Below are 57,671 nucleotides of genomic sequence, written 5' to 3'. Positions count from 1 at the left end.
GGCTATCATGTTCAGGAGGTCGGCGGGGGAGACGCCGCTCAGGATGCGTTGTGCCATCTTGGGGCCGACGCCATTCACGTCGAGCAGCATCAGGAAAATGTTCTTTTCGGTCTTGTCGGCAAACCCGAACAGCGTCATGGAATCTTCGCGGACCACGAGGTTCGTGTAGAGCAAAACCTCTGCGCCTTCTTCGGGCAGCTTGCCTGCGGTGTATGCCGAAATGTTCACGCCGTAACCGACTCCGTTCACGTCCACGACCACGAAAGTGGGGGATTTTTCTGCAAGAATGCCTTTAATTCTTTCGATCATGAGTGATCCTTTGACGTAAAACTTTGTGCACGAATGTTTACTGCACAAATATATACTAAAGATTTGGCTCTGTCAAGTCAAATCGTATAATTTTACGGATTTTGCGGGGTCGCAACGTTCCAAAATGAGTTTTTGGGGGTGGTTGTCGAAATTGTGTTTTTGTAAATTATAAATCATGCGCAGTTCTTGTAAAATGATGGTTCCTGCATGGGCTTGCTTTCTTGCCTTTTTGTTCTGTATTTTCGGCTGCATTTCGGATGGGCCTGACTACGACGATCCGCAAGAAATAGATATTGTTGGCGAGAAGATTCCCGATGGGTACCTGTTCTACCGCGATGACAATACGGGCCATCTGAAATATATAGCCTTTATGGGGAGTATCACCGATCCCGGATTTAGCCTCTTGGATTCCGAAGCGGTCGATATGGACCTGGGCCTGGAATGCTACCATCCCGAAGTATCCCCCGATGGAAAATGGGTTGCCTTTTCTTCTTCCTACGAACCTGCCGGAGAATCCTCCAGTCTGTACGTCAAGAGGATTGGGAGTTCTGTCGCTCCTTTAAAATTGAAAGTGCCGAATGCGGCGACCCCGCGTTGGAGAATCCTGCCCAGTGGGGATACAGTTATTGTCTATGTGGATGCGACGGTGGTCCTTCCGTCAAAAAATATGGATATCTATGAATCCGAGTTGCAGAGCCGTCTTTCCAACTGGAAAAAACATGGAACCTGGATGGTGCCTTTTATGGGAGGAACTTTCGGAGAACCGGAAAAGATAACCGAAGGAACCTTCAGTGGCGGGGTCTCGGATGATTTGACTTTTATGAGCAATGCTCTAGGGTTGTTCATGGGACGTCATATTGTCTATGGTAAGGATGGCTCCGTTGAAAGTATTGAAGATTCGATTTGGTATGATAGTGACCAGACCTGCAACGCGTCCTTGTCGAGAGACGGGACGAACAGGACTTTGTTCCTGGATATGAGCGGAGCGCAGGGAGTTGAATTCGCTGGCGAATATTATAGGCCGCACCAGCGTATCCTTGTGGTGGACGAATTTGGAAATCTGGTCGATGCGGTGCCGTCTCCAGAAGGAACGTCCTTTGACCATACCGAATGGGTCGGTCTCGATGATTACGTAGTAGCCTCGTTGCAAAATGCAGACCTGTTGCACGACAAGATAGTCCTTGTGAATATGCAGGATTCGTCGGTTGTCGACTTGGTGCGTGGCGGGGAACTGTGGCATCCGAATTTGTGGGTGAAAAAATAGGTTTTTACGCCATTTTTCGCTGTATTTCCGACAAAGCGTCATAATTTCCCGAGGAAATGAATGCTAGAACGGGGAAGCCGAATGTATATTTTAGACAAATGACTATACTTCGGATTTTCATTTGTATTCTAGCGCTGGTCCCATTTGTGTCTTGTACGGTCGATCTGGGATCCAGTTCAACGGAGGAGGAAGAATATTTCGACGAAACTCCGCGCTCGTACGAGGTACGGGTTTCGCTCGATATGGGTCTTTTCCCCGATTCTGTATATGTGACTTTTCTCGACAAGCGTTTGCGGGGAATCGAAACGGTCAATGCATGGCCGATTTCCGTTGTAGGCAGTGACTGGCTATATCAGACAGATCCCATTTCGGTCCGGGCATCCTATATCAGGATGGACATTGTTAAGATTGCTGAAAATAACGGAAACGAAATGCGGATGGTGTTCTCGCGGTATGCGAAAGCGGATGCTTACTTGTCTCGGTTGAATCTCAATACGGCACTTGCAATCAAGACGGTTGACCGTCTGATGAAGAAAGAAAATCTCCCTTATGATTCCGCCATGTCGGTTGCTTATGCGAACATGGACGACTTCTTTGGAATAGAGGATTACGACTACGAATATCATGGATTCAGTAACTACGGAAACGAAATCCAGCCATACCTCTATTGCCGTTATTTTGATTCGGATTCCGTGTTCTACAGTGATTTTGGTGAACTGGTCGATGCCATCGATGCGGGCGAGTGGGGCGATACGCTGTTCCGCGTGCGTGCCGCCGACGGGTTGGTGCGCTCGTTTGTTGCAAACCGCTGGAGGGATTTCCGCGGATTACAGCTCTTTAATTCCAGCGAGGCCATTCCTGAATTCTGGGAAAAGGCGTACGGTATGGAATTTTGCACAGAAGCTCGTATCGGCGACACCATTGCCAACGGGAACCGTAAAAGCGATTTTTACGACAGTGTCTTCGTTTGCGACCTCAACCTGAGTTTAGGACCTTTTCTAAACGGGAAACCCCACTGGAGGCCGGTCACCTCTGAAGATAGGGAATTGGGGTTCTGCCTGTATGGTAACGAGGCGATTGTCGAAAAAGATTCTGTATTTTACCATTGTTCGAAGGGCTATTGGCAAAAGGAAGATGACATGAACATCGTCATCAACAAACTTTATGCGAGTTGCAATTCGAATTTTCCGGATAAACTTTATGACTTCAGGGGCAAAACCTATATTTGCCATCAGCAAACTGTTGTCGATTCGACCTTCTACTATATGGGATTGGGTTACACGACCCAGAGGACGGAATACGTTTGGACTGATGACCAGGCCGTAATCGATTCCGTCTATCCCGGCGGTGTTGCTGATTCGAGTCTGATCAGAGAAGAAGAAGGGGATTTATGAAAAAATATCTTGAAAAGTCATTGCTTGCGGTATTTTTGCCCGCAAGCGTGGCCCTGATGGTCGCATGTACCGATACGTATTATGCGGACGATTACAGGAATTACGATAGGGAGTTCGGCCGAAATTTAGAAGACGACGGAAACGACTCGATTCAGGGTTGGGAAACGAAATGGCTTGGACTTGAGGGAAAGTTTAATTTGACTACGGCTTTGGAGCCGCTGCAACTGGATATCTACGCCTTGGACGATAAACTGGAAAGGCAGGAGAAAGTTTCGGCCCGCATCGTGCGCAACAGGCTCGATTTTACGTACAAGGCGAAGGAAATAAAATTCGAGAAGCCTTTCGTAGAATTCGATTTCGTCTGCCGTCTCAGGGATTCGAAGGATACCACCGAGATGCAGTTTACCGTATATGCGAATCTTAACGAGAAGAAGGCGGCAGACATCGATTTGTACCATGCGCTGGAAAGCAAATACCTGAAAAAGCTGGTGCAGAAGAAGGGCGAATCGTTCAATATGGCGAGGAAACATGCCCATGAGGCAATCCATGACCTGCTGGATCCGGAGCAGGAATTCGAATATGGAATCGAGAATGCTCCCTACGGAAACGATACGCTCGAAACACTCGCTTACCATTACTGCCGATTCTTTTTGAAGGATTCGGTGTCGTACAAGAATTTCAAGAAGTTGGTCGATGCCGTCGGAGGCGAAAAGAAATGGGATGAAACGCTGTCGGCGAAGGATGTCCTGGATGAGCTTGTCGATTTCTATAAGCTCGGCGAATCTCACTGCGATTCCGCGGTCTTTGCGAGTTTGAAAAAAGATCCTGACTTTACGCAGTTGCGTTACGATATTGCCCGGTGGGTAGTCGGCGATACGTCGACCTGCGAGACTGAGACGCTGGTCCCGCGAGACACGGGCAAGGTTTCCGACACCACGAAGGCGGATTCCCTGAAGGGACTCACTCCCGATGAAGCTTTCGGGGAATGCGGTCTCAATCGCCAGAACCAGAAAGAAAAACTGGAAGATGGAAAGTATTTTCAGTGCAATGACAAGAAATGGGTCTCCATAAATGCACCCGTGTATTATGGGGACAAGGGTGAAGAAGGCGAATACGCAACCTACGATGGCAGGTATTTCCATTGCAGGGGTGGATATTCGTGGAATGAAGTCCCCTCGGAATTGTTGCTGTCTCCCGTCAAGGATTTGCGCAAATGCAACATTGGGGAAATTGTCCAGTACAGTAATAAATTCTATAGGTGCGGCTATGTTGATCGATATGGTTATACCTGGTATGCACTTTCCGATGACAGTACTTCCGCATACAAGAAAAATGGCTTGTTCTGCACGGATTCTACCGAAGGCAGGATTGAACAGGTAAATGGCAGCTATTGGACTTGCGGCCAATTCTTTTGGAAGAGGATGGGATTCGCGGATTCGGTTCTTTATGCGTTCAACAGGCTCCACAAGGATGAATGCAAAAACGGTCCCAAGGGAACGACGGTCCACTGGAACGAAGCCATAAGCGAATACTATTCTTCGCATACCTATTTCGCGTGCGATGCCAAATCGCTTGAGTGGGTGCGAATCGGAATTATGGGACGGGAGAATTACGAGAGGGCCATTTTTGACGGAGGTGTCTTCGTAGACGATACCACTGTCAAGGTTTCTCGCGATGAATTTACGATTACCGTTCTCAAAAGGGGAAGTCTGGCCGGAGTCTTTGATGCCGTTGGTGCCGTGGCGAATATCGGTGGCAAGGAATACGGGGCGATGTTCAGGAACGAGGTTCCGTACCTTTCCGCCAAGAAGGGTTCCAAAGAAATCGTGGCGGATACGTTCCCCGAAAAGAGCGAAAGCTTCGACAGTTTTGTGACGCGATATACGCATCCGGAGAGCGCTTACCCCGCCTTCAAGGTCCTGCTCACGCGTGTGGGGGAAGAATCGTACATGGACTGGGAACGGGCCGCGTCGTTCTGCCCCGCGGGCTACCATCTGCCTGATACGAGCGAGTGGGCGGGAGACTTTGTGAAGAAATTCCCCATGGAGGCTATAGACGCTCAAGATAGCCCAATAAAGGTGCGTTATAACGACAAGTTCTATCTCTACGATATCTACTGGACTACCGATTCGAAGGCTTCCGGAACGCACTACTGTTACGAAATCCGGTACGAAGGAAACGAAGGCGCTTTCGGTCGGGTCGTCGAGTGTCCTGATGACCTGTATCCGGGCGTACAGACGCTCTGCTTCAAGGACGGGGAGGACTAATGATGCCTATTTCTATGAAAGCGATTCGATTGATGGCGGCGCTCCTGGTTGCCGCATTCCTTGCCGCCTGTGAAAATGGCGGCTCGAGGGTCTCGGGCGGTAGGTATATCGAGGGCAGCGAAAATTCCGAAAGCCTCTGGACGATTCTGGAGGGTAGCTTCCAGAACGGTTCCCGTCTGGTTCCTGTCGAAATCAATGTGACTTTGCTTGATGAAAACCTCGATTCCATCGGAGTCCTGGACCAGAAGATGATTCGGCAGCGTGACGGGGAAATTGATTTCGTATCCGATTCTGTGGACTTCCCGACTCCTTACCTGCGTATCGCATACGCTTGCGTCTATCCGAATTCTTCGAGCGGATTGAAGATGGAATTCGTGCAGTATGTCGATATCGGGAATCTAAAGAACCCGGCGCTCAGCATTTCGGGCGCGCTCGGAAGCGAACGCGTGAAAACCTTGGTGCAGGATGAAGGCTTTGAGCTTGTAGGCGCGAAGCAGAAGGCCTTGCGCGAAATTTACGACATGCTCGAGTATGAACAGCGACGGGACGTAGTTCTCGAAGACGGCAGTCACGATGAGTTCCGGGATGAACTGAACGATTACCTCTATACGCTTTGCCAGAGGGAAAAGTCCGATTCCGCCTTCTATGCCAATTACGACAAGCTGCGCTCCTCATTGGGTAGCGGCAAGACCTGGCGTGACTTGATTCCTGAAGTTGAAGTGGCGGATACGCTGCTTACCCGCGAATCGAAGGTACGTTGGCCGCAGTTGTGGATGGATGCGTTGGGACTTTCTTCCTGTGACAGTTCCTCTTTCAAAGATACGCTGAGCGTCGGGGAAAAGAAAAGCGCCTATTACGGGCGGTTGCTCGTGTGTGATTACACTTCGAAAAGAAAAACGCTCAGTTGGCGCCTGTTGACGGAACTCGAGACGGAAAAGGGCGTATGCACATCCGGCTTGCGTGATACCGTCGTCTTTGACAGCTTGGTGTACATATGTGATTCCGCGAAAACGGATTGGCGGAACATGGCCGAAAGCGATGCGGTTCCCTACCTGTTCGGTAAATGTCGTGAGGAAATGGAAGGCGATACGATCAAATACGATTCGACATATTATGCCTGCGTTATCGACAGATACAATGATTATGTCTGGACCAAGGATCTCTTGGAGAATACAAAATTGAGCAACCCGGTTAACATTTTTGTCCGGAAGCATGCCGGCGTTTGTACCGAAGAACGCGACCGTGAAACGGTAACTGTCGAGGGTAAATATTACCAATGCTATGACAGGGTTTGGGAAGAGGTCGACAGGAAGACCTATTTCTTGGATCGCTGCGATGAGACGACTCTCAACAAGACTGCACATCACGATTCTGTCGGTTATTTCAAATGCTTCCAAGAGAATGGGGGCACCTGGAAAGAAATCTTGATTCCCGAATATTATGGGGACGCCTGCACGACTGAAACTGAAAACTATATCAAGGAATACGACGGGATAAAGTTTATCTGCAAGGTCAAATGGGGCTGGAGCTGTTCTTGGCAGGTAGCCTCGGACAACGACCTTTCCGTCCCTGTACGGCATGGAAAAATTTGCAATAAGGAAAATAACGGCGAAGTCGTCGAATACGATGGAGTCGGATATGAGTGCAATGCTCCTCAGTGGACTGCTACTAGCGAATATCACCTGGCTGTCTACAGGGCGATGGTTCGCAACAAGTTCGATCCGGAATATTGCCGGAATGGTTCTGCCGGAACGAAACTCTTCTGGGATGATGCGGATTCTGCCCTTTACGGCTGTATCGGTAATTATTCGGATGTCAATTTAGGATGGGGCCAGGTGAGACGCAATGCGAATAAAACTAAGCCCTATGCCGAATTCGATAATCCCAAAATTTTGCTTGAAGGGGTTTACGAGGATAACAGTCGTTTCGTGATTAGCAAGGGCGGCTGGAAATATACGTTCTTGTATTATAGCTCCGGGGTGAACGATGACTATCGCAGGTATTTGTTCCTTAAGAATGTCGTTTCGGAATCCGGTTCTGCATTCGACGTTTCGGAATTGGACAACTATACGGTCTTCCGTGCCGCAATCGGGGATAGTTCTGCTACGCTTGACAAGATCGAAGGGAAAAGCCCGTCGTTCGAAAGCTACTTCGCGGATTGGAAGCAGAAAATTATCGAGTCGACTAGTTGCCCCGACGCGACTCTCTCCGGAATCAGTTGCGTTTCGGACTGGGATGAATCGGAACTCGACGTAAAGTTCGCCCATTACAATGAGAATTCCTATACCACATGGAATCAGGCGAAGTCGTTCTGCCCCGAAGGTACGCATATCCCGAGTGCAGAAGAATGGCTGAACCAAAACTACGGGAAGGCCTTTTCGAGTAGTCGCGCCATGCTTGTCAAGCAGCACAACGAAAACGCGCGGCACAACCTGTTTGTTGCGGACTATAGTCTTTTTTGGACCAGCACGGAGAAGGATTCCGATACACAGTACTGCTTCGAGTATGTTACAAAGGATGAAGGCTGGAGAACAAGTGTTATCGCCGGCGGGCTTGTCGAATGCCCCAAGGATTTGCACCCGATGGTGCAGGTTGTTTGCGTGAACGATGGGGAGGAACCGTAATGAAGGGGAAATTGTTCATGAAAATGTTTGCGGCTTTAGCCTGTGCATCTGTGTTTTTTCTGGGCGGATGCTCGATGGTCGATTATGAAATTGAAGAAGAGGGACATGTCTGGAGATTTGTTGGACTTGTTGATGACTCGACCGCGCTGGTCAAGGTGACGCTTGAACAAAGGGGCGAGGAACACGATCACCACCTGTTTGGGTGGGACGATGATTTCCATAAAATCAAGGAAACCAAATATTATTATGTAGGCATGGATGCGTACAGGATTGGCCTTTGGCGGGATTCCACTTCGGGAACGATGCCCGAAGAGAGGGAAACGGATGAATACGGCTTGCGGCTGACCCATCTGGACGATTATTCTCATAGATGCGGGCTGATTCTGCTCGACAAGAAGGATAATGATCTGGATACGCTCGAAAATATCTATTGCGATGGGGTCGATGACGAGTCGGCCAAACTGGTCGGTAGCTACGTCAAAGTAGACAGCAAATTCTATTTGGTGGAAGACGGAAAGTTCCCCAGGCAGAAACCGACCTACAGGTACGAACATTCGGATTGGAACATCAAGTTCGTCGATGCGAATGGGGACTTCTTGATGTACGGAGGAAAACCGTAGAATTTTATTCGACTTCTTTGAGGAATCGTCGCTGCTGAATGGCGGCGTTTTTTTATTATCTTGTAAAAAACTCCCCCGAAACAGGAAGTGACTATGCTAGAATCAATTCACAATGCCGTCAACGCCATGAGCGGCTTTTTGTACCAGCCCTTTATTGTGCCGTTCCTTTTGATTGCGGCGGGCGTGTACCTATCTGTCCGCATGGGGTTCCCGCAGATTCGCCTTTTTGCCGAAATGTTCCGCGTTATCAACGAGAAACCGGTGCAGGGGAGCGGAATTTCTTCATTCGGCGCCTTGATGGTCTCGACGGCATCCCGCGTGGGTACCGGAAATATTGTCGGCGTTTCTTCGGCTATCTGCATGGGTGGCCCGGGTGCAGTTTTCTGGATGTGGTTGATTGCGGTTTTCGGAAGCGCTTCTGCGTTCGTGGAATCGACGCTGGCGCAGATATTCAAGCGCGAGGACCTGGTGACGGGACATTCCTACGGCGGACCTTCGTATTATATACAGACGGCGCTGGGGCAGCGTTGGTTGGGTGTCATTTTCTCGGTGTTCATTCTGTTGACCTACCTGGTCGGCTACAACCTCTTGGCTTCTTACAACGTCCAGACCAGTTTTCGGGTTACAGTTTCTATAGCGAATCCAAGACTCCCTTGATTGTGGGGGGAGGCCTTGCGGTCTTGTTTGCGTTGTGCGTGTTCGGAGGTGCCCGGAAGCTCACGCAGATTACGAGCTATCTGGTGCCGGTGATGAGTATTGCCTATATCGTTGCGGCCATCGGTGTCGTATTTTACAATTTCAGCAACATTCCTTCGATGTTCGCGACTATTTTCAAGGATACGTTCTCGTTCGAGGCCGGTGCGGGCGGATTTGCCGGAAGCTGCATTATGTACGGTATCAAGCGCGGTCTCTATTCGAATGAAGCCGGTATGGGTTCTGCTCCAAACGCCTCTGCGAGCGCGAGCGTTTCGCACCCGGTTAAGCAGGGTTTGGTGCAGTCGCTTTCCGTGTTTATCGATACGCTCGTGATTTGCTCTGCGACGGCCCTGATGTGCCTTTCGACCGAAGTGGTGCCGACGAGCGAAATTTCGGGAATTCCCTATGTGCAGGCGTCCCTCCGTACGGTGTTCGGTGAATGGGGCCCGGTGTTCATTACGGTATCGATATTGCTGTTCGGCTTCACGACGCTTATAGGCAACTACTATTATACCGAGGGGTGCCTGCGCTTTATCATGAACCGTCGCCCCGGCAAGGCGGTGATGACGGTGTTCAGGATAATTGCGTCAGTTATCGTGTTTGCGGGCGCTCTTGCGAGTGCAGGCTTCGCATGGGATTCTGCGGACTTGTGCCAGGCGCTGATGGTCGTCGTGAACATTCCGTGTATCTTGATCCTTTCGCCTATCGCGATCAAGGCCCTCAGGAATTATATGGAACAGCGCAAAAAGGGTGTCGAACCCGTATACTACGCCAAGGAATGCGGTGTCAAGCAGGACACCGATTTCTGGAACCGTCTGGAAGAATAGTTTTTTGGGAAAATCGACCCTGGAGTTTTTACTTCAGGGTAATCTTGCCGTCGTCAGCAATCTTCACGCCCGCTTCGGGAATGTCCTGCTCGGTCAGTTCCTTCATGAGCTTGATGCAGGCGCCCTTGTCGTCGCGTGTGGGCTTGCGGTCGCCGTTGTTGCCCCTCTGGATGAACGAGTAGATCTGGCCTTCCTTGAAGTCGCCCGTCTTCTTGTCGACGGTAATCTTCACGATGGGGGCGTAACCTGTCACACCGGAGATGTTCACGCTGGTCGATGTCGCGAAGTTCCCGAGGCTGTAGGCGATGAACTTGCCCTTGTAGAGGTCGATGGCGCGCGGTACGTGCGGGCCGTGACCGAATACCACGTCGGCTCCCGCGTCGATGGCGAGGCGCGCGAACTCGTAGGGGTTGCCGCGCTTGTCGCCCAGGAATTCTTCCATTTCGCGCGTGACGTGCGTGTACTTGGAGCCTTCTGCGCCCACGTGCATAGTGACGATGACGATGTCTGCGCTGTCACGCAGTGCGGCGATAGTCTTTTTGGCCTTCTCGGTGTTGAACACGGTCAGCGTCCCGCTGCTCACGGAGAAGGAGGCGAACCCGTAGCGCACGCCGTTCAGTTCGAGCACGCGCTGCTCGCAGCTGTTCTCGAAACCCGCATAGGCGAGGTTCGCTTCGTTGAGGGCGCGCATCGTGCCGATCTTGCCTTCGTTGCCGAAGTCGCCGGAGTGGTTGTTCGATACGCTCACGTAGTCGAAACCTGCGTCGATCAGGTGGCGCGTGTAGCTTTCGGGAGAGCGGAAGCAGTAGCAGTTGCCGGACTTCTTGGTCACGCGGCAGCAGGGCTTCGGGAGCCCGCCCTGGTTCAGGAGCGTTCCTTCGAGGTTGCCCGTGGTGAGGTCGGCATCGCGCAACACATCCTTCACTTCGGAGAAGGTGAGCTCGCCGTCCTGTGTGGGGAGCGCGGGCTTTTCGTCGGGAAAGTTGAGACCCATCATGATGTCGCCCACGCCGATGATGGTGAGCGTTTCACCGGAGGCCTGTTCTGCCGCGGGTGCGGATTCGGATTGGGCAAAAACTGCGCTTGCCGCCAGGGCTGCGCACAAGGCAAAGGATTTTGTGAAGTTCATCTTGTTCCTGTTAGTCGTGGATTGAATTCTTGAGGCCTTCGATAAGGCGTGCGAATGCGGCGTCGGTTTCCATTTCCTTCTTCACGCTCTTGATGGCATGAACGACGGTGGAGTGGTCCTTGCCGCCAAAACGCGAACCGATGCTCTGCAAGCTGATGGAAGAACATTCGCGCATGAGGTACATGGCGACCTGGCGGGCCTTGGAAATTTCCTTGGTGCCACGGCCGGGTTCGGTCAGCTTGGATTCGGCGACTTCGTAATGCTGCGAAACGGTGTGGAGCACGGCATCGAGGCTTACGCGGCGGCGGAGCGTCGGGGCGATTTCAGCCGCGACCTTCTGGGCGATGCTCATGTCGATGTCGTGGTTCATCAGGCTCGACTGCAGCGTGAGTTTGATGATGGCGCTTTCGAGGCTGCGCACGTTGCTTGCAATCTTTTCGGCGAGGAAGTGGAGCACGTCGTCACTGATTTCCAGGTGGCGCTCTTCGGCCTTCTTGTGCAAAATCGCTTCGCGGGTTTCCACGTCGGGCGGCTGGATGTCCACGGTGAGGCCCCACGAGAAACGGCTCACGAGACGGTCGGAGAGGTTCTTCACTTCGCCCGCGGGAGCATCGGAGGTGAGCACGATCTGCTTGCCTGCCTGGTGCAGCGCATTGAAGATGAGGAAGAATTCGTTCTGCGTTTCGTACTTGCCGGTCCAGTTCTGGATGTCGTCGATGAGGAGGATGTCCACTTCGTTGCGATAGAAATCACTCATTTCTGTCACGCGGCCTTCGCGCAGACACTTCATGTACTGCTGCGAAAAATCTTCGCTGGTGAGGTAGCACACGCGCTTGGCAGGATCTTCTTCGAGCACGTAGTTGCCGATGGCCTGCAGCAAGTGAGTCTTGCCGAGACCCGAGGGGCCGTAGATGAACAGCGGGTTGTACTGCGTGCCGTACGGGTTCTTGGCGACGGCGAGTGCCGCGTTGAATGCGAGCTGGGCCTTGTCGCCCGGAACGAAGTTTTCGAAGCGGAAACTGCTCGAAAGCGGGACGCTCGGCTTGATGAAATCCTTGAAGTTGTTGTCGGTGGCCGGAGCCGCCTGCATCACGACTTCTTGCGGCTGGAATTCGAATTCCATCGGCGTGTCGTTGTGGGTTGCTTCCTTCCAGCCGAGCTTGATAAGTTCCTTGTATGCGGAGTAGACCTTAATGTCCAGTCCGGGGGGCACGGATATCACGGCGTGTCCCGGAGTCTGGTTCACCATCCTGGTCTGTGCGAAATACGTCTTGAATACGGAATCGGAGAGCATTCCGCGTAAGTAGTTCAGGCATCTTTCCCAGTCAATCTGCATAGGGGTCAGTCCTTGTCCGTTGGGGTCACGGTATTTTTAAATCTATCAACAGGTAGAACAAAAATTTAAAAAAATAGCTCGGGTGTGTTGATAAGTTTCCCGAAATAGCCTCGAAAAAGGCTTTTCATGACGTCGGACCGGCTATGTAAGTCCTTGATTGTCATGGTATTAGTGTCGGCGCTTTTCTGCCGTGCCGCAACGACGTCGCTTGGTGATCACTTGTTCACTTGAGCCCGAAAAAACGCCTTTTTTGCCTGTTTTACAAACAAATTAACTACCGCGGGCGCATTTTGGGGGGCTGGGGTTCGAGAACGCCTGCTCCGCATGTGCGGGAGGGGCTCACCGGTTAAATTTCTATATTTTACAGCGTATGGAAATATTTGAGAAAATGGACTATTTGTCCCTGTTGCCCCTGCTCCTGTGGGTGGTGCTTTATGTTTGGTTCTATCGTTTTTCGTACCCTCTATTTTTACGAAAAATGATGAAAAAAGGGAAAAAATGGGCCTGTGTCCCGGAAAAAGTATCGAAGAAGCCCGGCTGGGTGGCCAAGCTGCGCGTGAAGAACTTCGTGTTCTCGCTGATAGCCTCGGTTGCGCTTTCGGTTTCGGTCTGCTGGGCGCTCGACAAGGCCAGCGTTTGTCCGCCGGTGTACGGGTTAGCCTGCGTGCCCGCGTTCCTTCTTTTCGCGCTCTCGCTTTACCGCATGGCGATGGGCCGTATCAAGGCCCTGTTCGAGGCGGCGTACTTCCTGGAATACCGCAAGGTGCGTTACCAGTCCGAAAAGAAGGGCAATTTCCAGAACGAGACCGACATTCACAACCGTACCGCATGGAGTTTCGCCAAGAAGCTCAAGAATGCCGAAGCCCACGGGAGGTTCTGGAAGTACGTGAACGCGATGGCGAAGACGAAGAAGATTCCGCCCGACGTTTATGCGGAGACGATGTATGTCTAAGAATATCTTGGATACGCTCGGTATGGGCGAGGAAGTGCTCGACGGGAAGCAGGCTTGGCGGTATGCCGAAGAAATCCTTCTCCTGGTTTCGAGGACGTTTGCTCTCAACATAAACGTGTTGAAGGGCAAGCTCCACAAGAGCATCTTGCTTGCGTACCTGTACCTGCGTATCGCAGATACGGTGGAAGACGATCCCGACATGAAGGCCTCCGAGAAGGAAGTGCTGCTCGGGCTCTTTGCCGACATATTCCGCACGCCTGACTTGAAAGAGGAAGCCGTTGCCGCATTCGAGGCCGCGTTCCCTGAAAGTTGGCGCAAGTCCGACCATCCGTACATGAACCTGTGCCTGCATACGCATGTGGTGGTGCCTCTGCTCAAGGAACTGCCTGAGGTATATGCGGCTCCGGTGCGCGATGTGACCATCGAGATGTGCGGAGGCATGGCGAAGTTTGCGCTGAGGCAAGAGGCGGCGCTGAGTTCCGGCTGGTTTACGCTCGAAAGCGTCGCCGATCTGGACGAGTACTGCTACTATGTGGCAGGTATCGTTGGGAAGTTGCTCACGAACCTGTTTGCCGCGGACACTTGCCTCATCAGCGATGCCCGCAAGGCCGAGATGCAAAAGCTCGACGTGAGTTTCGGGCTTGCGCTCCAGGTGGCGAACATCGTGAAGGACTGCATGGAAGATTCTACGCGCCGTGTATGCTTTGTGCCCGAAGAAATTTGCCGCCGCCACGGCTTCGAACATTCCTACGACATGTTCAGCCTGCCGGTAGGGGTCGCAGATGAGGTTCGGGCCGATTTCGATGCCCGCCGTGCAGCCGTGATGGGTGAACTTGTCGCGAAGGCGTGGAGGCATTTGGACGATGCCATCGCGTACACGAAGCTCGTGCCGAACGTGAAGATGCGTACCCGTTTGTTCTGCCTGTGGCCGCTATTCATGGCGGCGGAGAACATGAAACTTATCGGGGACGGTTCCAGCCTTTTCGCAAGCGACAAGAAGGTGAAGATTTCTCGCGATACGGTGAAAAAGATTGTCAAGACTACCTTGCGGCATTTCTATTCCGATAAGTGGATAGAACGCTCTTATGGTAAGTTGAAACAGGAAATAAAAAATACAAAGTAAAAAGTGAAGAATTTATAATGACGAAGTTTTATAATAAGTGGCCGTTTCATGTTGGCGTAATCTTGTTCAGTATTGTAGCCGACCAGTTGACCAAACTTTGGGCGCTTGTGCGTTTTACGAACGAGACGGGAGCTCCGAACCACGACATCATCGAAGTGATTAGCGATCTGGTGCGCTTCCAGCTGGTGTTCAACAAGGGTGCCGCATTCAGCAGCCGTCCGCAAGATTTGATGCCGTTCCTTTCGCCGACGGTGTTCTTTATTTTGATTTCGGTCGTGGCGTGCGTAGTGATGTTCGTTTTCTATAAGAGTATCGACAAGCGCGATTGGCTGAGCCGCCTTGGCGTGGTGATGATTCTCGGTGGTGCCGTGGGCAACTTCATCGACCGCATGCGCCTCAAGATGGTGGTGGACTTTATCGACTGCGATTTCCCGGACATTAGTTTCCAGAAGTTTAGCATGACGCGATTTCCGACGTTCAACGTTGCGGATTCGTTCGTGACGGTTGGTGTGGCGGTCATTATCCTTTCGCCGATAATTTTGAAAAAAATCCATAAGGAAATCAAGGCCGAAAAGGAAGCCGAAAAGAAGGCCCTTGCTGCAAAAAAAGAAAAACCTGCCGCTGGTGACGAAAAATGAATTACCTAGTTGACGAAAAACATAACGGCGAACGCATCGACAAGTTTCTTGTGGGCGTGATGGAAAATGTATCGCGTACCGACGTGCAGAAACTCATTGCCGCGGGCGAGGTGAAGGTGGGTGGCGCTGCTGCCGCCAAGAATTTCCGCGTAGAAACGGGTATGGTCGTTGTGGTCGACAAACTCGTTGAGAAGGAATCGAGTACGCTCGAACCCGAAGATATCCCGCTCGACATCGTGTACGAAGACGAAGACATCGTCGTGCTGAACAAGCCGCGCAACCTGGTGGTGCATCCGGGTAACGGCGTACGCACCGGAACGCTCGCCGCAGGTTTGCTCCACCATTTCAAGGATAACCTATCTGCGGTCAACGGGCCACTCCGTCCGGGTATCGTGCACCGTCTGGACAAGGATACGCCGGGCCTCATGGTGGTGGCGAAAAACGATGCCGCTCACAGGCATTTGGCGCACCAGCTCGAAACCCGCACGCTGCACCGCACGTACAATGCCCTCGTGTGGGGCTGTCCGCGTGACTTGGAAGGCTGCATCGACGCCCCGATTGCGCGCAACCCCAAGAACCGCCTCAAGATGGCCGTGGTGAAGGGTGGCAAGGAAAGCCGCACGCATTATGTGGCCAAGCAGTTCTTTGCGATTGCTACTTTGCTCGAACTGCAGTTGGAATCGGGCCGTACGCACCAGATTCGCGTGCATAGCCGCTATACGGGCCACCCGGTAGTGGGCGACCCGCTGTACGATGGCCGTGAAGAAAGTTTGAACCGCGTGCCGCCCCTAATGAAGGATGTCGCGGCGAAGGTGCTGGAGATGGCGCCCGCGCAGCTGTTGCAGGCGGTGAAGATTGAACTCATCCACCCGCGTACGGGAAAGAAGATGAAGTTCAAGGTCCCGATGGAAGAACCGTTTGCGAAGGTGCTCAAGTTCCTGAAGAAGGAATGTCCGGCGGATGCTCCGGTGTTCGATGAAGAGGAAGGCTTCCGCGACTTTGATGCGGATATTCGTTTTGATGAAGGCTTCGAAGATGAAGTTGATAATGAATCGCTCGATCAATTCCAGGAGTGCGTATTCCCGGAATTGAAGGAACGCAAGACCCGTGCCCAGCGCCATGCTGAAAAGCAGGCGACTGCCGCCCAGCGCAGGGCCAAGGCTGCCGAGCGCAAACTCATTAAGCAGATGAAGGCCGCCCGCAAAAAGGGCGTCGCTGTCGAGGACTTCGTGGAGCCCGGTTACGAACCCACGATTGACCCGGATTTGCTGTAATGTATGAAGTCTAATTTCATCTATCTTCTTCTTGGCTTGGTTCTATGCCTTTGCTCTTGTGGAGAAAAGGGTAATGAACAACAATTTGAGCCGCCTACCAAGTTGATAGTCGATGAAGAAATGCATTTCTCTCTTCGGGTTCCTGAAGACTGGAATATCAAAAAGTATAATTCCAAAATGGATTTTCTTACGTATTCCATTGATGGACCTTCAAATCACATATTCTTGTATGTAGGAAATTTTCCTCAGTCCCATATTTACCTTTCTCCAGATTCAAAAAGTTTGAACGAGGGGGAGGTTGTTTCTGTTGGAACAAGGGATGACTTTGACTTCGGTGGTGAAAGCGATACGTTATATAAAGTACATATGATGGCGATTAGAAACCGACCGCCTGCAGTGATTCCTTTTACCTATTTTGAATTTTCTTATAATCCGAAAAATAGTAACGAGGTTGATTGCGAAAAGGTAATAGAATCGCTTCAGTCCGTTAAGGATATTCCTGCTGATGCACGGAGGGTGATTGATGTGTTTGATTTTGGAGTGCGAAATAGGTTTGCTATGAAGGATCTTCTTTGTGATGGTTGTTCTTTGCAAGATTCCTTGGATGAAAAGAGTAACCGATATGTCTTTTTTGAATGTGAAATTGAACGAAAAAGTTATCGATTTGTATCGGATTCTAGCGTGAAATGGGATTCGCTGGTTACAATCGAAATGGACCAGAAATATGATTCGTCATTGAAAACATGTAAGTCGATAATCCGTTTGGCAAATAGGGTCGGTGTGGGGGTGCCGCTGTCGGATTATGAAAAGTTGACTTTCATTCCGTTCGAAAAGAATGATAATCATTGGATCTGGAATAGGGAACAAAAATTCAAATGTTCTATAGGTGGATGCCACCCCGCTAAATATGAATGTTTTCGGGACAGTTGTTTTCAAAAAACATATACAGAACGATCTGATTTGTATTTTTTGAACGATACATTGTCTAAAGTAATCTATACTTGGCAAGAATTACTTTAATTTTTTGGTTAAAAGCATGGAATCTTACTTCTTTATCGGTGTTGCGGGCGTGGGTATGAGCGCCATTGCCCAGTACCTTGTTGGCAAGGGCGTTGCAGTGAGCGGGTCTGACCGCCAATTCGGCGAGTTCCTTGCGGGCCGTATGGAAAAACCGCTCGTGATGAGCCAACTCGAAGACTGCGGAATCAAGTGCTTTGCGCAGGATGGTTCGGGCGTTGTCGCGGGCCTCAATGCCGTGGTGGTGAGTACCGCCATCGAGGACACGAATCCCGATTTGAAGCGTGCGAAGGAACTCGGCGTCCCCGTGATGCACCGCAGCGAAATGCTCGCGAAGATTTCGAAAGAGGCGAAGACCATCGCCGTGAGCGGTACGAGCGGTAAGTCCACCGTGACCGCAATGATTTACCACATTCTTGAATACGCCGGATTGCAGCCTTCGGTGATGACGGGTGCCGGCCTCGTGAACCTGCAGGCACAGGGGAAGATTGGCAATGCGGTGAGCGGCAAGGGTGAATGGCTCGTGGTCGAAGCCGACGAGAGCGATGGAACGCTCGTGCGCTACGAACCGGAAATCGGCCTGATTCTGAACGTGGACAAGGATCACAAGGAGATGGACGAACTGCAGGAAATCTTCCTCAAGTTCAGTCACAACATCCTTGGCAATGGAAAGATTTTGATCGTGAACGACGCGCACCCGCTGGCGAAGAAGTTCAGCGCGGGCCGCGAATTCGATTTCGGTTTCGAAAACTATGTGGGCGTGCAGGGTACGGATTTCAAGACCGCCGGTACGCATATCAAGTTCCGCGTGCGCCACTTGGCGGAACTCGTGAACTTTGAAGTTCCGCTTCCGGGCAAGCACAACATGGAAAACGCCCTTGCGGCTGTGGCCGCGGCGCTTCGCGCCGGAGTGTCGCTCCATACCTGTGCCGATGCGCTCGCGACATTCCCGGGCGTTTTTCGCCGCCACCAGATTTTGGGAACGTTCAATGGCGTGACTCTCGTGGACGATTTTGCGCACAATCCCGCGAAGATTGCCGCGAGTATCAAGAGCGCGCAGGACTTTACCGATGGCCGCGTCATTGCCTGGTTCCAGCCGCACGGATTCGGGCCCACGCGCTTCTTGCGCAAGGACCTCGTGGAATTTATGGCGAAGACGTTGCGCCCGAAGGATTTCGATTTTGACCGCGACAACGACATGATGTTCTTCAGCGAGATTTACTATGCGGGCGGAACTGTCACGCGCGATATCAGCGCGGGCGACCTTGCCGACGATCTTTTGCTGAAGGGATGTGAGGCCATCTACATCGAAAACCGCGATGAATGCGCTAAGAAGATGGTGGAATGCGCCCAGCCGGGTGATACCATCTTGCTGATGGGCGCCCGCGACCCGAGTTTGCAGGCCTACGCGCAGAGTGTGCAGAAACTGCTGGAAAATAGGGAATAAGCCTTCTTGACGGATGCGGGGAACATGAAAAAAATCTTGTTGAAATCGGCGCTGGTGCCCGCTTCATTCGGGGCTGAAACGCGCAAGGATATCGTCATTGCGGACGGACGCTTCGTGAAAATCGCCGACAAGGCTACGGATGATGATGCCGACGGCGCCGAGGTTGTGGACTGTTCCCGTTTCGCCGTCTTTCCCGCTTTTTATAACGGCCATTCGCATGCGGCGATGTCGATTCTGCGGGGCTATGCCGACGATATGCCTCTGCAAAAGTGGCTGCAGGAATATATCTGGCCGTTCGAGGCCAAGATTACTGCCGACGATATCGAAATTGCGGCCCGCCTCGCTGTGCTCGAGATGATCAAGTCCGGAACGGTGTTCTTTGCCGACATGTACTGGCATCGTGAACATACCATGAAGGTGGTCGAGGAAATGGGAATTCGGGCCTCGATAGGGGTGACGTTTGCCGAATCCCTAATGTCTCCGGAAGCCATCGAGAAGAATTTCGAATTCCTCTCGAAGCATACGGGTGAGTCGGATCGCGTGTGTCTTGCGGTTGCTCCGCATTCCGTCTATACGGTGGGCGAGAAGCTCCTGAAGCGTTGTGCCGAATTCGCGCGTTCCGAAAATTACCAGGTCCATGTTCATTTGTCCGAGACGAAGCAGGAACTGGAAGATTGTGAAAAGCAGTATGGCTGTAGCCCGGTCCGTTTGCTGGAACGCGCCGGAATGCTGGACCGCAATCTCGTCGCGGCACATTGCGTGCATTTCTCGGATGACGACATGAAGGCTTTTGTGGGTTCCGGGGCCACGGCCGTGTTAAACCCGTGCTCGAACCTGAAACTTGCGAGCGGAATTCCGCCTATCGACCGCCTGCTGCGTGCCGGAGCGAAAGTCGCCCTCGGGACGGATGGCGTCTCTTCGAACAACAACCTCGACATGCGCGAAGAAATGAAGTTCGCCGCCCTGCTTGCAAAAGTGTGCGGTGGTGCGGAAACGCTGCCTGCGGGGGATGCCCTGAAAATGGCGTCGGTGAATACGGCCCGTGCCTACGGTATCGATGCGGGCGAGATTGCCGAAGGAAAACTCGCCGATTGTCTCTTGGTGGATATCGCGAATGAACGCATGGTGCCTTCGCATGACCTGGTGAGCAATTGGGTGTATGCCGCCGACAGTAGCTGCATCGATTCGGTCATCTGTAACGGGAAGTTCGTGATGCGTGGCCGCCGCGTGGATGGCGAGGACGATATCAAGAAAGAAGCCGAAGCCTGCGCGAAGAGGCTGGCGGCTGTCGCTGCGAAGTCTTGCTGACTCACCCTGCCGTCATGCTGAGGACTCTCAGCATCAGATATAAACATTCCGACCCTGCCGTCATGCTGAGGACTCTCAGCATCAGATATATACGTTCCGACCCTGCCCTGACTTGCGTCAGGGTGACGGTTCTCAGGGTGACATTCGAGTGACCAAGCCTCAGGGGCACTCGGGATCGTTTACTTTGACTGAGTCGTAGATTCTACTTTTTCTTTGACGGTGGAAACTGCCTTGTCGGTTGTTTCCTTGGCCGCGTTGACGGCTGCGTCTTTTACGTCTTCTGCTGCCTGTACTGCGGCGTCTTTCGCCTGTTCTGCGGCCTGCGTCGTGGTTTCCTTGACCTTCTCTACGGCCTTGTCCGTGATTTCCTTGCTGAATTCGCTTGCCTTCTTTTCGGCAAAGCCGACCAGGTCGACTTCATCGGAAGAGAACCCGAGCAGTTCGAGGTTGAACTTGTAGAAATTGTAGGCGATGGCGTCGTTCCTCGTCTCTTTGAGGTCGCCCGATACCGGAAGAATGTGCAGGATGCTGAGGAATATGAAGCAGATGACCCACGCCTTGCAGGCGCCGAGAATGCCGCCCAGGATGCGATTCAACTTGCCCGCGCTCGTGTTCGCGATGGATTTCTGCACGAAGTGCCCAATCATGAAAAGCAGGATGAACGGTACGAGGAACCCGATGCAGATGCTGACGAGCTTGACCGTGAACCCGCTGATGGCGAGATTCGTTGCTATAGTGTCGGCGAGCAGGTCCTGCGCAAAATAGGCTCCTGCAAGTGCTGCTGCCCAGGCGACAAGTCTGAATACGTCTTTCAGGAAACCGCGCCAGATGCCAATCAGGGTCAATACCAGAATGCAGATGAGGCAGACGATGTCAATCCAATTCATGTTTATCCGTTAGAGGAGATGCAGGAGGGTGAATATTGCTGTAGGAACGATAATCCCAGTAGCAAGACCAATAATAAACAATTTTTTGGCCTTGTCCGGATACGTCGCTGGCTCTATGGTGGTATTCGTGCCCTTCATCGTGGAAGTCACCCATTCCGAAAGGTATGGCGTGAGGTCGCGCGGGTAGGATTGCAGCATGCGGCTCAGTTCGTCGGCGACATCGGCGGCCGAAAGCGGACGCTTCGAGGGCTTTTTCTCGAGGAGGCGCATTACCAGCTTCATGAGAGGTTTAGGCGTGCCTTCGGGGAAGGCCTGCTTGCCGATTTTCAGCCTGCGGATGTTTTGCAAAGTTTGATTGAGCGATTCCCCGCGGAACACGTTTTCGCCCAGCAGCATTTCGCTTGCGATGACACCCATGCTGAACAGGTCGGATGCCGGGGTGGCGTCATCTCCGATGGTCTGTTCGGGGCTCATGTAGGCGGCCGTACCGATTTGCGAGCCCGCCATGGTGAGCGTCGGGTCGTCTTCGTACACCTTGTCCATGTGCGCGACACCGAAATCGAGCAGGCGGATTCGCCCGTCCTTGTCGACCATCATGTTCGCGGGTTTCAAGTCGCGGTGGACGATGCCTGCACGGTGAACGACGCTAAGTGCGAGGAAAATTTCGTAGAGGATTGCCATCACGACCCATACGGGCGGCTGCTTGCATACATCCAGAATTTCGCGGAGGTTCTTGCCCATCACGAATTCCATGGAAAGCGAAAGCTGGCCGTCGCTCTCCTTCCAGAGGGCGTAGGGCACGACGATGGCGGGGTGGTTCAGGTGGGCGAGGATGGTCGCCTCCTGCTGGAAGCGCAGAATAAAGGAATCCTGGTCCAGAAGTTTCGGGACCATCTGCTTCACGATGACCATGCGGTCGAGCGATTCGTCGTGGCAGAGCCAGACATTGCCCATGGCGCCATGCCCGAGCATCTGCGTCGGGGTGTAGCCTCCGATTTTTTTCGGGAGGGCATCCTTTGTCTGTTTCTTCGTCGTCGCCATTGCTAAACTATCCCGCGATAAACCTCTTGTCGTCCTTAAATTCTAGTAACTAATAACTAATAACCAGAGACCAACAACCAATAACTAGCGACCAATTACTTGTTTTTCCCATCCAGATAGATGGTATGGTGCTTCGTCTTCGGGTCCAGATTCGGGTAGTCGAGAATGTAGTGCAGCCCGCGGGATTCCTTGCGGTGGAGGGCCGCGATGAGAATCATCTTGGAAACCTGCAGCGCGTTCAGGAACTCGATGAAGTGGAAGTTCTCCGTTTCCTTGTTCTTGATGGCGGCCTGCACGTCGCTTTCGAGACCTTCGATAACCTTGAGGCCCTGGTTCAGGCCCGCGACCGTGCGCACGATTCCGCAGTGCGTCCACATCATGTCTTGCAGGATTTTCTTGCGCTTGCGCCAGTAGGCGGCCTTCGTGAAGGTGACGCGTTCCGTCTTGCTTGCCTTCGAAGTGCTAATCTTGTCTTTCAGGAGCCCGCTGTCGCAGATGTTGTCTACGGCGCGGATGGCGAAAACGACGCTTTCCAGGAGGGAGTTGCTGGCCAGGCGGTTTGCACCGTGGACGCCTGTCGCGGCGACTTCGCCGCAGGCGTACAGGCCGTTAATCTCGGTTCTGGACCAGGTGTCGACCAGTACGCCACCGCACATGTAATGTGCGGCAGGCACCACGGGAATCCATTCCTTCGTGATGTCGATACCTGCGTCGAGGCACTTCGCGTAGATGTTCGGGAAGTGGCTCTTGATATCCTTCGGGGTACGGCCCGAGAGGTCGATGAACATGTTCGGCTTGCCGAGGCGCTGCATTTCGCTGTGTATGGCGCGGGCCACGATGTCGCGGGGCGCGAGCGAGTGCAACGGGTGCACCTGGTTCATGAATTCTTCGCCCTTGTCGTTCTTGAGGATGCCGCCGAAACCGCGTACCGCTTCCGAGATCAGGAACGGCTTCTTGAGGCTCGGTGCGTAGAGACTGGTCGGGTGGAACTGCATGAACTCGATATCCTGGAGGGCAGCCCCTGCGCGTGCCGCAATCGCCATGCCGTCACCGCAGCTGTCGTGCGGGCAGACGGTGTACTGCCAGATGCGCCCGGCACCGCCGGTAGAGAGGATGGAGGCCTTCGCATAGAGGTTCTCGACCAGGCCGGTTTTCTGGTGGATGATCTTTGCGCCCACGCAGCGCTTCGCCTTGCCTTCGCCCTTGCAGATGAGGTCCTTGATGTAGCAGTTCTCTATATAATGGATGTTCTTGTGCTTGTGCAGTTCGCACAGCAGCGCACGCATGATTTCCTTGCCGGTGAGGTCGGCCGCATGCAGGATGCGGTGGTGGCTGTGGCCGCCTTCGAGGTGCAGGTCGAACTGGGTCTTGTCGACGGGCGAGGGAGTGAACTGCACGCCCCACTTGACGAGCTGCCTGATGGTGTCGGGGCCGCTCTTGGTGAGGATGTTCACCGGTTCCTTTTTGCAGAGGCCGGCGCCAGCTTCGAGCGTGTCGTCGATATGGAACTTGAACTTGTCTGTTTTTTCGGTGACGGTGGCTATGCCGCCCTGAGCGTAGTTGGAGGATCCGTCGGGCTTCGCGCCCTTGGTGAGGATGACTACTGAGAGGCCTTTTTCGGCGGCGTGTATGGCTGCACTTAGGCCGGAAATTCCTGCACCGAGGACCAAAATATCGTACATGCGATGTCTCCGTTGAGAAACTTTTATTTTTGAATGACCAATAGATAGAAAAAAAGCGCTATTTCGGCATTATTTCAATTCAAAATAAATGGTTTTGGAATTTATTGCTAAATTTTGCTCCGACAAATTTTAATGGAGTCTACTCTATGTTAACGTGGATAAATGAAAAGGCCAAGTGGGTTATTGTTATTTTCGCGGCAGGTATTGTCGTGGGCCTGTTGGCAATGGACCGTGTTCCGAAGGGTGCGCAGAGTTATCCTGTCGGTGTCGTGAACGACCGCAAGATTTCGTACTCGGAATTTGATTCTCGTTTCAAAATGGTGCAACAGAACCAGTTCCAGAATCAGCGCCTTGAAGACGAGCAGTATGCACAGCTTCGCAACGACATTTTCCGTTCTTTCGTCCGCCAGATTCTTCTGGACGAACAGATCGAAAAGGCCGGACTGGCAGCCTCGGTCGCCGAACTCAAGTCCGAATTCAAGAACAATTTCGAAGTCGTCCGCGCTCGCGTGATTCAGGAAGCCCAGTACAGGCTCAGCGTAATCCAGCAGCAGGCCTCTTCCCAGGAAGAACTGATGCAGCGTAGCCAGGCCTACATCGCAGGCCTCCCGAAGTTCGTCACCGATACGACAGCAACTAAGGAAGACTTCGAAGCTTGGCTCGAAACGCCGGAAGCCTTCAAATGGAGCATGATGCTTCAGCTTGAAGAAGAAATGAAGAACAATAATATTCCGGTCAAGCAACTTCAGATGCTGGTTGGTGCGGGTGTCCACCCGACGACCCTCGAAGCCAAGTGGGCTATCGACCGCCGCCTGACTGATTTCGACATCGATGTCGCTTTCGCTTCCAACAACGATTTCGCCGTGGCCGAAGACGTGGTTGATACCGCGATGGTCAAGGGTTACTTCAATGCCCACAGCGACAGCTTCTTTGTGGAAAACGATGCCGCCAAGTTCCAGTATGTGTCTATCCCTGTCGCCGCTACCGCCGCCGATGACGAGCGCGTTCGCGAATATGCGATGACCATCTACTTCCAGCTCGCCGATACGTCTTCTACGGCCACCTTCGAAGAAATGGCCCGTATCTCTTCTGAAGACCCGAGCAGCGCCGAAAACGGCGGTGTGCTTCCGCAGCCTGCCGGCCTGGGCGTGTACGTTCCTGAATTCGAAAAGGCTGCCCTCGCTCTCGATTCCGGTGCAGTTTCCGAACCGGTCAAGACGCAGTATGGCTACCACATCATCAAGTGCTTTGGCAAGTCCACCGATTCTACCGGCAAGGTTACCGCCGACGTCGGTCACATCCTGCTTGTGGTCAACGCTTCTTCCGAAACGATTGACAGCCTCGAAAAGATCCTTACGGGCATCAAGAACGATGTCGCTGCCGGCAAGGATTTTGCTGCTGCCGCCAAGGAAAAGAACCTCGAAGTCAAGGAATCCGGATGGGTTGACCGCAACGGCTCTATCGCCGATCTCGGTTACCTGAAGGGCCTTACCTCCTTCGCATGGCCCAACGAAAACCTTCCTGAAGAAGCTGGCAACGTTTCTCCGGTGCTCCGCAATGCGAAGTTCGTCGTGCTCGCCAACAAGGTCAAGGAACTCAAGGCCGGCGACCGCGATTTCGATATGTACTTCGAATCCATCAAGACCGCTCTGAGGGCCAAGAAGTCTGCGAATGCCGCAGGCATCTACCTGAACTCCGTTGCAGACAAGGTCAAGGCTTGGAAGGCTCCGGTAGAGGGTGATTCCACTGCCACTCCGGTTACTGTCGAAAAGGTCACCATTCAGAACATGAAGGCTTCCGCCGAAGGTTACGTGAATGGCTTCGGTTACGGCAGCTCTGCTTTGTACAAGGTTCTCAACGGCCAGAAGGTCGGCGAATGGGGCCCCGTCATCGAGACCGATAATGGTGCCGTGATGGTGCGCGTGAACAACAAGATTGTTGCTGACGATGCGGCTATCGAAACCGCTGTGAAGCAGGAAGTCGAAAGCGCTGGTCGCTTTGCTTCGATGACAATGTTCAACGGATTCATCAGCAATATCGAAAAGTCGACTCCGGTTGAAAGCAATCTCGACCTGTTCTACAGGGATTGACGAAACTAGCGGGCTTTGCTATATTTGAGCCCGCTTGACGCCCCCATCGTCTAGTGGCCCAGGACTCGGGATTCTCATTCCCGCAACAGCGGTTCGAGTCCGCTTGGGGGTACTAAAAGGAACTCACCTAACGGTGGGTTCTTTTTTTTGCAGTTTGGAATACCTTTTTGGGAATATCGCTTGTCCGTTTTTTTGAAAATGGAATTATTTTATTTACTATGATGCGATATTTTCCCTTTTTTTTAGTAATGGTTTTCTCGGCCTCGGTGGCTTTTGCCGAGGTCAATCCGATGCCGGACCTGGTTGATTCGCGCGATAAACAGGTCTACAAGACGGTACAGATTGGCGACCAGCGCTGGATGGCGGAGAACCTGCGGTTTAATTTGAAGGGGACGCTCTGCTATAACAAGCAGGAGTCCAACTGCCGTGAATACGGCCGCCTCTACACGTGGGCTGCGGCCATGAGGCTTGTGGACTACTACAATTCGACTTCCATAACCAAACTCAAGAAGCGCGTGCACGATGTTTGCCCGGCGGGCTGGCATATCCCGAGCAACAAGGAATGGAAGAAAATGAAGTATTTCGTCGGCAAGAAGGGCCGGAGCGACGGTGTGGGCATCAGCCTCAAGTCGAAGGAAGGCTGGGACCGCGAACTGAGATTGCCGGCGGGAAGCGACGAATTCGGGTTTAATGCGTTGCCTGCGGGCGAAAAGCATTATGTCGGTGAATTTATGGACAAGGGGGCTTCGACCCAGTTCTGGGCTTCGAACGAGTTTGATGCCTATGGCGCATACTTCTGGCGCCTTGCTTACGATTCGAGAACATTGGACAAGGTGTACGACGCGAAGGACAATGCCGTCTCGGTGCGTTGCGTAGAAGACAAACTGTACGAAATCAAGGAACCGCCTCCGCCGCCTGTTGTCGTAAAGCCGGAACTCATGAAGGTGCAGAACAACGATATTCTCGCAATTCATATTGGCGATCAGGTCTGGATGGCGAAAAACCTGGATGTGGATGTGCCGGGCAGTTTCTGCTATAAAGGCTTGCCTTTGAATTGCGCAAAGTATGGGCGCCTCTACACGTGGACTGCCGCCATGAAATTCTCGAAGAACTTGGAGGAAAAGCCGGCGCGTGATTCCATAAAGCGCGTCCATCGCGGTGTATGCCCCGTGGGCTGGCACCTGCCGAGCATTTACGATTTCGAACGCTTGAGTGCCTACCTGCAAGATATAGACGATGCAGTCGCCGTAGGTACGAACTTGAAAACGCGTGGCATATGGATCGAAACGGAAAATTCCATGCCGGGTGAAAATGGTTTCGGCTTCAACGCCTTGCCGAGCGGCTACCTGATTCCGAGAGCGGGCTATACGGGAATGGATTCCTCGTCCGGGTTCTGGAGCACTGCCGAAGTCGATTCCCAGACGGTGATGTATTGGTCGTTGCGTTACGACAACGATGACTTCTTCCGCGACAGTACGGCCAAGTCGGCGGCATTCCCGGTGCGCTGCCTGATGGACCCGCCCGGAGATGACGAAATCTATGACAGTGCCGCTATTGCCGATGTGCGCGACGAGAACCGATACAAGACGGTCGAAATCGGCGGTGTCCGCTGGATGGCGGAGAACCTGCGCTTTGCGGCTCCCGGCAGCTTCTGCTATGAGAACAAGGACATCCGCTGCCGCAATTACGGGAGGCTCTACCCGTGGCATGTGGCGATGAGATTGCCGGAAGATTTCATCGCGAATCCCGTGGAAGGCGCCGTGCAGGAAGAGCACCAGGGCGTGTGCCCCGATGGATGGCATATCCCATCGCGTAACGACTGGAGAACGCTTATGGCGGCGGTCCAGAGAATGGGCAAGGGTAGCGTGGCTTCTGCCTTGAAGACGCGTGAAGGCTGGAATCGCGGGGGCGCGCCGATTACGGAAGCGTCCGGGTTCAATGCGATACCTTCGGGCGTGCGTTACAACGATGGCGAATTCATGGATCTGGGTTCTAGCACGTATTTCTGGGAAACAACCGGCGGATATGATGGAACGGGCGCCGGATACTGGAACCTCATCAATGCGCGTGACGAGGTGATGCAGGCCGAAGATTTCGACAATATGGCCATTTCGGTGCGCTGCGTGAAGAATACGGCTCCACCGAAGAAGGCTGAAGGTGCGGCAAATGCGGAAGGCGCTTTAAAAGCGTTGAGTGCCACTCCAGATAGCGCCGCACCGGCTGGGACTGCGCCGGCACAAACTGCGCCGGCCCCCTAAGGTCTAGAATAAACTGATTTGTCCGTTCGCGTCGGTTTTGCCGGCGCGATTCTTTGTTTCGCTACTCGCGTCGCTCTTGTCGCTGGCGGGGGATGTTGCGGGCGTCTCGTTGCCCTCATTTGCATTGTCTCCCGAATCGCTGCCCGCGTTCGCGATCTGCTCCAAAAGCCACGCTTCGTCGTGCACGGGAATGCCGAGCTCGTTCGCCTTCGTGAGCTTGCTTCCGGCGGCTTCACCGGCCAAGACCCAGCTCGTCTTCTTGCTTACGGAACCCGATACCTTGCCGCCGTTTTCTTCGATGAGCTTGCGGGCTTCGTCGCGGTCCATGTTCGGGAGCGTTCCCGTAATGACTGCGGTCTGCCCTTGGAACAGCGTCTTCACGACGCCCTTGAATTCGGTGGGGCACCCGAGTTCTACGAGTTCGTCGATTTCCTGCGTGTAGCGTTCCGTGTGGAAAAAGTCGTAAACGGATTTTCCGATGCGTTCGCCCACGTCATTCACGTTTTGCAAATCTTCGACGGTCGCCGTGCGGATTTTATCCAGCGTGCGGAAGTGTTTGGCGAGGTTTCTCGCGCTGGTGCGGCCCACGAAGCGGATGCCGAGGCCGTGCAGCAGGTTTTCGAGGCTCTTTTCCTTGGAGGCGGCGATGGCGTCGTACACGTTCTTTGCGCTCTTCTTGGCCATGCGTTCCTGCGATTCCAGGTCCTCGATGGTGAGGCGGTACAGGTCGGGAATGCGCTTGATTTTACCCGTGGCGATGAGGCTTGCGATAAGGGCAGGGCCGAGATTTTCGATGTTCATGGCCTCGCGGCTCACGAAATGCTCGAACAGGCATTGTACCTGCGCTTGGCAGTGCATGTTTTCGCAGCGGAGGATGACTTCACCGTCGATGTGGGTGAGCGGCTCTCCGCATACGGGGCATTTTTCAGGGGCGGTCACGGGGACGGCCCCGGCCGGGCGAAGTTCCTTTTTTACGTCGGTAATCTTCGGGATGATTTCGCCGCCCTTCTCGACGCCGACGGTGTCGCCGAAGTGGAGATCCAGGCGGGCGACTTCGTCGAAGTTGTGGAGGGTGGCGCGCTTGACGGTGGTGCCTGCGAGGCGCACGGGTGCAAGGTTCGCCACGGGCGTGACCGCACCGGTGCGACCGACCTGAAATTCCACGGAAAGGAGCGGCGTGTAGGCGCGCTCGGCCTTGAACTTGTAGGCGATAGCCCAGCGCGGGCTCTTGCTCGTGGTACCGAGTTCCCGTTGCATGGCGAGGTCGTTGAGTTTCACGACCATGCCGTCAATTTCGAAGGGAAGGCTGTCGCGGCTCGCACCGATGTCTTCGGAAATCTTCATGATTTCGTCGACGGAATCCGCCTTCCAGAAGTCGTTCGTGTGGAACCCGAGCTTTTTCAGCTGTTTCAGGTTCTCTTCGTGTGTCGCGTTGTTGCTCTGCGGAATGTGGTAGGCGAAGAAGCGCATCGGGCGCGTCTTGCATTCGGCGACGCTCTTGAGCTTGAGCGAACCCGAGACGGTGTTGCGCGGGTTCTGGAAAATCTTCTTGCCTTCCAAGACGAACTGCTCGTTCAATCGCTCGAAAGCCTCGCGTTCCATGTACACTTCGCCGCGGACTTCAAAAGTTCCCTGCGGGATCTCGCTCGGGTCGATTTTCAGCTTCTTCGCGTCGAGCGTTTCGGGAATGTCCGCGATTGTGAGCGCGTTCAGGGTCACATCATCTCCCTGCACGCCGTCGCCGCGGGTAGCCGCCTGTTTCAAGCGCCCATTCTCATATACGATGGAGAGACTTACCCCGTCTATTTTCCTCTCGCAAATCCATTTCTTGGCCGCGCGGTTTTCTCCGGCGCCTCTCAATGCCGATGCGTCTATTTCCGCAATTCCGTCCTCGGCCGCCTTCACGAATTCCGCCATTTCTTCGGCGCTGTACACGTTCGCGATGCTGAGCATCGGCACGGCATGCGTGACCTTCGCAAAGTCGTTCGTGAGGTCGCTGCCCACGCGCTGGGTCAGGGAATCCTTGCCGCGCAGTTCCGGATACTTCGCCTCGAGAGCTTCCATCTCCTTGAGCCCGAAGTCGAAATCCTGGTCGCTCATGGGGGAGAAGCCGTCTTTGTAGTAAAGGCGGCTAGCTTCTTCGAGTTGTTTTTTTAGTTCAAAATAGCGGGTAAGGTCAAAATCTTTCTGGTCCATCGCTATCAAAATAGAAAATATGCGTGAACGCTACAGAGTCTGACGCCTAATCGTAGCACGAGACCGTGCCGTCTATCTTGAGAGTGCTCATTTCGCACGTTTCTGCAATATTTCGGGCTGTACGGAGCGATTCGTTCCATTGCGAGATGTACTCGTTGGAGTTTTCTCCGTATTGCTCCTTTACACGATTGGCCAGGACGAGTTGGTCTACGATTTTCTGTTCGCATTCCGAATAGTACGGGTTGCTTTCATGTTGCAACTGGAATTCTAGGCCATGGCAGGAGTGTTCGACATCGTCGGGGGAACCGTAGGTGCACGAGAATGCCTGCAATGCGAATGAAGATGTGATGATGCTGGCCAGCCTGTAACGCCTGCTCCAGAAAACTGCGCTCAGGAAAGCGAGTATTTTACCGAGAATTTTGCGAAAAAAATTGCGCATTTGAAACCTCCTTCTTTCTTAGAAAGGTAATATATAATTTTTATTGACAGAAAGTTCTTTGGTTTCAAATAATTTATCTTCAGTTCAGAAAATGTTTCATATGAAGATAAAAAAGCCTCCCTGCGGGGGAGGCTTCGATGTGGAAAAATGCTGTACCTAGCGGTATTGCATGCTCCAGCGGCGCTTGAATCGGGGCTCGTCCAAGACTTTCGCCCAGATGAATCCCTTGCGCACGTCGGCGATGTTCCTTGTGGAAACAAGCGGAGCGCGCCGCGCGACAACAACCGTTCCGTCGTCCGAAGCGTTTGGATCTTCGATCGCGTCAATATCGGAAGAAGAGGCCGCAGATTCGCGTGCCGATCTGGCGCGGTCTTCTAGTTCGTTCAGCTTGCGCTGGCGTTCCAGTTCCTGGTGGAGACCGTCGTCTTCCTCGGTTTCGGCTTCTTCGAGTATCTGCTCCTGCGAGGGTTTATCGTGATTGAGGAGATTGTTCAACTCGATGAGGTCGTGCACCAGCACGTCGTACTCGCCGTCACCCATGTCGCGCCCGATAATACGGTACTTCTGGAGTTCAGCGAGCATCGTAATAGCTTCTCCCTCCGTCAGGTCGAATTGGTCTTTCAGAAATTCCATATCGACGACGTCGAGTTCGATTACCTCTTCTGCGATATCGCGGAAGGTTAACGGTTCGTCACTATACTGCGGCTGCGGTGCCGGCGGTGTGGGCGGCTCGATGTTTCCCTGCTCGGCTTCGTTCTGTGCATTTTCGAACTGGCGAATCAAATCCTGCAAGGAACGCGGAGGTGCAAACTGCGGCTCCGATTCCTGGGACTCGATTTCGCTTTCGTCTTCATCTGCATCGTTGCTCGGCTGGTACTGCGGCATCTGTTGCTGCTTTTTCCTGTTCGCAGCAACCTTCTTGATGACAACATCAAGAAGCCAGACGCCGATGAGTATGAGTAAGCCTTCCATTTACTACTTCGCTTCCGGAGCAGCTCCGATTTCCTTGCGCATCTGCGTGTCGGCTTCGATATTCTTGAGGTTGTAGTAGTCCATCACGCCGAGCTTGCCGTCGCGCAGTGCGGATGCCATGGCCATCGGAATCTGGGCTTCGGCTTCGACGAGCTTGGCTTTCATTTCCATGACCTTCGCCTTCATTTCCTGTTCGGCGGCATAAGCCATGGCGCGGCGTTCTTCTGCCTTTGCCTGTGCAATCTTCTTGTCGGCTTCGGCACGGTCGGTCTCGAGGATAGCACCGATGTTCTGGCCCACATCCACGTCGGCGATGTCGATGGAAAGGATTTCGAATGCGGTACCGGCATCGAGGCCGGAGGCGAGCACCTTCTTGGAAATCATGTTCGGGTTCTCGAGCACGTCCTTGTGGCTCTTCGCAGAACCGATGGAAGACACGATGCCTTCACCCACACGGGCAATCACGGTATCTTCGCCGGCGCCACCGACGAGCTTCTGGATGCTGGCGCGCACGGTAATACGGGTCACGGCATGCAGCTGGATACCGTCGAGGGCCACGGCGGAAACCTTCGGGGTCGTGATGACCTTCGGGTTCACGGACATCTGCACGGCTTCGAGCACGTTACGGCCGGCGAGGTCGATGGCGGCGGCTTCCTTGAAGTCGAGCTTGATGTTCGCCTTGTTTGCGGCGATGAGGGCCTGGATCACGCGGAGCACGTTACCGCGGGAAAGGTAGTGGGCTTCGAGCAGGTTCGTGTCGACGGGAAGGCCGGCCTTGCAGCTCAAAATGCGGGCTTCCACAATCACCTGGGGCGGCACCTTACGCAGGCGCATTCCGATGAGCTGGAAAATGCTCACGTTCGCCCTGGAGAACAATGCCTGCAGCCAGAGGCTGAAGAACTTGCCTACGAAGGCGAGCAGGATGATGACGGCAATCGCCGCGATAATGATTCCAACGATGAGAAGAGTATCCATTAGTTTTCTCCAATTTGAAATAACCTAAACTAATATACTTTTTTTTCAGAAAAAAGACCGGTTTTTGGGTCTTTTTGGAAAGCCTTTTCGGAAAATTTCCGATTTCCCGTATTTTGTGTGGAATTAGAGATTATATTGGAAAGGGTATATAGGTATTAACCGCCAAAAAAGGAAAAAAATGCGACAAAAATTGAATTTTGTACTGTTGCTGTTCGCATTTTCCCTTTTTGCGTCCGGATGTTCGCGTGTGATTTCTAATCCATGCGTTTCGGGAGATGGTGATTGTACCGAATTGGACTACGAGGTCGGCTTTACCCATTCTTATGTTGACGGTGGCTGGACATTTAAGGAATGGAAATATGTTCCTTATTTCTTCGAGGACATGTTTGATTCTGTCGAATACGAACCCGAAGTCCGGGATTCGTTCGAAATCCGGTGGGGAAAGTATCTTTATCTAAATAAAATTCTTCCGGCTTCCGACAGTATTTATTTCCATTTTGAAAATTCGAAGTCGAATCGTTATGTCTTCAGTATGGACAAGAACGGGAATGCTCCGCCGATACTCAAGGTATCTACGTTTTCCGCAAGTATAGAATGTTTTGTCAAGGGTATCGAAAAAGAGGGGCGGTGGTACTATCCGATAGACATGGATGAAATCAATCCGGGAGAATGGTTTACCGCGCTTGCTCTGTACAATAGCGACACTTCCGCATATACGGGGAAGGTGAAAAACGTATCGGTTTTTGACAGCGATAAGGTGTGGCCACTTGATTTTGATGTGAACCTTGTCGTTGTTGGGAAGTTCATGGGTACAAGTGACAAGGCTTCCATAGAAGAAGTCTCCGAAAGGATTTTAGCGCGCTTGAATCAGGCCCTCAATCCGGGCGGGATTCATGCCCGCAATATCAATATCCTGTATGCAAAGGACCACCCGACTGTTGGCAAGAACTTCGCGAAAGACGAGCCCTACATTGTGCCTCATGCGAGTTCGAACGATGACGACCCGCTGTTTGAATTGGGACATTGGCCCGGTCACGAGGGAGAGATGATGCTGGTTCTGGGATACTATATTGTAAATGAGAACGAATCGTCCTTGGGCTTTTCTCCCAAGCCGGGAACGATTTATTATGACGGATCGGAATGGGGGGCCAGTCATGTGACTCTGGCGACTCATTATGAGTCCGGCAAATTTACGCTGTCATCGCAGACAATAGGCAATGTCGCCATACATGAATTGGGCCATTTCTTTGGGCTGGATCATACGATGGAATTGGGTGACATTATGTATCCGCAGCAGTCCGATGAAACTAATGTGACATTTACTCCGCAGCAGATGGATGTCATCCGCATGTACCTATCGACAAACCCGCACAAGTAGGGCGGTTATTCGTTTGCTGCGCCCACCCAGATATGGCCTTCCTGTACGGATTCTACCTTTACGGGGGTGTTCGCCTCGATAATCTCGCCGTGTGTCTGCACGTCGAACAGCTTGGTTGAACCGTCGGGCATGGTGAAGCTCGCCTGGCCTACGGGGCGGAGGAAGGTCTTTGCAAGTCCTACATCGCCGACATTGACTTCCTGCACGGCTTCAGTGGGGGAGGCCGCAGTCTCGAGGTCCTCCTTGAGCATGGGAGTCCAGCCTTCGGGGAGAAGCGGAATCAGGTACTTGCTTGCGGCAATCGGAAATACGAGCGCAATCGCCGCGCAGCATAGCATGTATAGCAGGCCGAATAGCCATGGGGTAGCGTCGAACGAGGTCTCGACAGTTTCGGGCACGAACTCAGGCATCTCCGCCGGCGAGAACGACATCGCAAGCGCGATTATCATGCAGATGATGCCGCCGATGCCAAACAGGAATGTCCCGGGCATGACGAATATTTCGACGAGGAAAAGCACTACGCCCGCGACGAGGAGGATTGCGGGAATGTAGCCGTCGAGTTGCGGGGCGAACTGCCCGAGGAACACGATGGCGACGAGAATGATGCCGATAATGCCGAACAGCCCGAAGCCGGGTGTCTTGAACTCGATGTAGAGGGCTCCGAAACCGAGAATCAGCAAGATGCCCGAAATGGCCGCGATAGCGGAGGCGATGTCTTCGCCAAGCGTGGTTTCGACTTCGCGCGCATTCTCGATGGCGAGCGTCGTTTCGAATTCGCTGCGGTCCTTGAACGTTCCCTTGGAGAACCCGAGTTCCATGGCTTCCTTGTCGGTCATGGTCAAGAGTTCGCCTTTCTTCACGAGAATTTTCGGTGCGCCCCAGAACTTCTTTTCGGCGCTGTCGAGGACGGCGTACTTTTGCCCCTCGATAATCAACGTCGTGTCGCGTTCCGTCTTCTTGCCCTTGTCGAGTTTGGCGGTGAGTTCGAGGACTTCGAGTTCCGGAGTCACGAACGAGGAACTCAGGAGCTCGGGATAGCCGTTACGCTGGGCGAGGTTCCTGAACTTGGCGCGGAGCGGGGATTGAATCTTTTCGCCGACGATTTGCGGTGTGCCGTCGCCGCCCTGCACGATGGGGGCGCAGTCGCCGATGGTGGTCGCTTCGAGCATGTAGAGCTTTTTGCAGGCGAGAGCGATGAGGCTACCTGCACTGATGGCCTTCTTCTTCACGAGGGCGATAGTCTCGGGGCCCTTGACCGCCATGATGGTATCGACCAGGTCGAAGGCGGCGTCGAGGCGTCCTCCGAAGGTGTTGATTTCGAATACGATGTAATCCGGATTTTCCTTGAGGGCGTCGGCGATGGCGCGGGCGCAGAAGTCGTACATGGAGGGTTCCACGTCGCCTTCCAGCTTGATCCAGACGGCACGTTTTTTGCCGGTTGTTATTTTGGAGGCAGCTGCGCTATCGGTAGAATTCAAGGCGCTGGAATCGGCCGTTGCCGCAATGGTGGAATTGTCTGTGACGGCAAGGTCGTTGAGCTTGTCGAAACGATTGACGGAGGAATCCTGCGTTATGTTGGCGAAGGAAAACGCTACAAACAGCAGGAGTACGGATAAAATACGGGTATACAATTTCATACTCTCAATATATGAAGATTTCGGCAAAAAAACAAATCACTCTACCAGAAATGGACGCCTATGCCCGCAAAGAACCAGTTGCCCCATTTTTTTTCTTTTGTTCGATCGTCTTCTGCGATTGCGTTTTCTGTCGTTTTTTCGGAGGTGTAATAGATTCCCATATAGCGGAACTTAAGGGATAGGTATGTCCCATCATGGAATTCGCTTCCGAGGGTTTTTGACATCCAGAATCGGAAATCTGCTTGTAAGCCCGTCGTGAAAAATTCGTATCCGCCGATAAAGGGTTGGATTTTAAACCATTTGTTTTCGAACGCATCAAAACCGGCCGTAACGAAGAAATTGTCAAGATTATTGGCCTCAATTCTTGAACCGTCTCTTGTTCTATATGAGTTATTGTCATATATATACGACGGAGTGAGGATGAATCGTGAGTATTGTAAGGGAATGCCGACTACAAGAGCCGCTGAACTTCCTATAAAGGCTTCAAGTCCCAAGCCACCGGTATAAAGTTTGTCTAAATAGTAATTCCTGTACCGCTTGTAACCTTCTACGTGTTTATTGAGGCTCGTTATTTTCTGGTATATCCAGTCGGAATACTCCGATTCCGGATACTTCTTGTAGAACGCTCGCATTTTTTCGAACAGCGACAATACGCCAACCGTGTCCATTTCTTGATGATAATTCACCCAATCTTCTGTTCGTACTGCAACAATATTGGCAAGGCTGTCTGTACTGATGCCATTGAATACGGTGCTGAGATATATCCATTGACCCTTATCCGAAAATTCATAATAGGGGAGCAAATCCGCAAGGATAGAAGCGAGATCTTTATATTCCTGCTTTAAGTTCGCTTGTGCCGCTTCGGTCATGTATTTTTTTGCTTTTTTGAGTCTCTCTCTGCGGTCTCGGTCGTATGGACGGTCTCTGTAATGGGCGGCAAATCGTGTCTCATTTCTGAGATAATGGAATAGGGAATCGTTGGCAAAGGAATAACGGACTTTCTTGTCCTTTTTCATAAGGATGTTTGCAAGCTGCGGGACTGCCAAGTCGTAACGCCCCATTATCAAGTTGATTTGGAGAATTTCCAGACTGTCTATCGCCGATTCTGGAATCTTTTCGTACGACAGAACGTGAAGGGCGCTGTCGACCTTGGTCGTATTGCCCGTCTTTAAGGCCTGCAGCAAGTCTTCGCGCGTGTTCAGCTCGCTCTGCATTTCGGCAGGGTTCACTTTCATTTTGTTGAAATTGACTTTTTCGGAACCGATGCCTTGGGCAAGCGAAAACGCTGCGAGAATCAAGATGGCTGATAAAATTCGGGTACACGACATCATTCTCTCAATATATGAAGATCAGAGAGAAAGGGGTGTGCAATGTGCAATATTCCTGATAAAATAACCGAAAAAGGGTATGGGGGGAACGATTTTCATTAAGAAAAAAATGCATCTGGGAAAGGAAGGTTTTAGGAGGGGCGGAGCCTCTCCTAGTCTAAAGAACGATTTTCGTTAAGAAAATTGTTCATATAAAGCGTCGCGTTCGACGGGGACTAGGCCTTCGTTTACAATAAGCGACTTCATGCGATCGGGGCTCATGCCCACGGGCACGGTGGCGCCGGCGGCGTGCGTAATTTTTTCCTCGATAATTGTTCCGTCCAGGTCGGAGGCTCCGGAATGGAGCGCCTTCATGGCGGTCTCGATGCCCATCTGAATCCAGTAGGCCTTGATATGCGGGAAGTTGTCGAGGAATAGCCTTGCGACAGCGACCGTGCGCAGAATGTCTTCTTCGCTCGTGATGTTCGGGACAATCTTGTGCAGTGCGTTGTGTTCCGGATGGTACACGAGCGGGATGAACGCGAAGAATCCGGGCGCTTCATCTTGCAAGTCGCGCAGCATCTTCATATGGGCGATGCGGTCCTCGGGCTTTTCGATATGCCCGAAGAGCATGGTGGCGTTCGTCGGGATTCCGAGCTTGTGCGCGGCGCGGTGCACTTCGAGCCATTCCTCTCCAGTTTCCTTGCCGGGGCAAATCTGGTCGCGCACGCTCTGCACGAGGATTTCGGCGCCGCCTCCGGGGAGGGCGTCCAGGCCCGCGTCCTTGAGGGTCGCCATGATCTGGTCGGGCGTCTGTCCGGAAATTTTTGCGAAGTGGCAAATCTCGACCGCGGTAAACGCCTTCAGGTTTACCTTCGGGAATTCCCCACGGAGCTTTCGCAGCATGTCGATGTAATAGTCAAAAGGATGGTCGGGGTGGAGCCCGCCTACAATGTGCAACTCGCGTGCGCCTCCGGCAATTGCTTCGGCTGCCTTGTTCCGGATGGTATCGTAATCCCAGTCGTATGCGGTGGGGCTGTCCTTCTTGATTTTCGAGAAGGCGCAGAACTTGCAGTGCAATACGCACACGTTCGTGTAGTTAATTTGGCGGTTGTTTACCCAGTATACGGACTTGCCGTGCAGGCGTTCTTTTTCGGCGTTCGCGCGTGCGCAGAGTTCGTCGAGCGGGGCGTTTAAAAACAGGTCAAGGGCTTCGGATTCGCTGATTCGCGGCATTTTGTACAAATTAATCATGTTGCGCATCGGCTGCGCATTTCTTTACTCAAACTTTTCGCACCACTTGGGCACGATTTCGGTCGCCTTGCCCTGAATGAACACGTCGGTATCCGGGTCGTGGGCGGGAATCTCGAGGTTGAGGCAGGTTACCTTCGCGCCGAAGCGCTTGGCGTAATTCTTGAAACCGGCCGCGGGGTAGACCACGCTGCTGGTACCGATATACACGAACTCGTCGCAGTCACGCAGGGCGTCCTGTATCTGGTCCATGTAGAGCGGGACTTCCTCGAAGAAAACGATATCGGGGCGCGTACCTGCACCGCAGAACGGACACTTGGTTTCGGGAGTTTCCTCGCCGTCGAACATGAATTCATGTTCAGGGTCCTGTATGCAGCGGAGTTTCATCAGGTCGCCATGCATATGGAGTACGCGCTTGCTGCCGGCCCGCTCATGCAGGTCGTCAACGTTCTGGGTCACGAGCAAAAAGCGGTCGCCCAGGCGCTTTTCGAGTTCGGCGAGCGCGAGGTGGGCGGCATTCGGCTTGTGCTCGGGGAGGCCCTTGCGCAAGAAGTTGTAGAAATCCATCACGCGCTTCGGGTCGCGACGGAGGGCACCGGGCGTGCAGACGTCCTCGATGTTCTCGTGCTCCCACATCCCGTCGTTTCCGCGGAATGTGCGAAGTCCGGATTCGGCGCTGATTCCTGCGCCCGTCAGTACAACCAGTTTCTTATCCATACCTTCTCAATATAGCATATGCTTTGTACGGAAAGTTCTGCCTATAGCGGTTAAGCGTGCATTTTTTGGGTGTTTTTAGGCCAGCGAGATGAAAAATAGTGTTTCTGCGGTGATTCCTGCCTCGAAATCGGGCAAATAGAGGCTCTCGTTTTCGCCGTGGGCCGCACATTCCGGGTCTTCGAGGCCGGTGAGCAGGATAGGAATGTCCCCGAAGGTCTTGCGGAAGAGCTCCGCGCCGGGGATGCTGGCCCCGCAGCCGATGAATTTCGGCTCGGTCCTGTAGGCTTCCTTCATGGCGTCGCTCATCTTCTTGAAGAAGGGGTGGGCGATGTCAGTCACGAACGGGTTCGCGCCGTCTTCGACGTCGATTGAAATTTCGAGTCCGTTCGGCGTGTTTTGGCGCAGGAAGTTCACTAGCATGTCGGTGCAGGCGCCGGCATTCATGCCGGGGGCCAGCCGGATGCCGATTCTCGCGTAGGCGCAATCCTGGAGAACGTTGCCCGCATTCGTCCGGCTGCCCACTTCCATCGTGGTCACCACGATGGAAGGCCTGCGCCAGAGCGATTCGAGGATTTCTTCGTCGGGAACGGTAAGGCTTACTTTGTTCAAGACACCGCTTTCTTCGCGGAACTTGGCTTCCCCGTATCCGAGGCTGCGGTACGACTGCAGTTCTTCTTCGGTGGGGGGCACGAGCCCGTCTTCGAAATGCGGAATGGCGATGTTCCCGCGTTCGTCGGTAAGCGATGCAATCATGCGGCAGAGCGCCTGTGCGGGGTCGGGAATCGGGCCCGACCAGCTACCGGAATGGAGCGGCGTTTTGGTGCTGCGGAGCGTGACGTTCACGGCGCTCATTCCGCGGAGTGTCGTCGTGATGGAGGGGACTCCCTTTGCAAAGTTCCCGAGGTCGGCGACGATCACCGCGTCGCACTTGAGGAGTTCCGCGTGCTTTGCGAGGATTTCTTCGAACCCGGCGCTGCCGGATTCCTCTTCGCCTTCGATGATGAATTTCAGGTTCGGTCCCTTGTCCCCGAGCAGCTCGCGCACTTGCTGCGCTGCGGCGATATGCGTGATGATGCCCGCCTTGTCGTCGGCGGTTCCGCGTCCGTAGAGCCTGTCGCCGCGGACTTCGGGTTCGAACGGTGCGCTCTTCCACAGGGCCTCGCGCATCGGGGGCTGCACGTCGTGGTGGGCGTAGAGCAGGATGGTCGGCTTGTCGGCACCGGTTAGGCTCTCGGCGTAGACCGTGGGCCTTCCGCTCGGCGGAAGCAGGAACTGGATGTTGGTGAAGCCCGCTTCGGCAAACATGGCCTTTACGGCTTCTGCGCTGTCCATCACGAACTTCTGGTCAAAATTGTCAAAACTGATGGAAGGGATGCGGACTAGCTGTTTCAGGGCTTCGATGTATTTGGGAAAATTCTCGTGGATTCTGTTTTCTACGTTGCGGTTCATTATCTTGACCTCTTTTTTTTTGTAATTTAAATAATATGGGAAATGATTGTATCAACCACGAATATTATTTGCGCTTTAGCGACAAGGTTCTTGCCCTTATCCGCCGGATCTTCCACAATTCGCCGGAGTTCCGCCATGATTCGTTCAAGTATGTAGCGCGCTTCGCGCCGTTCATTCCGTTCATGGGCGGGCGTCCGGATTTGACCAAGCCGCTGCGCCGAGTCATCACTTTTTCGGACCACAGCAATTCGCTTTACCTGGGCTGTCCCATTATCTTGGCCGCGGGTGCGAACAAGACGGCGGAACGCATCAAGGATTATGCGAACGTCGGGTTCGGCGGCATTACCGTAGGGACTGCGACTCGCCATTTCCGCGAAGGCAACACGCATAGGCCCCGCATAGGATTTTTGGAAGAAGACCGTGCCATCCACAACAGCATGGGCCTCAACAACGAGGGTGTCGATGTCATCGCGAAGCGCGTGGATGCGCAGCTCGTGAAGGCGCACAAGGCCGGACTCTGCGTCGGCATTTCTGTCGCCGAGACGCCGGGGCTTGTTGACCCCGAAGAAAAACTGAAGGATATCATCGAAAGTTTTTCGATTGCCTACCGCGCGGCGGACTACATCGAAATCAACGTGAGCTGCCCCAATACGGGCGAGTCCCGCGTCGATTTGGATATGAGTTTCTCGGAACGCATCTTTACCGAAATCATGAACTTCCGCAATGGGCTTGGACTGCGCAAGGCCGTATACGCGAAACTCAGCCCCGACCTTTCGGAACGCCACCTGATATCCATCATGGATATGCTCGTGCGCACCGGAGTGAATGGCGTGGTAATCGGGAATACATACCCGACCGCGAAATTGAGCGAACTGCCCGTGAACGCGAAGTTCGAAGACCTGACGCCGCTTCGTGCCGACGGAGACTGCGGTGGAATGTCGGGCCGTCCGCTGTTCGAGAACATGGTGTGGAACGTGAAGTACATTCGCGAACACTACCCGCAGATGAGCATCATCGCTTGTGGTGGCATAGACCATGGCTACAAGGTTTATGACCTCATCAAGATGGGTGTAGATGCCGTGCAGTGCTATTCCGTGGTCGCCTTCCGCTGGATGGCGGCGCATGCCATGCGCAATGAACTCATGGATGCGATGCTGAATGACGGATACAAGTCGCTCGGCGAGTACGACGACCGCAATCCGAAGAAGTAGCGTGTTTGGGATTGGTTTGTATGAATTTCCTGCGTAAAACAGCAGCGGTTCTCCTGTTCGCCATAGCTTTGGGCCATGCGGACGATTTCATGGGACTGCCCATCGAGGACGGCGCCTCCAAGGACGAGCGGCCGCTGCCTTCGTTTATTTTCGGCGGGGGAGCCTCGCTCCTTTACTACCTAAAGTCCATCGACGGTTCCGTGAGTCTCGATGCCGAATACAGGGTGCACAAGAATGTTTCGCTCGGGCTCTATGGTACGGTTCCGTTTGTCGCGGATTTTCTCGAGTTCGGCTTGGACTGCCACTGGTATTTCAAGGGTTCGCTCATGCGCAGCGGACACGATGACTACCTGAAGTTCGCTGTGTCGGCGTTCTATCTCGATTACGACGAGACGTATTTTTCGCCGGTGATTTCCTTTGGCTATGGTCGCGATATGCTCTTTTTCAAGAAGGCCGATCTCTTCGGCCGATTCGAATTCTACGGAAGCGTTGTCGCTGGGCATCCGGTCGAGAAGGAAAACGAGAAGATGAATATTGTCGGACCGTATATGGAACCGGTTCGGTTCTTCCTTCATGCGAGATTTTCCATTCTGTTTTTCTAGAGGGGTCGTTTAGATGTTTCGACTAATCGCGTTTTTTGCAATCCTGTTTTTTGCTGTCCCGTCTTTTGCGGGCCCGTGGCTCGGGCTTATTTTCAAGAAGACGGAATATGAGAACCACCTTGCGCTCGACGTGAAGGGCGTGCATCCCGGTTCGGGCTGCGTTGCCGCGGGTATTGTCGCGGGTGACAAGGTCATCGGGTTTGCGGGCAAGCCGCTCAACGACATGTCCCAGATTACTTCGGTGATATCGTCGTCGAAGGCGGGTTCGACCGTCGCGGTCGAAATTTTGCGCGATGGAAAAAAGAAGAACCTCAAGGTGAAGCTTACCGACAGGCCCGACGATATCAGCAGCCTTACGGGTTCGGCTATCGGAAGCAAGATGGCGGAATTCGGCAAGAACTTCTACCAGAACGGCGACAAGCGCAAGGCTAAGCCCAAGGCGACCTTGCTCGACTTCTGGGCGACCTGGTGCGGCCCCTGCCGCCAGACGCTCCCCATACTCGAGAGCATCTATGCGAAGCTCGGGAACCAGGGACTCGAGGTCATCGGTATTGCCGACGAGAACCTTTCGACGCTGAACGCGTTCTACGAAAAACAGCACCGCTCGCCTTATCCGCTATACCGCGATGCAACAAAGGATCTGTGGCGCCGTTACGGGATACGCGCCGTACCCACGCTGATGCTCCTGGACAGCGAAGGCTATATCAAGGGTGTATGGAGCGGAGTGCCTAACCAGAAGGCACTTGAACAAATCGTTATCGAAACGATGAACGGAAAGTAGCGGAGCGGCTATTGGCCGTTCTGCTTACTGGATCGCGGGCTTCGAGAGCGTCGCGAAGATCTTGTCGTATTCGTCCTTGGAAATCCTCTTGTAACCGGTCGTGATGTCGGCGAAGAGGTAGTAGGCGGAATCGCCCTTGACCTTCATGGAGTAGGCCATGTCCATGTCGTTCTTGCCGCGGAGTTCGCCATCTTCGATTTTGGCGGTGAGGTCACCGTGGATGTTGCGGATGATGAAGTCCTGTCCGTTTTCGGTCAGCACTTCGAAGATGGTGTTGGCTTCACCCTGCCAGTAGCCGACGAAGGAACCCTTGTCCGCATTTTGCCCGCAGGCGGTGAAAATCATAGGAACGATGGAAAGAACGGCGAGAGAGATTAGCTTTTTCATGCTTCTCAAAATAGTTATTTTTTTCCGTGTAAATGAAGTGTCTCGCCATAATACCGCTTTTTCTGGCCATTTTGCTTCTCGGAGGCGTCTGCTGGCTTATTCACACGAACAAGCGCTCCGTGCCACACTATGAACCGGTGGTTGTCGAGGTGCCCGTTTTTGATGCGGAAGCCTACCTGCGCAGCCTGAAGGCGCAGAAAATGCCGTTTAACAGCCGTGCCGTTCACAGGCTCGTGCTCCAGCGTACCAAGCAGAAGCATGGCGTGTACCTCGAAAGCATGGAACCGGCTCTGGATTCTGTCGCGCTGGAGGTGATAAACGTGTTTCACTCCGTCATGGGGTATGAATACGTGCCGGTGATAACAAGCGGGAACGATTTCCCGTATCATGCCCGCAATTCAAAACACTACGAGAACAAGGCGCTCGATTTCCGCCTGAAGGGACTGTTGCCCGAGGAACGCCGGAGTGTTATCGACATGTCGCAGAAGCGCTTGGAAGGCCGTGCCCGCGTGCTATGGGAAAAGGGCGAAGCCGAACACCTGCACGTGGAATTACTTGATTGAGTCTCCCAGAGGACTATCTCCATCGTCACCCTGAGGACTTGGTCGTCCTCGTCACCCTGAGGACTCTCAGGGTCGGAATGTTTATATCCGATGCTGAGCGTCCTCAGCATGACGACAGGGTCAAAATGTTTATATCTGATGCTGACATTCGTCAGCATGACCTGAAGGTCACTTGCAGCATCTAAACCCGACGCTCGGGTACTGGTTCTGCGGATAGAAGCTGAACTTGTTGTCGGTGCACTTGCTTTCGTTGTTCGTGTTCCATGCGCCGCCAGCCACCAAGAACATGTTCGGGTGGTCCTTGCTTGCGGTCGAAGTCCATTCCCACAGGTTTCCGTTCATGTCGTACATGCCGTACCAGCTGCGGCACTGTTCCTTGCGCCCGCTGCGCTTCATGGCCTTGGTGTTCGTGTTGCACTTGTTCTGCTTGTAGCTGTCGCCATAGGAGAAGCGCGTCTTGTCCTTGCCGCGGCATGCCGCCTGCCATTCGTCGATGGTGCACAGGTGCTTGCCTGCCTGCTGGCAGAGTTCCACCGCCTGTTCCTGGCTCACCATGTCGCGCGGGTTGGCGTCGGGTTCGTTCGGGTATTCGTAGGCGTCCACGCAAACCGTCTTTCCGCCGACGGGAACGGGGTAGGCGTGCTTCCCGCAGATGTTGTCCGATGCCATGTCATACTTGGCTTCTTCCCACGGGGTGCGGTTTCCGACCGAGTCTTCGGCGTAGAAGAACACGCTGCCGGTCTTGTTGTATTCCACTGCCTTGCCCGCCTCTTGCGGGTTGAGCGTGTCACCGATGGAAAGGAATGTCTTGCACTTGATTTCGTCGCACTTGACTTTCAGCTTGATGGGGTCGTAGTAGCGGCCTGCGGGCGGTACGATTTCGGCTCCTGGGGGCGTCTGGTCGGCGGCTCGGATGCTGTCCTGCACGCGCTTCTTTTCGAGGGAATCGAGGCGGGCTTTTTCGAGTTTTGCGAGGCTGTCGGCGACTGCCGCGAGGGAATCGTTGCGGGCCTTGTCGGCGGCGGCGACGCTGTCGCGTACGTGCTTGATGCTATCGCGCACATGGCGCAGGCTGTCCTTGTTTATCTCGGGCTTGAGCGAGGCGAGGCTGTCTGCGACGCGGAGGGAATCGGCAAGGCGCATGGAATCCTGTGCGAGGCTGTCGGCGACGCGGGCCGCTTCGGCGAGGCTGTCCGCCTTCATCTTCTCGATGCGGCGCAGGCTGTCGAGGATATACTTCTGTCTTGCCTCGAGTTCGGTTTCCTGTTGCTTTTGCAGGGCTTCCTGCTTCATCTTGTCGAGCTGGCACTGCACTATGAAAAGGCACAGCAGCAAAAGGAACATGATTACCAGAACGGCAATGTTCTTCTTCTTTCTCTTGTTTTCCTTGTTTTGCGTGTCTGTGGTCTTTTTTTCTTCTTTTTCGTTCGTGCTCATAGTACTCTGTGTTGCCAGTTGAAAATTTTATGGATTTGCTTACCTGCGCGGAATGGGACTATTCGTCCACCTGGATTTTTTCGGCGGTGGCAGTTTCTTCGTGGTAGAGTTCCGCCCAATGGCGCTTGATTTCGGCTTCCAGTTCCTTGATGGAAAGCTTGCGGCGCAGGCTGTTCCTGTAGGCGATGGAGATGCCGCCCGTTTCTTCGGAGACGACGATGACCATGGCGTCGCATTCGGCAGCGAGAGCCTTTGCTGCGCGGTGGCGCATGCCGTAGCCCGCATCGCCTTCGGCGTTACCCGTGGGCATGGGGAGGATGCACCCTGCGGCGACGATGCGCTGGCTGTTGAGGAGCACGGCACCATCGTGAAGTGCGGAATTCGGGAAGAACAAAGCGCGGAGCAGTCGGGAACTGATGCGGGCGTTCAATATTTCACCGGTCTCTTCGTAGTTGCGAAGCCCCACGCGTTTTTCGAGCACGATGAGCGCACCCACGCGGTTCTTTGCGAGGTCTTGCACTGCCGATGTAATGGATTCAGTCACTTCGTCGAGGCCGCTGGAGTGGAAGAAGAGCTGCCGCAGGTCCGCTCGGCTTATCATCTGGCCGATACGGGTAAGGGCGCTTCGGATTTCGGGCTGGAACAAAATCACCAAAGCCACGATACCGATACCCGTCAGGTTACTGAGCAGCCACGTGATGCTTCGCAGTTCCCACCATTGCGCAATGAGCCACGCGACAATCAGGAGGAGGCCGCCCACGATCATCTGCACGGCGCGGGTGCCCCTGAACAGCAGGAACACGTAATACAGGATTATGGACACCAGGAGGATGTCCAGGATGTCGGCCATGCGGACATCGATGACGTCGAAGAGTTTAAACAGTACCATTGGACTTCAGGGCCTCCAGGTAAAGTATAGATTCTTTTGCCTCGCGGACATCGTGCACGCGGATGACGGAAGCCCCGCCGATGGCTGCGACAATGCCTGCGGTGACCGTCGGGATGAGCCTGTCGCTCTTTTCGAGCCCCGGCATCTTCCCGATGTAGGACTTGCGGGATGTCCCGATGAGCACGGGGTAGCCCGTCTCTGCGAACACGTCGGTGGCCTTCATCAGGTCGATGTTGTCCTGCACGGTCTTGCCGAACCCGATTCCGGGATCGATGCAAATCTTCGCTTTTTCGACACCCAGGGCAAGGAGCTTGTCCACCTGGGCGAAAAGTTCGCTTTTTACCTCTTCCACCACGTCTGCGTAGGGCTTGAAATCGTTCTGCATGTTGCCGAAGGAGCCGCGCATGTGGTTGAGCACGACGCTTGCTCCGGTTGCTGCCACGGTAGAGAGCATGTCCGGATCCATGGAGCAGGCGCTGATGTCGTTGATGATGTGGGCGCCGAGGCGCATGCATTCACGGGCGACTTTCGACTTGACCGTATCGACCGAGATGTAGAACTTGCGGTTGCCCGGGTTCTCGAGGTCGTCGGAAATGCTTGCCATCTGGGCGAGGGCTTCCACTACGGGGCAGACGCGGTCGAGTTCTTCTTGTTCGCTTACGGGCGCCGAACCGGGCCTGCTGCTTTCACCGCCGATGTCGAGGATGGTTGCGCCCTGTTCTAGGAGCATTATTGAATGCTCGTAGGCAGCTTCGGGGGTGTTGTGCTTGCCGCCGTCGAAAAAACTGTCTGGAGTCGTGTTGACTATACCCATTACGAGCGGTGTTGCGCAGTCGATAACATCGTCGCCGATTTTCCATGGGTTAGAACGTGTCTTTTCGAATATATCCTTGAGCATTAGGCTTGCGGTTCCTCAGGTGGAATGTCTACAGAAGAAATGCCCGCGGTTTCGGGCTTCGAGACTACGGGAGTCCCGGCGGCCACAGGGGCGATAGGCGGTTGCCTGCCCGGGTCGGGCGGGGGAGTTTCTTCTTTCTTTTTCTTCTCGGCCATTTCTTCGAGAGCCTGGTACTGGCGGCTCTTCTTGGTGCCGGTGAGCTTTTCGCCCGCCATGACCTTGTCGATTTCTTCGCGGTCGAGTACTTCGAATTCAAACAGCGCTTCGGCGAGGTCGATGAGCTTGTCCTTGTTCTCTTCGAGGAGCTTGCGGGCGGCCTGATCCATGCGCTTGATGAGGTTGTTGATGGCGTTGTCGATTTTTTCGGCCATCATCTCGGACATTTCCTTGGGCTTGGAAATTTCGCGGCCGAGGAACACTTCACCATCGGCGCGGCTGTAGCATACCGGCCCGATTTCTTCGTCGAAGCCCCATTCCGTGACCATCTTGCGGGCAAGTTCGGTAGCGCGCTGGATGTCGTTGCTGGCACCGGTGCTCTGGTGGTTGAAGAAGATTAGTTCGGCGAGACGGCCCGACATCATGATCATGATGCGTTCTTCGGCGTATTCGCGGCTGTAGCTCACCTGGTCGCGTTCGGGCAGGCTCATCGTGATGCCGAGGGCGCGGCCGCGCGGGATAATCGTAATCTTGTGGAGCGGGTCGGAGTGCTTGCACAGGAGCGTCATGAGGGCGTGGCCCGCTTCGTGGTAGGCCGTATGGCGCTTCTCTTCGTCGGTCATGAGGAGCGTGCGGCGCTCGGCACCCATGCTGAGCTTGTCGCGGGCTTCCTCGAAGTCGAGCATCGTGACCTTCTTGTTGTTGAACCTGGCGGCGAGGAGGGCGGCCTCGTTCACGAGATTCTCGAGGTCGGCACCGGCGAGGCCCGGAGTGCCCTTCGCGATGGCAGAGACGTCCACGTCCTTGTCGAGCGGGACCTTTCTCTTCTTCAAATGCACCTTCAAAATTTCTTCACGGCCCTTGAGGTCGGGGAGGCCCACCACGATCTGGCGGTCGAAACGTCCCGGACGCAGGAGCGCCTTGTCGAGAACGTCGGGGCGGTTGGTGGCCGCAATCAGGATGACGCCTTCGTTTGCAGCGAAGCCGTCCATCTCGACGAGCAACTGGTTCAATGTCTGTTCACGTTCGTCGTGTCCGCCGCCGAGGCCTGCGCCACGCTGGCGACCCACGGCGTCGATTTCGTCGATAAACAGGATGCACGGGGCATTCTTCTTGCCAGTCTCGAAGAGGTCGCGCACGCGGCTTGCGCCCACGCCCACGAACATTTCCACGAAGTCGGAACCAGACATGCTGAAGAACGGTACGCCGGCTTCACCCGCAACTGCACGGGCGAGGAGAGTTTTACCGGTACCCGGAGGCCCGACGAGCAAAGCTCCCTTCGGAATGCGTCCGCCGAGTTCGTCATACTTTTTCGGGGCCTTGAGGAATTCCACGAGTTCCTGAAGGTCCTGCTTGGCCTCGTCACAGCCCGCCACGTCGTTGAACGTGGTCTTCTTCTTCGGGTCGGTGCTGAGGATTTTCGCCTGGCTCTTGCCGAAGCTGAACGGGTTCTTGCCGCCGCCACCCATCTGGCGGCTCGTCATGATCCAGAAGAAGGCGATAAGGAGAATGACGGGGAGGAAACTCATGATGGTCTCAATCCACGTGGTCGATTCATGGATAATCTTGACCTTGACGCCCTTGAACATTTCCCATGCGGTAATCTGCTCGTTGCTGATTTCGAGCATGTGGCTCGAGAACTTGCGCGTGTCACCCGTGTTGTCGGTGTGCGTGAAGCGGGCGATGGCGCTCTTGCTCTTCGCAGCCTCGGCGAGTTCTTCGGGAGACATCTTGTAGGCACCCTCGATGATGATGCCGTCGGGGGTCTTCTGGAGGGTAAGTTCGGTAATGACCTTAGAGGAATCCCCCATCATGGCGAGGAATTCCGTGCGCGTCATGTCTTGCACCTTATCTTGCCCCGTGAGCGGAAGCATCACGAAGAGCAGGACAAGCATGATAAGAACAATGATGAAATTTTTGTTCTTTAAGGGGGTGACAGGCTTTTTCGCTTGACTCATTAGTATCCTTTTTCTTTACTCTCGCAAGATACAAATTTTAGGGCCGCTTCAGCGCTTTCAAATGCGCAAATTCGGACAGTATGGCCATTTTTCACGATAGAACGCCTGCGGTAGGCTGCCCGATGGGGGATTTTGATATGTGCGGGCTCTTTGGGGCCGTAGAAGAAGGCGATGGGGAAGCGGAGCCCCTGTTCCGATAGCCACAGGCGGAACATTTCGGAAAGGTCGGAGTCGGCATGTTCCAGGAGCATCTTCCGGAGCGCCTTCTTGTTCAGGGAAATGTACTGTGTCATCCCGGCGACGGTGTCATGCTGATTGTCGCCCTTCATGTCATGCTGATGAAGATCAGCATCAGCATTTTCCGTCCGCAAAGCCGGGCTAAAAACTCTCTCACAAGCCTCCATCACTTTCGCATAAGCCCTGTCCGCAAGTCCGGCGATGCGGCAGAGTTGCATTGTCGCGCCGGGGCATGTTTCTTCGAGGTGGGGAAGAGCATCGTGCCGGATGAAGTTGCGGGCGAATTTTACGTCGGCATTGCTTTCGTCTTCGCACCATTCGAGACCGTTTTCTCGGGCGTAGGCGAGCAGTTCTTCGCGGGTGATGTCCAGAAACGGCCGGTAGATATTTTGTCGAAGGGCTTGAATACCTCTCATGCCTGCAAGCGTCGTTCCGCGCCGGAGCCGCATGTACATCGTTTCCGCCTGGTCGCCTGCATGGTGCGCGGTTACAATTGCGCATTTGTTGGCCTCAGCAATACCCATCAGCGCTTCGTACCTCGCATCCCTCGCGTTCTCTTCGAGTGAACCCTCCGCAGTTTTTAGCGCATTGCCATCCAGCTTCTTCAAGAAAAACGGAATGCCGTGCGACTTGGCGAATGCTTCGACAAATTGGGCGTCGCGGTCGGCAGTGCCTTCGCGCAATCCGTGATGCACATGCGCAATTCCTAGCCATTCAATCCCGAGCGCTTCGCGATTTTTGATAAAGTAATGTGCCAGACAAATAGAATCGAGACCGCCCGAAACCGCAAGCAGCAGGCGCTTGAACCCATGACGGCGAATTCTATCTGCAATATCGATTGTCAATTCAAGAGGCTCTCTAAGCAAGTGTCAAATTCTTCTTCGTTGCTTATCCCATACGAAGAAACGTAGCCATCAAAATCATCAATTTGGAGATAGGGAAGGTATTCTTCGGAACAATATTTAGATGATTTGATAGGCGTGTATTCTTGTGTCAAGGTACATTCTTTTGTGCTATTCGATATTACGAGTTTTAATGAGTTTGTTTCGTTGTTTTTAACTTTAAAAGTTAATTCGTCAATAGATAAGGTATTTGTGTTATTGATTTGAATCAGTTTCTTTGAACTAGAAGAATCGATTGAAATTCCTTTTTCCGCATACTTTGCAGAACGTTCTGCTTGAGACATCTCGTCGAATATTCCCAATTGAGAATGCGTGATTTTTTCAATAAGCCTGAAAATTTCATAATCAGCGTCGTGTGAAACTGTATAAACAATATAGATGGTATCTTTTGAAATAATGAAGGAATAGCTTTGTTCACAATTAGAATAGTCGCCATTTAGGTTGAAATAGCAGAGCTTTTCCCATTGGCCTTCGATAGATTTGTTTGGGCCGAGAAGAGTTTCTTTTAGCTTTGAATCTTCATATGTCCCTAAAAGAACTTTTTCTGATTTAACATAGTTAAATGTTAGCGTGTCATTTGAAATGTTGTAAAAGTATGCGTATTCAGATGTATAGGGCGTGATGGAGAATATGCCATTTTTATAGGTGCATCTGGATTGTGTCGTATAAAAATAGGGCTTGCCATCTAACTCGCCGAATGTTGGAATTTCTTTTAAGACTAATTTGTCGTCTCCAAATACAGAAGGGATTTCAATATTTATGGAAGACGAGGATTCTGTTGCATTTGAAGAAGATGATGATTCTGCTTTGGATTCCGAAGAACCGATGCTAGAACTAGAGATGTTTGTATCGCTAGAAGAATTTACTTCTTGGTTGCTAGAAGAAGAGTTGCGCTTTTCTTGCCCTTCGGATGAAGAACCAGGCTCTTTGGAAGACGAACTGAGGTTTACTTCCTCGGAAGAAGACAATTCGGTATCTGGTTCAGAAGGATTGTCGTCACCGCAAGCGATTAATAATGTCGCTGTGATGGCAAGAGCGAAAAGCTTTTTCAAGGTATTCTCCTTTTTAGGATTATTTACATAAAATATAAATATTTATATTTGTCACTCAAGGAGGCCCCTATGGCTAGACACAAGTGCAAGGCGGTCGGCAAGGTTGCCGATGCCAAAGAAAGCGATGTAATGCGCATGCTCCGCATAGACGGCTCCCAGAACGGAGCCACGTTACGGACTAGGGTTGTCCGCGACAAGACAAAGTACAACCGGAACTTGAAACACAAGAAGTCCCTCGCCGATGCGGGGGATTTTCCTTTGTGTGCCTAGAATCGAGACCGTAAAAATTGCTCCGTGGTAGGACTAAGGCGATGGTGATGATTTTCTATATTATACAATATGTATTATATGAGTTGATGTGCTTTTTATATTTATCTTAAAAATGATTTAAATAGCGCAAAAATTCAAATTTTGTATAATAGGGCTTGTTGACTTACTTTGTCAAAAAAAGTATATTCCCGTATATGAAGTCGATTCTCGAATATAAGGACTACCACCTGTATTTGCAAGATTATTACGATGAACGCAAGCGTCTGGGTGCGTTCTCGTGGCGTGAATTCTGCAAGAGTGCCGGTTTTTCTTCTCCAAATTTCCTTAAACTTGTTTGCATGGGCCAGAGCAAGCTCTCGAAGGTCAAGGCTATTTCTGTGGCTAGGTCGATGGGGCTTGTTGGATTCGAGGAAGATTATTTCTATGAACTCGTTACATTCTGCAATGCCGAAAAGGATTCTGTCAAGAAGACTGCGCTCCTTGAAATGCAGAGGATTGCACTGGAACACAAGGTGCGCGTTGTCGATGGGGATGCCTTCCAGTATTATGAATCTTGGAAGTATCCCGTATTGAGGGAACTTATCCCGATGATGCCGGGGGCTTGCCCGCGCGATATCGCCGAAGAATGCAAGGAGCACGTGTCTGCTGAGGAAGTCCGTGACATTTTGAACTTCTTGCTCAAGGCCGGATTCTTGAAGAAGGATGGTGACAAGGTCTATTCACAGACGGAGCAGACCGTCATCGGCTCGAAGGAGGCTTTGCCCATCGCGATCCGAGCCATGCACAAGGAGATGGCCAACATGGCGGCCCGTGCCGTCGACCGTTATTCTCCGAGCGAACGCTATTTCGCAGGGATTACGCTCAGCGTGAATGAAGAAGCGAACAAGAGGATTATTGCAGAAATAGATGCCTGCTGCAAGAAAATCCTCTCCATAGCGAACGAATACAATGACCAGAACCAGGTTTTCCGAATGAACTTTCAGTTTTTCCCAGTCACGGACAAGATAAAGGAGCCTTGTCATGCTTAAAAAGTTTGCATCTGTTTCGGGCGCTTTCCTGTTGGTGTTCCTGTTTGCTTGCTCCGGAGAAAAATTGGCGGGCGGGACTATAGACCCCAATTCCAACCCGATTGCGAATAATTCCAGTTCGTCCGTTGCGAATGTGGATGTTACACCTTGCTCATCTGAAATGACGAACGATTTTGAATGGAGTTCGTCTGAGCGTTTGGCCGGTGAAGTTTCAAGTTCGTCGTATGAAGAATTGGATTTGAGCAGCAGTTCGCAGAAAGGCAGCTCACACTATATTCAGCCGGATCCGGAATCGTCTTCGTCGGAGAGAGATCGCAGTGATGTTTCCGTGATTCCGAGAAACGTTTCTTTCGAGTACTTGATGGATGTTGCCGTGGAAGCGGGGGACTCTGATTTCGTGGATACGCCGGATACTCCCAAGGATGTGCAGGTGCCTTATGCATCCAAGTCTGTAACTGCGGATTCTGTCAATATCTTGGTGAACGACTACTTTAGAATCCCTTGCGATGAAGACGAGGCTGTTGCTTTCATGGATCAGCTCAAGTCTCCGAGAATGGTTTCGGTCGACCTTGCCGGCGATACTATACATATTGAAGTCGCTCGGAATAACTCCGTGACATACGATTGCATGTGCGTGGCGACCGTGAAATTTACGCTGAATGCCCGCTATTCCAGCCTGAACTATGTGGTTCTTGAACAAAGTGAAGCTATTCCGCTGAAAGAACCCGAATAAAGAGTGTAATAGAACTTTTTTTCTCCTATGAAGAGTAAGGGGCGCTCCGCGAGGGGCGCCCCTTTTAAGCTTGAGGATAAAACAGCCGAAGTCAAGCCGCTATTTACTTTTCGTGAACAACAAACGCCCAGTATTAACTGGGCGTTGCTCAGATTAAGCACGAGCGGTCTTAATACAGCAGAGCGAACACCATGCCGGGGCGGAAGTATTTGCCGGCGGTGTACTTCAGAGCCGTGCTGTGGAGCAGCATGAACAGCGCGCTCGCCTCAACCTTGTTGCTCTTGGCAATGGCGCCGAAGGCCTTCACGAAGGCGGGCAGATTGCGGGGGAGCTTCGGGCTGATGCGGCTGTCGGCAAGGAGGGCGCCCTTCTTCAGGAGTTCCTTGTGCATCTTGTCGGCGGCGGTAGCGCTCAGGCCGAAAGCCTTCACGAGCGCTTCCGGGTGCAGGCGGCAGGAGCCGTTGAATCCTTCCGGTGCGGCGAACGGGATGCGGGCTTCGTCGTAGAGGTTGCGGATCATGGAATCGCCCATGACGGCAGCTTCCTTCTCGAGGCCGTGGAACATCATGGCGGTCATGATGCTGTACTGGATGCCGATCCATACGTCGTGAGCCTGGAAGTTGAATTCATCGAGCGGAGAACCATCCTTGCGGACAAGGTTTGCGGCACCGATGAGCGGGCTGTTGGCCTTGTAGTTCGTGTTGAATACGCGGAGCAGGTTCGCCTTGGCCTTCTTTTCGTCGCTGATCGGCTTCAGGCCGAGGAGGCGGAGGTAGGTGTCGGCGAGCATCGTGTCGGCGAAGACGTCGTCGCAGTCGTTGGCGATCTTGGCGTTCCAGCTGGCGGTAAAGGCTTCCTTGCACTGGGCGGTGAGCCATGCCTTCTTGAGGCCGCGGAGTTCGTTCTTGGAAAGTTCCACGTCGCTCGGAATTTCGCCGGAGTTGAGCCATTCGTTGATAGCCTTGAGGGCGGCCTTCACGTCGTTACCGTCAATGACGAGAGTTTCCTTGATGGCATCAGCCAGTTTCGGGAGCTTGTCGGCAACGATGTCCTTGGCTTCCATCGGAGTCACGAAGAAGTGGTAGTAACCTTCGGCTTCGTCCCACAGGGCTTCGTCGAATTCCTTGTTGGCGGAGTCGGCCTTGGCGTTCCAAATGTCGGCCTGGGCCTTGTCGCCGAGGAGTTCGGCAATCTTGGCCGCAGCACGGAGGCCGGCAATCCAGAGGCTACCGCAGTACACGGAAATGCCGTGGCTGGAGAGGTTGTCAAACGTATCGTCAGTACCGTGGGTGAGCGGGAAGTTTTCGCCTTCGTTCACCATCTTCTCGAGGTATTCCATTGCGGCATAGACGGCTTCCTTGCAGTCCTGCAGGTTCTGCATGTCCTGCGTCTTGTGGAAGTGGCGGAGAACCATCAGCACGTACTTCGGGGCGAGATCCTTCCATTCCTTCACGTTGTGCCAGTCGTAGGCATCCGGTTCGGCATCGAAGGGGCTTCCGAGGTCGTGAATCACGGCGCCACGCACGGCGCGCGGGCCTTCGAGTTTCGGATCCGGGAGGTCGGCGAACGGATGGTTCACGTATTCGTGGTGACGGCGGCGGTTGTTGTTCACCGCGAGGATGGCGTCACCGAAGCGCTTCATCACCACGCCGTCAAGGCGCGGCATGAGGGCCATGAGGCTGAAACTACCGTAGAAGTAGACGTCCAGCGAGTTGAAGAACGGATAGTCGGCGCATTCGCGAACGAGGAAGCGGTCGTCCTTGTCCCACACGGTGGCTTCGGCGAGGAAGCTGAGCGTGTTGATGGCGAGGCTCTTGAATTCGTTCTGCTTGGCGGCAGTCTTGTAAATCTTGGCGACGGCCTTTTTCGGCACGAGGTTTTCAAAGGCCTTGAGGCGGGCGTCGAAGTTCTTGTCGGCGGAGAGGGCTTCGTCGAGCATGGCTTCTACGCGGCCGAATGCTTCGGGGTAGAAGGCGGTGTACTTCTTGGCGGAAGTGAGCTTGTTCAGCTTGATTTCGGGGAAGTCGAGCACCAGGTTGAACTGGAAGCTGACCTTCTGCTTGGGCTTCAAAACCACGGTCACGGCGACGGCACCGGCCATCGTTTCGCGGCCGCTGTAGACGTTCTTGACCCAGGATTCGCTGACGCGGCCGCTACGGAGAGCGCCCTTCAGCACGGAGGCGGCGTCGTCCTGGTAGAACATCGGCTTCACGGAGACGTTCAGGTTATCCTTCTTGTTCCAGGCAACGGAAACACCCATGCAACCGTTGAAGTCGCTTTCGGCGAGAGCCTTCTCGTTGTAGAACTGCAGGCCGCGCACTTCGCGTCCGTCGCTTGCAGTCTTGCTGAACTTGACACCCTTCGGGAAGCGGGCCGACGGCACGAGCACGAAGCTCGAGTCCTGCACGCCTTGGCGGTCCTTCTTGGCCATGTAGCCGGCGATGCAGTCCTGCACCTGTACGATGGTCACTTCGCGGACTTCCTTGGTGGTGTTTTCGAGAGTGAACACGGTGGCGTTCACGGGGAGGCTGGAGAGGCGTTCGTCACCCGGAGTCACGTAGCTGGACTGGGTCTTCACAATCTGCACGCCCTTGCCTTCGTACTTGGTTTCGCTCACCGGGTAGAGGGCGCTATACTGCATCTTGGCGGCATCGTAGCCTTCTTGGCCCAGGAATTCCTTGTCGTCTGCCCAGGCGGCGGTGAGGGCGCCCTGGCGGGCAATCTTTTCGCCGACGACGCCGTTGAAGAAGTCGATGACGGCGCTGCGGTTGAGTTCTGCACCGGCCTTGTTCAGGAGGGCGGCGGTGCGGTCGCTCCATTCGATGTGCCAGCGTTCGAAGGCGGCCTTGTTGTTCTTGAAGAAATCCTTTTCGGCGATGGCCTTGTTGAGCTTGGCCTCGGCCTTCTTCTTGTCGGCAAGTTCAGCGGCGGTAAAGAGTGCTTCGCCCTTGGCGTCCACGAGCGGGTACTTGGCGAGCATCTGCGTGAAGCCGGCGAAGTCGCCGATTTCGAGGGCGGCCTTGGCGCCAATCACGGATTCGCGGAAGAAGAAGTTGTTGAAGCGGAGGTCGGCGGGCTTTTCGGTGCGGACCTGCACGCCCGGCATCACGTTCATCACGGGAGTTGTGCCGGCAGGTGTTGCCGTAAACGTAGAGCCGATACCGCCCACGGCGATACCCGTGGTGGAGGGCGTCGTGGAAAGCGGGGTGTACCACGGTTGGATGAATTCCACGGCGAGGCCCGGTGTCATGAGTTTCTGGACGGAACCGGCCATCTTGGCGCCGGCGAGGTAATCTTTGATGCTCATAGTATGATCCATGAATTTGGGTTTAATTTTTTCCGGATAGAAAGGTAGTAAAACGTAGAAGGGATAATGAGCAAAAACTATAGAGCTATCTATGTGTAGTGTATATAGGAGCGTCCTTCGCCGTTTTATATACTATTTCCCGCTCTTCATTTTTTACGCACCGGATAGACAGGTAAGATGAAAAGTCATAATAGGCGGATTTACTGAATGAATACGAAATTTGCCCCGTGTAGACTGCATTCTCTATTATCAGTGCGGCTCCCTTCTTGGGCTTTGCTCCAGATATCCACAATCCCGCCACATGCCCCTTATCGTTTTCCTTTGATGTTATGGTGGTAATTGAAATGTTTTTAGCGGTGAAGTCTGTATTCATGCAATCTGGTCCTTTAAAGAACTCAGGGTAGGTCCTGTCATCGTATTTCCATCCCGTTTTTCCGACATAGCATTTTTCTTCAAATTGATATCCGCCGTTACTCAGCGCTCTAAAATAGTCGGAAAGTTCCCCGGCATCGCTATATGACATCACTCGCCATCCATCTGGACAAATTCCTTGAATATAGCTGTTTAAATAATCGCCTTCGTCAAGCGAATCGGGAAGGCCTCCCATCGCTTGTGTCCACGTATAAAGATTTGCGGTATTGTTGGTGTTGTATGCCAAATCTTCTTGCATCCACATATGGTCTCCAATGCCTACCGTTCTATATTCGCGCCCGTCGCGCGGATCAACCATTGTGCCAGTAACTTGATTACGGAGAT

Annotated in this window: 46 protein-coding genes, 1 tRNA gene and 1 pseudogene (1 of these 48 running past the window's edge); 24 read left to right on the top strand and 24 right to left on the bottom strand. The window is 53.3% G+C overall.

The features are described from left to right. A protein-coding gene (gene ruvA, locus IK012_RS03650) for a Holliday junction branch migration protein RuvA (RefSeq protein WP_290950647.1) crosses the window boundary here: on the bottom strand, positions 1 to 309 show its 5' portion. Its footprint begins 300 nt before the window's first position; only the first 309 of its 609 coding nucleotides appear in the window; the start codon lies at positions 307 to 309; the stop codon falls past the left edge of the window. 175 nt (positions 310 to 484) lie between these two features. Here ruvA and IK012_RS03645 point away from each other — a divergent pair, with 175 nt between their 5' ends. From IK012_RS03645 to IK012_RS13580, 6 genes and pseudogenes are all read left to right on the top strand, one after another. Next, on the top strand, positions 485 to 1,573 hold the full coding sequence (locus IK012_RS03645) for a hypothetical protein (protein WP_290950645.1): 1,089 nt from the start codon (positions 485 to 487) through the stop codon (positions 1,571 to 1,573). A gap of 98 nt (positions 1,574 to 1,671) precedes the next feature. Next, entirely contained in the window at positions 1,672 to 2,967 is a 1,296-nt protein-coding gene (locus IK012_RS03640; RefSeq protein ID WP_290950642.1) for a hypothetical protein, read from the top strand. Further along, positions 2,964 to 5,234, top strand: coding sequence for a hypothetical protein (locus tag IK012_RS03635; protein WP_290950639.1), 2,271 nt, complete (start codon positions 2,964 to 2,966; stop codon positions 5,232 to 5,234). Before IK012_RS03640 ends, IK012_RS03635 begins: the two co-directional genes overlap by 4 nt. Further along, the gene (locus tag IK012_RS03630; protein ID WP_290950636.1) at positions 5,234 to 7,858 is read left to right on the top strand and encodes a hypothetical protein; all 2,625 of its coding nucleotides are present in this window, start codon (positions 5,234 to 5,236) and stop codon (positions 7,856 to 7,858) included. Before IK012_RS03635 ends, IK012_RS03630 begins: the two co-directional genes overlap by 1 nt. After that, positions 7,858 to 8,478 carry a hypothetical protein gene (locus tag IK012_RS03625; RefSeq protein ID WP_290950633.1) on the top strand — a complete coding sequence of 207 codons (621 nt, stop codon included), beginning with the start codon at positions 7,858 to 7,860 and terminating at the stop codon, positions 8,476 to 8,478. Before IK012_RS03630 ends, IK012_RS03625 begins: the two co-directional genes overlap by 1 nt. Positions 8,479 to 8,571: 93 nt before the next feature. After that, positions 8,572 to 10,001, top strand: a pseudogene (locus IK012_RS13580) (alanine/glycine:cation symporter family protein). Positions 10,002 to 10,029: 28 nt separating this feature from the next. Here the strand turns inward: IK012_RS13580 and IK012_RS03610 are convergent. Together IK012_RS03610 and dnaA are read right to left on the bottom strand one after the other, a co-directional pair. Next, positions 10,030 to 11,130, bottom strand: coding sequence for a CapA family protein (locus IK012_RS03610; protein WP_290950624.1), 1,101 nt, complete (start codon positions 11,128 to 11,130; stop codon positions 10,030 to 10,032). A gap of 10 nt (positions 11,131 to 11,140) precedes the next feature. Further along, positions 11,141 to 12,466: a chromosomal replication initiator protein DnaA gene (dnaA, locus tag IK012_RS03605; RefSeq protein WP_290950620.1), complete on the bottom strand. Its 1,326-nt coding sequence runs from the start codon at positions 12,464 to 12,466 to the stop codon at positions 11,141 to 11,143. A gap of 478 nt (positions 12,467 to 12,944) precedes the next feature. On the opposite strand from dnaA, the gene IK012_RS03600 reads away from it, so the two are divergent. The 7 genes from IK012_RS03600 to IK012_RS03570 are packed head-to-tail and all read left to right on the top strand — an operon-like array spanning position 12,945 to position 20,225. Next, a complete protein-coding gene (locus IK012_RS03600; RefSeq protein ID WP_290950617.1) occupies positions 12,945 to 13,418 on the top strand; it encodes a hypothetical protein in 474 nt (157 codons plus the stop codon). Continuing rightward, positions 13,411 to 14,541, top strand: coding sequence for a squalene/phytoene synthase family protein (locus IK012_RS03595; protein WP_290950614.1), 1,131 nt, complete (start codon positions 13,411 to 13,413; stop codon positions 14,539 to 14,541). The genes IK012_RS03600 and IK012_RS03595 overlap by 8 nt, the downstream gene beginning before the upstream one ends. Before the next feature lie 17 nt (positions 14,542 to 14,558). Continuing rightward, positions 14,559 to 15,179, top strand: coding sequence for a signal peptidase II (gene lspA, locus IK012_RS03590; protein ID WP_290950611.1), 621 nt, complete (start codon positions 14,559 to 14,561; stop codon positions 15,177 to 15,179). Then, positions 15,176 to 16,453, top strand: coding sequence for an RluA family pseudouridine synthase (locus tag IK012_RS03585; RefSeq protein ID WP_290950608.1), 1,278 nt, complete (start codon positions 15,176 to 15,178; stop codon positions 16,451 to 16,453). Before lspA ends, IK012_RS03585 begins: the two co-directional genes overlap by 4 nt. 3 nt (positions 16,454 to 16,456) lie before the next feature. Continuing rightward, positions 16,457 to 17,473, top strand: coding sequence for a hypothetical protein (locus IK012_RS03580; RefSeq protein ID WP_290950605.1), 1,017 nt, complete (start codon positions 16,457 to 16,459; stop codon positions 17,471 to 17,473). Positions 17,474 to 17,489: 16 nt separating this feature from the next. Next, entirely contained in the window at positions 17,490 to 18,917 is a 1,428-nt protein-coding gene (gene murC, locus IK012_RS03575; RefSeq protein ID WP_290950602.1) for a Mur ligase family protein, read from the top strand. Positions 18,918 to 18,941: 24 nt separating this feature from the next. Continuing rightward, positions 18,942 to 20,225, top strand: a complete 1,284-nt coding sequence (locus IK012_RS03570; RefSeq protein WP_290950599.1) for an amidohydrolase — start codon at positions 18,942 to 18,944, stop codon at positions 20,223 to 20,225. Positions 20,226 to 20,404: 179 nt separating this feature from the next. On the opposite strand, the gene IK012_RS03565 is transcribed toward IK012_RS03570, so the two are convergent. The 3 genes from IK012_RS03565 to nadB form a co-directional block, all read right to left on the bottom strand. Beyond that, on the bottom strand, positions 20,405 to 21,112 hold the full coding sequence (locus IK012_RS03565) for a CvpA family protein (RefSeq protein WP_290950596.1): 708 nt from the start codon (positions 21,110 to 21,112) through the stop codon (positions 20,405 to 20,407). A 9-nt stretch (positions 21,113 to 21,121) separates the two neighbouring features. Beyond that, positions 21,122 to 22,153: a serine/threonine-protein kinase gene (locus IK012_RS03560; protein ID WP_290950592.1), complete on the bottom strand. Its 1,032-nt coding sequence runs from the start codon at positions 22,151 to 22,153 to the stop codon at positions 21,122 to 21,124. 95 nt (positions 22,154 to 22,248) lie between these two features. Then, the gene (gene nadB / locus IK012_RS03555) at positions 22,249 to 23,835 is read right to left on the bottom strand and encodes an L-aspartate oxidase (RefSeq protein WP_290950590.1); all 1,587 of its coding nucleotides are present in this window, start codon (positions 23,833 to 23,835) and stop codon (positions 22,249 to 22,251) included. Positions 23,836 to 23,981: 146 nt separating this feature from the next. On the opposite strand from nadB, the gene IK012_RS03550 reads away from it, so the two are divergent. The 3 genes from IK012_RS03550 (at position 23,982) to IK012_RS03540 (ending at position 28,183) form a co-directional block, all read left to right on the top strand. Beyond that, positions 23,982 to 25,925, top strand: a complete 1,944-nt coding sequence (locus IK012_RS03550) for a peptidylprolyl isomerase (protein ID WP_290950587.1) — start codon at positions 23,982 to 23,984, stop codon at positions 25,923 to 25,925. A gap of 39 nt (positions 25,926 to 25,964) precedes the next feature. After that, positions 25,965 to 26,037 (top strand) — tRNA-Glu (locus IK012_RS03545). Positions 26,038 to 26,173: 136 nt separating this feature from the next. Continuing rightward, positions 26,174 to 28,183 (top strand): FISUMP domain-containing protein, encoded by a 2,010-nt coding sequence (locus tag IK012_RS03540; protein WP_290950584.1) that lies wholly within the window; start codon positions 26,174 to 26,176, stop codon positions 28,181 to 28,183. Between the two features lie 3 nt (positions 28,184 to 28,186). On the opposite strand, the gene ligA is transcribed toward IK012_RS03540, so the two are convergent. The 4 genes from ligA to floA form a co-directional block, all read right to left on the bottom strand. Further along, entirely contained in the window at positions 28,187 to 30,379 is a 2,193-nt protein-coding gene (ligA, locus tag IK012_RS03535) for an NAD-dependent DNA ligase LigA (protein ID WP_290950581.1), read from the bottom strand. Positions 30,380 to 30,425: 46 nt separating this feature from the next. After that, complete coding sequence (locus IK012_RS03530) at positions 30,426 to 30,818, bottom strand: hypothetical protein (RefSeq protein ID WP_290950578.1); 393 nt, start codon at positions 30,816 to 30,818, stop codon at positions 30,426 to 30,428. A 156-nt stretch (positions 30,819 to 30,974) separates the two neighbouring features. Next, positions 30,975 to 31,790, bottom strand: a complete 816-nt coding sequence (locus tag IK012_RS03525; protein ID WP_290950575.1) for a hypothetical protein — start codon at positions 31,788 to 31,790, stop codon at positions 30,975 to 30,977. Positions 31,791 to 31,793: 3 nt separating this feature from the next. After that, positions 31,794 to 32,765: a flotillin-like protein FloA gene (gene floA, locus IK012_RS03520; protein ID WP_290950572.1), complete on the bottom strand. Its 972-nt coding sequence runs from the start codon at positions 32,763 to 32,765 to the stop codon at positions 31,794 to 31,796. Positions 32,766 to 33,012: 247 nt separating this feature from the next. Here floA and IK012_RS03515 point away from each other — a divergent pair, with 247 nt between their 5' ends. Continuing rightward, positions 33,013 to 34,143, top strand: a complete 1,131-nt coding sequence (locus IK012_RS03515) for a matrixin family metalloprotease (protein WP_290950569.1) — start codon at positions 33,013 to 33,015, stop codon at positions 34,141 to 34,143. Positions 34,144 to 34,148: 5 nt separating this feature from the next. Here IK012_RS03515 and IK012_RS03510 read toward each other — a convergent pair whose 3' ends face one another. From IK012_RS03510 to IK012_RS03490, 5 genes are all read right to left on the bottom strand, one after another. Next, positions 34,149 to 35,780 (bottom strand): ATP-dependent Clp protease proteolytic subunit, encoded by a 1,632-nt coding sequence (locus tag IK012_RS03510; RefSeq protein WP_290950566.1) that lies wholly within the window; start codon positions 35,778 to 35,780, stop codon positions 34,149 to 34,151. A gap of 41 nt (positions 35,781 to 35,821) precedes the next feature. Further along, the gene (locus tag IK012_RS03505; RefSeq protein WP_290950563.1) at positions 35,822 to 37,111 is read right to left on the bottom strand and encodes a hypothetical protein; all 1,290 of its coding nucleotides are present in this window, start codon (positions 37,109 to 37,111) and stop codon (positions 35,822 to 35,824) included. Between the two features lie 171 nt (positions 37,112 to 37,282). Next, complete coding sequence (gene mqnE, locus IK012_RS03500; protein ID WP_290950561.1) at positions 37,283 to 38,323, bottom strand: aminofutalosine synthase MqnE; 1,041 nt, start codon at positions 38,321 to 38,323, stop codon at positions 37,283 to 37,285. Positions 38,324 to 38,365: 42 nt separating this feature from the next. Next, positions 38,366 to 39,055, bottom strand: coding sequence for an NAD-dependent deacylase (locus IK012_RS03495; RefSeq protein ID WP_290950558.1), 690 nt, complete (start codon positions 39,053 to 39,055; stop codon positions 38,366 to 38,368). Between the two features lie 75 nt (positions 39,056 to 39,130). After that, entirely contained in the window at positions 39,131 to 40,504 is a 1,374-nt protein-coding gene (locus IK012_RS03490; RefSeq protein WP_290950555.1) for a M20/M25/M40 family metallo-hydrolase, read from the bottom strand. A 35-nt stretch (positions 40,505 to 40,539) separates the two neighbouring features. On the opposite strand from IK012_RS03490, the gene IK012_RS03485 reads away from it, so the two are divergent. Genes IK012_RS03485 through IK012_RS03475 form a run of 3 tightly spaced genes read left to right on the top strand, consistent with a single transcriptional unit; the run spans position 40,540 to position 43,098 of the window. Further along, a complete protein-coding gene (locus IK012_RS03485; RefSeq protein WP_290950553.1) occupies positions 40,540 to 41,715 on the top strand; it encodes a dihydroorotate oxidase in 1,176 nt (391 codons plus the stop codon). Positions 41,716 to 41,735: 20 nt separating this feature from the next. Next, positions 41,736 to 42,317: a hypothetical protein gene (locus IK012_RS03480; RefSeq protein ID WP_290950552.1), complete on the top strand. Its 582-nt coding sequence runs from the start codon at positions 41,736 to 41,738 to the stop codon at positions 42,315 to 42,317. A gap of 13 nt (positions 42,318 to 42,330) precedes the next feature. Beyond that, positions 42,331 to 43,098 carry a redoxin domain-containing protein gene (locus IK012_RS03475; protein ID WP_290950549.1) on the top strand — a complete coding sequence of 256 codons (768 nt, stop codon included), beginning with the start codon at positions 42,331 to 42,333 and terminating at the stop codon, positions 43,096 to 43,098. A gap of 24 nt (positions 43,099 to 43,122) precedes the next feature. On the opposite strand, the gene IK012_RS03470 is transcribed toward IK012_RS03475, so the two are convergent. Next, positions 43,123 to 43,485, bottom strand: coding sequence for a hypothetical protein (locus IK012_RS03470; protein ID WP_173378244.1), 363 nt, complete (start codon positions 43,483 to 43,485; stop codon positions 43,123 to 43,125). Positions 43,486 to 43,517: 32 nt separating this feature from the next. On the opposite strand from IK012_RS03470, the gene IK012_RS03465 reads away from it, so the two are divergent. Then, positions 43,518 to 44,048 (top strand): hypothetical protein, encoded by a 531-nt coding sequence (locus IK012_RS03465; protein ID WP_290950546.1) that lies wholly within the window; start codon positions 43,518 to 43,520, stop codon positions 44,046 to 44,048. Between the two features lie 168 nt (positions 44,049 to 44,216). On the opposite strand, the gene IK012_RS03460 is transcribed toward IK012_RS03465, so the two are convergent. From IK012_RS03460 to IK012_RS03435, 6 genes are all read right to left on the bottom strand, one after another. Then, positions 44,217 to 45,485 carry an SUMF1/EgtB/PvdO family nonheme iron enzyme gene (locus IK012_RS03460; protein WP_290950543.1) on the bottom strand — a complete coding sequence of 423 codons (1,269 nt, stop codon included), beginning with the start codon at positions 45,483 to 45,485 and terminating at the stop codon, positions 44,217 to 44,219. Positions 45,486 to 45,543: 58 nt separating this feature from the next. After that, positions 45,544 to 46,374, bottom strand: coding sequence for a diadenylate cyclase CdaA (cdaA, locus tag IK012_RS03455; protein ID WP_173378241.1), 831 nt, complete (start codon positions 46,372 to 46,374; stop codon positions 45,544 to 45,546). After that, positions 46,361 to 47,272 carry a dihydropteroate synthase gene (gene folP / locus IK012_RS03450; protein ID WP_290950539.1) on the bottom strand — a complete coding sequence of 304 codons (912 nt, stop codon included), beginning with the start codon at positions 47,270 to 47,272 and terminating at the stop codon, positions 46,361 to 46,363. The genes cdaA and folP overlap by 14 nt, the downstream gene beginning before the upstream one ends. After that, positions 47,272 to 49,323 (bottom strand): ATP-dependent zinc metalloprotease FtsH, encoded by a 2,052-nt coding sequence (ftsH, locus tag IK012_RS03445; RefSeq protein ID WP_290950536.1) that lies wholly within the window; start codon positions 49,321 to 49,323, stop codon positions 47,272 to 47,274. The genes folP and ftsH overlap by 1 nt, the downstream gene beginning before the upstream one ends. Positions 49,324 to 49,385: 62 nt before the next feature. Beyond that, positions 49,386 to 50,468, bottom strand: a complete 1,083-nt coding sequence (tilS, locus tag IK012_RS03440; protein WP_290950533.1) for a tRNA lysidine(34) synthetase TilS — start codon at positions 50,466 to 50,468, stop codon at positions 49,386 to 49,388. Continuing rightward, a complete protein-coding gene (locus IK012_RS03435) occupies positions 50,465 to 51,577 on the bottom strand; it encodes a hypothetical protein (RefSeq protein WP_290950523.1) in 1,113 nt (370 codons plus the stop codon). The genes tilS and IK012_RS03435 overlap by 4 nt, the downstream gene beginning before the upstream one ends. Before the next feature lie 69 nt (positions 51,578 to 51,646). On the opposite strand from IK012_RS03435, the gene IK012_RS03430 reads away from it, so the two are divergent. The 3 genes from IK012_RS03430 (at position 51,647) to IK012_RS03420 (ending at position 53,608) form a co-directional block, all read left to right on the top strand. Next, positions 51,647 to 51,847 (top strand): hypothetical protein, encoded by a 201-nt coding sequence (locus tag IK012_RS03430; RefSeq protein ID WP_290950520.1) that lies wholly within the window; start codon positions 51,647 to 51,649, stop codon positions 51,845 to 51,847. A gap of 194 nt (positions 51,848 to 52,041) precedes the next feature. Continuing rightward, positions 52,042 to 52,875 (top strand): TIGR02147 family protein, encoded by an 834-nt coding sequence (locus IK012_RS03425; protein ID WP_290950517.1) that lies wholly within the window; start codon positions 52,042 to 52,044, stop codon positions 52,873 to 52,875. Then, a complete protein-coding gene (locus IK012_RS03420) occupies positions 52,868 to 53,608 on the top strand; it encodes a hypothetical protein (protein ID WP_290950515.1) in 741 nt (246 codons plus the stop codon). Before IK012_RS03425 ends, IK012_RS03420 begins: the two co-directional genes overlap by 8 nt. Before the next feature lie 169 nt (positions 53,609 to 53,777). Here IK012_RS03420 and IK012_RS03415 read toward each other — a convergent pair whose 3' ends face one another. Both IK012_RS03415 and IK012_RS03410 read right to left on the bottom strand, forming a co-directional pair. Then, positions 53,778 to 56,915, bottom strand: a complete 3,138-nt coding sequence (locus IK012_RS03415; protein WP_290950512.1) for a GH116 family glycosyl hydrolase — start codon at positions 56,913 to 56,915, stop codon at positions 53,778 to 53,780. 85 nt (positions 56,916 to 57,000) lie between these two features. After that, the coding region (locus IK012_RS03410; RefSeq protein WP_290950511.1) for an FISUMP domain-containing protein at positions 57,001 to 57,671 on the bottom strand (671 nt) is incomplete at its 5' end.

The organism is Fibrobacter sp., from assembly GCF_017551775.1.
Classification (GTDB): Bacteria; Fibrobacterota; Fibrobacteria; order Fibrobacterales; family Fibrobacteraceae; genus Fibrobacter.
The sequence above is the reverse complement of the archived record's forward strand: the minus strand, read 5'-3'. Positions and strand labels throughout refer to the sequence as shown.

Coding starts and splice junctions, on each gene's coding strand:
- IK012_RS03490 (WP_290950555.1), bottom strand. CDS start 40,504: ATGAACCGCAACGTAGAAAACAGAATCCACGAGAATTTTCCCAAATAC.
- folP (WP_290950539.1), bottom strand. CDS start 47,272: ATGCTCAAGGATATATTCGAAAAGACACGTTCTAACCCATGGAAAATC.
- nadB (WP_290950590.1), bottom strand. CDS start 23,835: ATGTACGATATTTTGGTCCTCGGTGCAGGAATTTCCGGCCTAAGTGCA.
- IK012_RS03560 (WP_290950592.1), bottom strand. CDS start 22,153: ATGGCGACGACGAAGAAACAGACAAAGGATGCCCTCCCGAAAAAAATC.
- IK012_RS03505 (WP_290950563.1), bottom strand. CDS start 37,111: ATGATGTCGTGTACCCGAATTTTATCAGCCATCTTGATTCTCGCAGCG.
- cdaA (WP_173378241.1), bottom strand. CDS start 46,374: ATGGTACTGTTTAAACTCTTCGACGTCATCGATGTCCGCATGGCCGAC.
- IK012_RS03425 (WP_290950517.1), top strand. CDS start 52,042: ATGAAGTCGATTCTCGAATATAAGGACTACCACCTGTATTTGCAAGAT.
- IK012_RS03595 (WP_290950614.1), top strand. CDS start 13,411: ATGTCTAAGAATATCTTGGATACGCTCGGTATGGGCGAGGAAGTGCTC.
- IK012_RS03525 (WP_290950575.1), bottom strand. CDS start 31,790: ATGGAAGGCTTACTCATACTCATCGGCGTCTGGCTTCTTGATGTTGTC.
- lspA (WP_290950611.1), top strand. CDS start 14,559: ATGACGAAGTTTTATAATAAGTGGCCGTTTCATGTTGGCGTAATCTTG.
- IK012_RS03630 (WP_290950636.1), top strand. CDS start 5,234: ATGATGCCTATTTCTATGAAAGCGATTCGATTGATGGCGGCGCTCCTG.
- murC (WP_290950602.1), top strand. CDS start 17,490: ATGGAATCTTACTTCTTTATCGGTGTTGCGGGCGTGGGTATGAGCGCC.
- IK012_RS03565 (WP_290950596.1), bottom strand. CDS start 21,112: ATGAATTGGATTGACATCGTCTGCCTCATCTGCATTCTGGTATTGACC.
- IK012_RS03415 (WP_290950512.1), bottom strand. CDS start 56,915: ATGAGCATCAAAGATTACCTCGCCGGCGCCAAGATGGCCGGTTCCGTC.
- IK012_RS03420 (WP_290950515.1), top strand. CDS start 52,868: ATGCTTAAAAAGTTTGCATCTGTTTCGGGCGCTTTCCTGTTGGTGTTC.
- IK012_RS03510 (WP_290950566.1), bottom strand. CDS start 35,780: ATGAAATTGTATACCCGTATTTTATCCGTACTCCTGCTGTTTGTAGCG.
- IK012_RS03495 (WP_290950558.1), bottom strand. CDS start 39,055: ATGGATAAGAAACTGGTTGTACTGACGGGCGCAGGAATCAGCGCCGAA.
- ftsH (WP_290950536.1), bottom strand. CDS start 49,323: ATGCTTGTCCTGCTCTTCGTGATGCTTCCGCTCACGGGGCAAGATAAG.
- IK012_RS03480 (WP_290950552.1), top strand. CDS start 41,736: ATGAATTTCCTGCGTAAAACAGCAGCGGTTCTCCTGTTCGCCATAGCT.
- IK012_RS03550 (WP_290950587.1), top strand. CDS start 23,982: ATGTTAACGTGGATAAATGAAAAGGCCAAGTGGGTTATTGTTATTTTC.
- IK012_RS03585 (WP_290950608.1), top strand. CDS start 15,176: ATGAATTACCTAGTTGACGAAAAACATAACGGCGAACGCATCGACAAG.
- floA (WP_290950572.1), bottom strand. CDS start 32,765: ATGGATACTCTTCTCATCGTTGGAATCATTATCGCGGCGATTGCCGTC.
- IK012_RS03635 (WP_290950639.1), top strand. CDS start 2,964: ATGAAAAAATATCTTGAAAAGTCATTGCTTGCGGTATTTTTGCCCGCA.
- IK012_RS03625 (WP_290950633.1), top strand. CDS start 7,858: ATGAAGGGGAAATTGTTCATGAAAATGTTTGCGGCTTTAGCCTGTGCA.
- IK012_RS03600 (WP_290950617.1), top strand. CDS start 12,945: ATGATGAAAAAAGGGAAAAAATGGGCCTGTGTCCCGGAAAAAGTATCG.
- ligA (WP_290950581.1), bottom strand. CDS start 30,379: ATGGACCAGAAAGATTTTGACCTTACCCGCTATTTTGAACTAAAAAAA.
- IK012_RS03580 (WP_290950605.1), top strand. CDS start 16,457: ATGAAGTCTAATTTCATCTATCTTCTTCTTGGCTTGGTTCTATGCCTT.
- IK012_RS03460 (WP_290950543.1), bottom strand. CDS start 45,485: ATGAGCACGAACGAAAAAGAAGAAAAAAAGACCACAGACACGCAAAAC.
- IK012_RS03485 (WP_290950553.1), top strand. CDS start 40,540: ATGGGAAATGATTGTATCAACCACGAATATTATTTGCGCTTTAGCGAC.
- IK012_RS03570 (WP_290950599.1), top strand. CDS start 18,942: ATGAAAAAAATCTTGTTGAAATCGGCGCTGGTGCCCGCTTCATTCGGG.
- IK012_RS03470 (WP_173378244.1), bottom strand. CDS start 43,485: ATGAAAAAGCTAATCTCTCTCGCCGTTCTTTCCATCGTTCCTATGATT.
- IK012_RS03645 (WP_290950645.1), top strand. CDS start 485: ATGCGCAGTTCTTGTAAAATGATGGTTCCTGCATGGGCTTGCTTTCTT.
- IK012_RS03530 (WP_290950578.1), bottom strand. CDS start 30,818: ATGCGCAATTTTTTTCGCAAAATTCTCGGTAAAATACTCGCTTTCCTG.
- mqnE (WP_290950561.1), bottom strand. CDS start 38,323: ATGCCGCGAATCAGCGAATCCGAAGCCCTTGACCTGTTTTTAAACGCC.
- IK012_RS03465 (WP_290950546.1), top strand. CDS start 43,518: ATGAAGTGTCTCGCCATAATACCGCTTTTTCTGGCCATTTTGCTTCTC.
- IK012_RS03610 (WP_290950624.1), bottom strand. CDS start 11,130: ATGAACTTCACAAAATCCTTTGCCTTGTGCGCAGCCCTGGCGGCAAGC.
- IK012_RS03540 (WP_290950584.1), top strand. CDS start 26,174: ATGGTTTTCTCGGCCTCGGTGGCTTTTGCCGAGGTCAATCCGATGCCG.
- IK012_RS03475 (WP_290950549.1), top strand. CDS start 42,331: ATGTTTCGACTAATCGCGTTTTTTGCAATCCTGTTTTTTGCTGTCCCG.
- dnaA (WP_290950620.1), bottom strand. CDS start 12,466: ATGCAGATTGACTGGGAAAGATGCCTGAACTACTTACGCGGAATGCTC.
- IK012_RS03640 (WP_290950642.1), top strand. CDS start 1,672: ATGACTATACTTCGGATTTTCATTTGTATTCTAGCGCTGGTCCCATTT.
- IK012_RS03430 (WP_290950520.1), top strand. CDS start 51,647: ATGGCTAGACACAAGTGCAAGGCGGTCGGCAAGGTTGCCGATGCCAAA.